Raw genomic sequence first — 56,029 nt, 5'->3', positions numbered from 1 at the left:
TCGACGAACCCAGCAGCGATTTCTTTTTCGCTGTCGGGTCTTCGGTTTCGGCAGGTTTCAGTTCGTACAGATGCACGCCCGCGTCCAGCAGATCCTTGCGGTAACGCTGGTAACCGGCGTGAACGGCCGCGACGTCGGTTGCCGCGAGCGAGTTGGTCAGGATCGTCACGCGCACGCCGCGTGCCGTCTGCGCGCGCATCCACTCGACGCCCTTTTTGCCAGGCACGAAGTACGGCGAGATGATCAGCATCTGCCTGTCCGGCTTCACGCTGAGCGCATCGAACTGGGTCAGCAGATGACCCTGCGGATCGTCCGGCGAACGGGCGATCTTGGCCGGGTCGTCGTAGAGCAGCGTCGCCTTACCCCACGAAAACTCCGGATCGCGTGCAGCGACGAGTTTCGCGAGACGTTGCTTCGCCTGAACGACGTATGGCGAATCCTGCTGCGCGGCGATCGCTGCGGTCAGCTTCACGCGGTACATGGCCAGCGCATCGGGCGCCGCGGGATGACCGGTCAGGGATTCGATCGGATAGGCCGCGTCAGAATTCCAGAACTGGTCGAATGCACTGGAAACCCGATGCACGACGGGGCCGAACGTCAGCACGTCGAGATCGCCGAACGAGACGTCGCTGGACGCGCCGAAGTATTCGTCGCCGATATTGCGGCCGCCGAGTATCGCCGCCTGGTTGTCCGCGATCAGCGCCTTGTTGTGCATGCGCCGGTTCACGCGGCCGAATTCGAGCGCCGTGCCGAGCGTCTTGAAGGTGCGGCTCGCCACCGGATTGAAGAGCCGCACCTGGATATTCGGGTGAGAGGCGATCGCGAGCAGAACCTTGTCGTCGGCGCCTGTTCCCAGATCGTCGAGCAGTACGCGAACTCTGACGCCCCGGTCGGCGGCCCTGAGTACGCCGTCGGCGAGCTGGCGCCCTGTGAGGTCGTCGTGCCAGATGTAGTACTGAAGGTCGAGCGTGCGATCGGCCTGCCCGGTCAGTACGATGCGTGCGAGCAGCGCGTCGACGCCATCGGGCAGCAGGTGAAAGGCGCTCTGGTCCGGATGGCTGTGCACCTCCGGCATCAGCATCGTGCCGAGACGTGTGGTGTTCGTGTCTTCGAGCGCGTGTGTGGCGGTGCGATCTGCCTGCGGCCGCAGACTGACGCAGGCGGATAGAAACAGGACAAGGAAGACCGCGAGAGTACTGCGAAGCATCGTCATCTTTTTTTTTTGATTCCTTAATCGGGCCGGCCTGAGCATAACCGCCCGGTGCAGCGTCGCACCGGTCAGACGCGGCGCGCGCCGGGCTTGCAACTGCGCATCCAGATGTTCAGGTGTAGCCGACATTAGAACCTGAACTTGACCTTGCCTTCAATCAGAACAGTGTCCCGGGACGGAGCGGATCAACACGCGGGCGCCGGTCGCGCGAGATTACGGGCTGGGTTTGCGGCTCCCGGGCTGGCGCGGTTGACGGCGCAACTTCTATGCGATGTGCACAGCGAAGCCGGACTCGTCCGGAGCAATATCAGGCCGCAGCGTGAGTTCCGGGATGGTGTACGCCCCCGCGTTCTGTGGACGAAATGGTATCGGCGCGGTCTTCCCGATGTCATCCAGACGTTGTCCCAGCGCATCACAGATCTCTGGAAAGGCTGCTGCATCAATCCGGCCTGTCCGATAGATCACGAACGGTGGCAGGACGTCGAAGCCGGGGTAATACAGAATCCCGTGCTGGATGGGAAAGAGCACATCATCCATTGGACCATTGATACCGCGCGGGCCGTAATGAGACTCCCATCCGCCCGCCGTGACGATCAGCATCGCCCGCTTTCCTGCCAGCGTGCCTTCGCCATACCGGTCGCCCCAGCGGGCGTCGGAGTGTTCTCCGACGCCATACCCGAAGCCATACGCATAGACGCGCTCTACCCAGCCTTTCAGGATCGCCGGCATCGAGAACCACCACAGCGGAAACTGCAGGATGACTGCATCCGCCCACATCAGCTTGTCCTGTTCGAGCGCGATGTCTTTGCTCTGCCGGCCATTCTCGAACGCACGCTGTGAGTCGAGAGCGGCATCGAAGCGCGCATCGGCCTGCCTGTCGAGACTGTCGTTTGCGTCGAGCGATGCTTTCCACTTCATCGCGTACAGGTCTGATACCTGCACGACGTGCCCCGCGTCCTCAAGCCGTTTGACCGAGAAATCCCTGAGCGAGCCATTCAATGATCTGGGCTCGGGATGAGCGTAGACAAGAAGAACATTCATGATTAAACCTCCGTTGCTGGAAGACAGCAGAGTAGGTCTGTAGCAGGTATATTGGAAATGAATATCCAATATTGCAGGTATTAACATGAATAATCTTCGAAGACTGGACCTCAACCTGCTGGTCACACTGGATGTCCTCCTTTCGGAACACAATGTGACCCGTGCGGCACAGCGTCTGAACTTCTCCCAACCATCGGTAAGCGTTCATCTCGCCAGGCTGCGGGACATTTTCGGAGACCCTCTGTTGCTGCCGGGGCCACGAGGAATGAGGCCCACCGCGAGGGCCGATGAGTTGCGCGAACCTTTGCGACAGGCACTTGATGCACTTGAGCGCGCGGTGTCGCCCGCAAGCCCTTTTGATCCAGCCGAGGCGAGTCATACGTGGCGTGTTGCCGCTGCCGACTACGGCGAATCGACGATCGTGCTGCCAGCTCTGATCGGACTTCGTTCGGCTGCGCCGGGTGCCCGGCTGGCAGTCCTTGAACTTGTTCCGTCACGCATAGCGAGGCAAGCGGAACAGGGGGAGATTGATCTTGCTTTTCACACCAGCGAGGGGGCTCCGTCCGGCTTGCGTCGCCGGGCGCTTTTTACGGAGCGCTATGTTCTGGCGGGCCGCGCGGGTCACCCGCGCCTGAAAAGGCGACCCACGCTTTCGCAATTCTGCGAACTCGACCACGTGGTCGTGTCGACGGATGGCGGGGGCTTTAGCGGTATCACGGATGAAGTGCTATCAGAGGCCGGCCTGACGCGTCGGGTGGTGCTTTCTGTTCCGCACTTCCTGTTCATGATGTCGGTCCTCGCGAGCACAGACCTCGTGGCGATGGTACCTTCGCGCCTGGTCCGCGATACCAGCGTGCTGCGGGTCGTCGAGCCACCTGTCGATGTACCCCGCTACGAGATGGCCATGCTCTGGCATGAGCGCTCCCATCGCGACCCCGCGCATCAGTGGCTGCGTGAGTACATCGCAGATTCGGTGTGATCCGTGCACAATGTGCGCATCCCTCCGTCTTCTATCGGCATAGTCGCGTCTGACCGCCGGGACGCGTTCAGGCGCAGCAGGCAGCGCCGGGTTGACCGGGGACGCGCTGTAAAACGGATGCCGCCACACGTATCGGGAATAGTCGTTATGACTGCATTGAGCCCTGCTGACGCGCTCACATACCCCGGATCTCTCCTTTCCGCGGACGGGCTTCTCGTGGCTTCGTATGATCTCGAGGAGGGCGGTGACGAAATTGAAGGATATCGCGCAGCCGCTCATCACCCGCGAATCCTGAACGCAAGCGCGTGTCCTTTCACGATTGATTACCGCGCGGCGTCCGCCATCCACGTCCTCAACGGGATGGGCGTGACGCTCGGCGACTCGATCATCGGGCTCACGGCGATTTCGGCCATAAAGAGCGCATTCCCGGATCTACGGTTCTCGCTATACCGGCCAGCCCGCGCACCGGAATACGTGCAGGAACTCTATGCCCTGGCAGGCGACCTGCTGTCGAACATCATCACGCTGCCGTGCTCTCACCATGAGCTCCCCGATGAGGCAACCGTGATCGATGTCGGCAATCACCTTTTCTGGCCGGACTTCACGACGCTGCCGATGATCGATTTTTTTCTGGGTGCGCTTGGCGTCGACGCGTCCGGCGTTCAGCCTCAAGAGAAGGCGAACCAGTGGCTCGCGGATATATCGCTGCCTGCCGTTCCCCGCAAGTGGCAGGATCAGCCCTACGTATTGCTTTGTTCAACGGCGAGCACACCGGTACGGAGCATTCCCCAACACATTCGTGCCGATCTCGTTGAACGGCTGATAGAACGATACGATCTCCCGGTGCTCGGCTTTGGGCCGGTGAATCACGCTCGATACATCGACGTGCTGCCCGAGTCGAGAGACACGGCTCACTTCCTCGCACTGGTTCGAGGTGCGCGCTTCGTGATGACCTGCGACACGGCCGCCGTTCACGTCGCAGCAGGCTTCAATGTTCCAACGACAGCGTTCTTTACGACGATCGCGCCAGAGCTGCGCGTGCGCGACTACCCGGCGTGCCACGCGGTCAAGCTCGAGTTGCCGCAATTGCGCGGCATCCACGCGAGCAATCGGGACCGGGATATTGCGATGGTCGAGCAGGCTTTCAGCGCTGTGATCCGCGACGCGCTTCCTCTGCCTGACCTGGCTTAGGCGATGGCGCGTGAGCAACGCGACCAGATAGCCATTTACACCCAGCCCGCAGATCACGCGGGTCGCCCGCCCGCGACAATGTAACCAGGCCGATCGCGCAGATGCACGCACCGATGCTGTGCAGGGAAATGGCGGCGCGTGCGCGGCAGGCAACGTTCGGCGGAATCATGGCGCGTTACCGTTGCACTTGAAGCCGCGTCACGCGACGGACGTGTCGCAGCGGCATTCGTCTGATGAGGGTGCGTTGATGAGTACGCTAGCCGGTTTGACACATCGCCATCGGGGCTGGGCCATCGGAATGGCGGCGACGTTACTCATAGCGGGTGCGCACGCAAGACCTGCGTGCCCGGAGCTTGTGACGACACCTGCCGGGAGTGTATTCAACGTGGCCGCGCTGATCGCGGACAACGGCTCGCCGGAAGCAGGGCTCGCCAAAATACGCTCAGCATTGGCAAAAATCGATGCAGGTGGCGGCTGCCGCATCTTCAGCGATATCGCCGCGTGCGAAGAGACCGTCGCGCTTGCGAAAAGGACGGCGGCCGCGCTGGAGAAATGCGCGGCGCCCGTTCCGCGCAACGGGCAGGCTCAAACGAATGATACGAAACGGCCTGCGGAGGAAACAGAGAATGATCTGACTCCGCGCCAATAGCGGATTGCAGGCGTGTCCGCCTGCGCTTCAGTCACTTTGTGCGTTCCCACACGACCTTCGCCGACCCATATCCAAAGCTACCCGGCGTGACATAGGTTAATCGGGTGCCTACCAGCGTGAACGGTCGCTGCTGGACGTCGCCGTCCCAATTCGGAAATGTGCTTCTTTGAATGTGAAAAACAATCACGTGTCCGGCAGGGTCGACTGTGTAAGTTCCGAAATGCGCGACGTTACCCTCGACGATTTTCTGGTTCATCTCGGATGTTCCCGACAGGCGGCTACCCGATGTGAACTTTGGCAGATCGGCACGAACCCCGACCAGAACATAGTGGCCGTCGCTGCCAAATATCAGTTGCCCCTCAGGATGGGGGCCCAGCAATTCCATCTCGCTTCCACTCCTCGACACGGTCAACGAGACCAGTGACCACGATCCGACAATGTCCGCTGCTGTCTGGGCGAGCACATCGGGTGACGAGAAACAGAGTGCAACGACGACCATTGCCCAGGCAGGCAAGATTTTGAATATGGATCGCATGGTGGTCTCCAGCACGTGGGAGCATATTGGGCCGCGCAGGGCGGGTGAGTGGATCGTATTCTTGTGATGCCACTGCGCTCTATTGTTTATAGACGGAAAATGGGCGGCTCGACGCGGCTCTTCGCAGCAGAACGCGTCCCATATCACTTTCGTGATATACGCGCCCGCAATCCCCATGACGCCTAGAACTTGTGCCGCAGCGCAACCCGCACGGCCACCTGATTGCCCGTCGACGACGGCGCCTGTACGCCAGGAATAAACGCGTTGTCCAGAATCGAGTTTGTCGAGTCGCCCGTGACCTTCTGATATTCGCCCTGCACGTAGACGTCGGTGCGCTTTGAGAGGTTGTAGTCCGCCATCAGGCCGAACGAGTGAATCTTCGGCTTCACGTTACCGCTGGATGCATCGTAGTTTTCCATCGTGTACACGTACTGCGCGCCGACAAAGAACGCCGGCGTGAACTGGTATTTGCCGTTCACTTCGAAGTTCTGGTATTTCAGCGTGTTTAGTGCGACGCCCGGCGCGGCGAGCGGAACGCCGATATAGCCATTGCCGGTCGGGTTTTTGTAGTTCGAGTTGGTGTACGCGAAGCCGGCCGTGGCCTGACCGAATGTGTAGTTGATGCCACCGCCGAACACCCGCATGCGTTCCGCGATAAAGCTCGCGTCGTTCGCCGTGATCGCGCCGGTCGAGCCCACGCCCGGGTTATCGGCCTGCATGTACGCCGCGGCGACCAGCAGGCCTCCGTTGGCGTACTGACCGCCGAAGCTGTAGGCGCGATTGTTCGCGAAGTTCGTATCGTTGCTGAAGCTATACACGCCGCCGAACTGGAAGCCCGCCATGTTCGGGCTCGCGTACTTGATGCTGTTACCGAGGCGGAACGAGTTGTCGGTGTTGTCGTTGTCATAAGGGTGCGCGAACAGGTAGCCGGCCCAGTTGCCGTTGGCCGTCGTCTGCGCGAGATAGTCGACCACCGAATCGTACTGACGGCCGAGCGTAACCGAACCGAACCTGTCATCGCTCAGGCCCACATACGCCTGACGGCCGAACATGCGGCCGCCCTGGCCGAGCCGTCCCGAGCTTACATTGAAGCCGTTTTCCAGCAAGAACACCGCCTTCATCCCGCCGCCGAGATCTTCCGAACCCTTCAGGCCCCAGCGGCTGCCCTGTGCGTAGCCACTCGCCATTTCCCACACCGCGCCGTGTCCGGCGTTGTTCGTGTAGTCGACGCCTTCATCGAGCACGCCGTACAGGGTGACGCTGTTTTGCGCGAAGGCGGGCGACGTGGCGGTCAACGAGGCGAGCGCTGCGATCGCGATGACATTTCTTTTCATTGGAGTTCCAGACGTTGGTCATGCGCGGCCGGCACGGTTCAAAGGTCCGTTTGAGGCCACGACTTTTTGGCAAAGCCCGGATTCTGCTATTCGGCGCGACAAACGCGAATGAGGCTGTTCCCTGGATAAACGTGATTTTTTCGAATGTTTGTCCCGCAAATTATTCGCTTGTGGCGATGTGTCGCGGGGAGAAAAATTCCGTCCATGCACCATCGGCATGAAGTTCATAGCCGACGGCAATGCGGCTAACGCGTTTTTTCGCACCACGCCTGTCAGGAGACAACCATGAGACTCGATCGCAATTTTGCTAACGGCCGGTTTATCGAACCGGCGGGTGACGAGCTCATCGCCGTCTACAACCCGGCCACCGAAGCGCTGATCGCCCACGTAACCGGCGCCACACAAGCCGAAGCCGTCGCAGCGGTCGACGTTGCCGCAGCAGCACAAAAAGGCTGGCGCAAACTGCCGTCGGCGGAGCGCGCGGTCTACCTGCACAAGCTCGCCGACGCGCTGACCGAATGCGCACCCGCTATCGGCGCGGCGCTCGCGCTGGAGTCGGGCAAGAGCCTCGCCGACGCCACGAACGAAGCAATCTACGCCGGCCAGATCACCCGCTATCACGCCGAATGGGCGCGCCGCATCGAAGGCGAAGTGATTCCGAGCGATACGCCCGACGAAAACCTGGTGCTGCATCGCGAGCCGATCGGCGTCGTCGCGTGCCTGATTCCGTTCAACTACCCGGTCTATACGTTCATGCGCAAGGTTGCGCCTGCGCTGATTGCCGGTAATACGGTGGTTGTCCGTCCGAGCAACAACACACCGACCTCCGCGTTCGAAATCGCGAAGGCGGTAGAGAAGGCCGGATTGCCGGCTGGCGTCGTGAACATTCTCGCGATGAATCATGCAACCGCCGAAGCGCTCTGCACCCATCCGGCGGTCGGCATGATCACGCTGACGGGCAGCGTCGGCGCAGGCCGCAAGGTGCTCGAATACTGCAAGGCGAATATCGCGAAGCCTTCGCTGGAACTGGGCGGCAAGACGCCCGCGATCATCGAGGCGGATGCCGACCTGGAGAAGGCGGCGCGCGATCTGGTTGCATCCAAAACTACCCATTGCGGCCAGCTTTGCACGGCGATCGAACGTGTCTACGTGCAGGAGAGCGTGCATGACCGTTTCGTCGCATTGCTGAAGAAGCACATGAGCGCCGTGGAGACGGGTGATCGCAGCGAGCAGCCGACGCTGATGGGGCCGCTTGTCAACGAAGCGTCGCGCCAGTCGATTCACGCGATGGTCGAACGCGCTGTTGCTGCGGGCGCCACGGTCGAAACCGGCGGCAAGGTGCCGCAAGGAAAGGGTTTCTTCTATCCGCCTACGTTGCTGTCGAACTGCCGGCAGGACATGGAGATCATCCAGGAAGAAACCTTCGGTCCGATCATGCCGGTCGTCAGATACCGCACGCTCGACGAAGCGCTGGAAATGGCCAACGACCATCAGTTCGGCTTGTCGTCGGTGCTCTACACCGAGAACTACCGGAGCGCGATGAAGATCGCCAACGGCATCGAAGCGGGCGAGTTGTACGTGAACCGCACGCCGGCCGATCCGTATCAGGGGTTCCACGCGGGCTGGAAGCGTTCCGGCCTCGGCGGCGACGACGGCAAGCACGGCATGCTCGAATTCACGCAGACCCGCCTCGTGGTCATGAAGTACTGAAGCAGCACCGGCCCGCGTCGCAAACCTTTATCGGCGGCGCGCGCCTTCCTTAAGCCTGCAGAACGTGCAAGCACGCTGCATCCATAACAAAACATATTGGAGACCCGGCACACCGGAACATCGGCGTTGCGTGTCTCTCAGGAGCGCTCAAGTGTCATCTCAACCCGTTCGAACCGCTGCATCGCTCGCCTCAGGCGACCCCGCCGCGCTGCAAGACAGCGCATCCCAACGCTATGTGCAGCTGATGCTGCTGGTGCTCGCCGCGGGCGCCATCTATCCGATTCTCTATCTGCGGCAGGTCTATCAGCCGACGATGCTGGAAGTGTTCCACATCACCGATAGCCAGCTCGGCTACCTGTATTCGTCGCTGGGCACGATTTTTCTGCTGAGTTACCTGCCGAGCGGCTGGCTCGCGGATCGTATCGCACCGCGTCTGCTGATCTGTTTTTCACTGATCGCCACCGGTGTGCTGGGTCTCTGGTATTCGACCGCACCGTCGTTCGATGTGTTGATGGTGATCTTCGGCGGCTGGGGGCTGACGACCGGCCTGACGTTCTGGGCCGCCGTCATCAAGCGCGTGGCGATGATCGCCGGTACGCGTGAGCAGGGCCGCTTTTTCGGTTTGCTCGACGGCGGGCGCGGTCTGATCGAAGCGATGCTCGCAACGATCGCGATCACGCTGTTCGCCTGGTTCACACAAACGAAGGGCGAGCCGGTCGCAGCCGGCTTCAAGCTGGTGGTCTACATGTATGCGTTTCTTTGCATCGCGCTCGGCGTCGTGCTCGCGCTGGTCAAGGATCCGCAAGGCGCTAGCGACGCTGCCGCCAGTCGCACCGCACGCAAACGCAACAACGTGCTGGTCGATCTGAAAACGCTCGCGACGATTCCCGAGTTGTGGCTGGTTGCCGCGATTGTGTTCTGCGGCTATCAGGTGTTCTGGGCGACCTACAGCTTTTCCGCCTATCTGCACGAAGGCGAGATCGGTCTCACTGTGGTGATGGCCGGCACGATCACCACGCTCAAGCTGTGGATGCGGCCTGTCGGCGGTATCGGCGGCGGCTTTCTCGGCGACCGTTACTCGAAGGTCTCGGTGCTGGTTATCGCGCTGTTCCTCGCCGCGTTGTCGCTGCTCGGACTGATGGCGGCGCCGCGTATTTCCAGCCACGTGCTGCTGGTGTTCCTCGTGCTGTTCATCGGCATTCTGACTTACGCGATTCGCGGCCTGTACTGGTCGCTGCTCGATCGCTGCAACATCCCGGTTGAAACGATGGGTCTCGCGATCGGCCTCATCTCGGTGCTCGGCTATTCGCCGGACGTGTTCCTGCCGCTGATCAACGGCTATCTGACGCAGAATTTTCCGGGCGTCTTTGGTTACCAGCTGTACTTCGGTTATGTGGCTGGAATGGCGGCGCTCGGCGGCTTCGCCGGCCTCGCGCTGCGCAACATGCTTAACAGGAAAGAGGGTGCGTAAATGAAAGTTGTCTCGCTCGAAACGCATATCGTTGCCGTTCCGCCACCGCATCTCGGCGGCATGTACTGGATCTTCGTCAAGCTGAAGACCGATTGCGGCATCGAAGGCGTCGGTGAAATCTATTCGGCGACGTTCCATCCGAAGGCGATGACGCACATCATCGACGATGTATTCAGCCGCTATCTGCTGGATAAGGATCCGCACCACATCGAGCGGTTCTGGCGCGAAGCGTATTCGAGCGGTTTCACGCAACGTCCCGATCTGACGATGATGGGCGTGGTCAGCGGGCTGGAAATGGCGTGCTGGGACATCATCGGTAAAGCGGCGAACAAGCCGGTGTATGAACTGCTCGGTGGCATGGTGAATTCGCGCCTGCGCTCATACACGTATCTGTATCCAGAGAACAGCCGCGGCGAGTACGACTACGACGATCCTGATCTCGCCGCCGAATGCGCCGCTGAGAACGTCAGGCGCGGCTTCACCGCGGTGAAGTTCGATCCGGCGGGTCCGTACACGGCGTACTCGGGGCATCAGCTGTCGCTCGAAGTGCTGGACCGTTGCGAAACGTTCTGCCGCAAGGTGCGCGAAGCGGTCGGCAGCAAGGCCGATCTGCTGTTCGGCACGCATGGGCAGATGGTGCCGTCGTCCGCGATCCGGCTCGCGAAGCGGCTCGAAAAATACGATCCGCTGTGGTTCGAAGAGCCGGTGCCGCCGGGGCAGGAAGGCGCGATGGCGCAAGTCGCGCAGCACACCAGCATTCCAGTCGCCGCCGGCGAGCGCCTGACCACGAAGTACGAATTCTTCAAACTGCTCGAAGCAGGCGCTGCGTCGATTCTGCAACTGAACGTAGCGCGCGTCGGCGGTCTGCTCGAAGCGAAGAAGGTCGCGGCACTCGCCGAGGTGTACTACGCGCAGATCGCCCCGCATCTGTACAACGGCCCGATTGGTGCTGCCGCGAGTATTCAGCTGGCCGCCTGCACGCCGAACTTCCTGATCCAGGAGAGCATCGGCACGTGGGATGGCTTCCATTCGGCGGTGTTGATGAAGCCGATTCAATGGGAAGACGGCTACATCATTCCGTCGCAAGAGCCGGGTCTTGGTGTCGAACTGAACATGGACGTGGTGCGCCAGCACACGCCGTACACCGGCGAGCGTCTGCATCTGCAAATGGCTGCCCGGCCCGCCGACGTGAAAGACCTCGCGCCGGCCAAGGGTTGAAATTCGATTTTCGCATTCACTGGATTGAGCGCCGTCGGGCGACATAGAGCATGAACTACGATTACATCATCGTCGGCGCGGGTTCGGCGGGCTGCATTCTCGCCAATCGCCTGTCGGCGTCCGGCCAATATTCGGTGCTGCTGCTCGAAGCGGGCGGCAAGGACGACTCGTTCTGGTTCAGGATCCCAGTCGGTTTCACAAAGACGTACTACAACGAAACCTACAACTGGATGTACTACAGCGAGCCCGAGAAGGAACTCGACAACCGGCCGATCTATTGCCCACGCGGCAAGGTGCAGGGCGGCTCCGGCTCGATCAACGCGATGATCTACGTGCGCGGCCAGCCGCACGATTTCGACGACTGGGCGGCAGCGGGCAACAAGGGCTGGGCGTTCCGCGACGTGCTGCCGTATTTCCGCAGGCTCGAATCGCATCCGCTCGGCAACACCGAATATCACGGTGCCGACGGCCCGATCCGCATTTCGCCGATGAAAGACGCGGTGCATCCGATTTGCCACGTGTTTCTGAACGGCTGCGACCAGGCCGGCTACAGGCGTAGCGACGATTTCAACGGCGCACAGTTCGAAGGCGCCGGCATCTACGACGTGAATACGCGCAACGGTCAGCGCTCATCGAGCAGCTTCGAGTATCTGCACCCGGTGCTGACGCGCAGGAATCTGACCGTAGAGCGTGACGTGCTGGCGAGTCGCGTACTGTTCGACGGCAACCAGCGCGCGATCGGCGTGATGGTCACGCAGAATGGCAGCACGCGTCAGTTTATGGCGAATCGTGAGGTGATCCTGTCTGCGGGCGCGGTCGATTCGCCGAAGCTGCTGCAACTCTCAGGCGTTGGCGATGGCGCATTGCTTGCGAAGCATCGCATCGCGCTGGTCAACGACCTGCCCGCGGTCGGCCAGAACCTGCAGGACCATTTGTGCGTGAGCTTCTACTATCGCGCGAACATCAAGACGCTCAATGACGAAATGCGTCCGTTGCTCGGCAAGCTGAAACTTGGTTTGCAGTATCTGCTGACACGTAAAGGGCCGCTCGCGATGAGCGTGAACCAGTCGGGCGGATTCTTCAAGGGCAACGATCGGGAAGCGCAGCCGAACCTGCAGCTTTACTTCAATCCGCTGTCGTACCGGATTCCGAAGAGCAACAAGGCGAGCCTTGAACCCGAGCCGTATTCGGGCTTCCTGCTGGCGTTCAATCCGTGCAGACCGACCAGCCGTGGATCGATCGAGATCGCGTCCAACCGGGTTGAAGATGCCGCGAAAATCCGGATCAACGCGCTGACAACCGACAAGGACATCGACGATGTAATCCAGGGTTGCGAACTGGTGCGCAAGGTCATGGCCGCGCCCGCGCTGAAGGCGATCACGGTCGAGGAAATCTCGCCAGGACCGCAGGTGAATACACGCGAAGGCTTCCTGCAATACTTCCGCGAGCAGTCCGGTTCGATCTATCACCTGTGCGGCTCGTGCGCGATGGGCGACGATCCGCGCACGTCGGTGGTGGACGCACGTTTGCGGGTGCACGGTATCCGCGGCCTGCGCGTGGTCGATGCGTCGATCTTCCCGAACATCACATCCGGCAATATCAATGCGCCGACGATGATGGTGGCGGAGAAGGGCGCCGCGATGATTCTCGAAGACGCGCAGGCAGAGGCGTTTCTTAAAATCGATGTAAAGGAACTGGCTGCCGCGGCCTGATGATCAGGGCATAGCCGTCAGGTAAGCTGGAAACCGCGCGGATGCGATGCTATCGGCGCGGTTTTTTTGCGCCGGAGGCATCGCATCGGCGCACATTCATAGCGCAGTCTGAATCAGGGCGCGTCGCTTAGCGGCGCCGATTCCGACGAATCGAGCGCGCGTTCCGTCAGCCAGATTTCCTGTTGCAGCCAGTCGCGAAACAGCGCGACGTGGGGCAGGTCGTCCTGCTCCGCGCGCGTCACGAGCCAGTAGGACTGGTGGCCGTCGACGTGCACATTCAGCACCTGCACCAACTGGCCTTCCGCCAGTTCGCGCCCGATCATGTGACGATCGGCAATCGTCACGCCGAGGCCGTCGACTGCCGCGCGAATCGCGTGATCGAGCAGATCGAATTCGTAGCCGCCGCGCGTATCGACGTTGTCGATGCCGGCAGCCTTCAGCCAGTGTTGCCAGGTCAGATACCGCTGATCGGCGCTCGCCAGCACGTGCAACAGCGTGAACTGATTCAGATCGATCGCCGTGCGTCCCGTCTGGCGCGCCAGCAGCGTCGGCGCGCACACCGCGACGTGACGTTCGTTCATCAACAGGCGGTTGTCGAAACCTTCCCACTCACCGTTGCCGAAGCGGATCGCGCAGTCAAGGACGCCCGATTCGGCGAGATTGTCGTCGACCCGCGTCGACAGGCTCAATTCGAGGTGCGGATGCGCGTCGCGCAGACGACCCAGACGCGGCATCAGCCAGCGGCTCGTGAACGTGGGCGGCGCATTGATGCGCAGCCGGTTGCGATGGGTCTTTTCCTGAAGACTGCGCACTGTCAGTTCTATACGGTCGAACGATTGCTGCAATGCCTGTAGCAGGATACGACCGGCGGCGGACAGTTCGAGGTGGTGATGATGGCGCTGCAACAGCGTCTCGCCAAGCTGCGCTTCCAGTTGCCGGACCTGCCGGCTCACGGCACTTTGCGTGACATTCAACAGCCCGGCGGCGCGCGTGAAGCTGCCCGTGCGGCCAGCGACTTCGAAGGCTTTGAGCGCGTTCAGCGCGGGCATTTTGCGTTTCATGAGTGTCTCTGCTCGGATGCGGTGAACCGGGCGCTATTTTACGTGTTTGGCGCGGCGGAACCGGAACGGCGGACAGCGATTGGGGTTGTAGCAAGAGGGCTGCGACGCCGGCTTGCCCGCGTTCAGAAACGGAGTAGCCTTAACTTCACACTCAGCGTGGAGGTGGGAAATGGTCAATGTAGCGTTGTTCGTTCGCCTCGAGGCAAAGCCGGGCAAGGAAGCCGCTGTCGAGAGCTTTCTTCGTTCTGGTCTGCCGATCGTTCAGGAAGAGCCGGGAACGGTCGCGTGGTTTGGGCTACGGCTGGGACCGTCGACGTTTGGCATCTTCGACGCATTTCCCGACGAGGAGGGGCGGCAGGCGCACCTCGCCGGACGCGTCGCCGCGGCGCTGATGGCGCAAGCTCCCGATCTCCTGTCGCAATCACCTGTCATCGAAAAAGTGGACGTACTCGCGGCGAAATTGCCTGGATAGACGGGGGGCGGCCGCCCGGCTTCCGGATTCACGCTGCTCCATCCTCATCGATTTTCCGGTGAACCAGCCGGCATTGATCATGTTCAGCAGCCAGGGTGTCAGCGCAAATCCTCCATGGTGCCCATCCGGAGGCCTGACACGTTCAGCACGTCGTCGATCCGGCCGGTGATCGTGACGTAGCCGGTCTCCGGGTCGCGAATCGCGCCATCGCCCGCCAGGTACAGCTTCCCCCCGTTCAGCGGCAGATTTCGCGCGCTTGATGCAGGTCAAGGCTCGACGCGGTAAAGCACCGATCATGACCGCATGGGTTCCAGTTGCGATCCGTCGCATGGGGGCCAACGGACGACGGCTTTCTGGCGCTCGAGGCCGCGTTCACCGGGGCAAGCCCGATGAAGAACCGTTGTTGTCGTCGCAGCCTGTTTTCTGTCGTGGAGCGGAAGGAATCAGGTCATTTGAAGCAGCGTATTTCGTGTGAGGTGACCTATGGGAGTCGGCATGCAGATTGTGTATCTGGGATTTGCCGGGACGACGCAGATCGAAGGCGAGGCGGGCGCGCAGTTCGTCCGCCTCGAACGGTTCGGCAAGGAGATCTCCGGGTGTCATCTTGCGATCGAGGCGATCGGCGTCCGGTCGGGGCATTGTGTGTACGACGCGCGCCTCGATCTGATCACCCACACCAACGATCTGGTTCCCGTCGAGCATTGCTCGAATGAGGATCCGAACGTCGCCTTGCGCTCGGCGTTCGACGCCGCGGAGCGGCAGCTCGACCAGTGGCCACGATAGCGCGGCAACACGCCCGTGCCGGTGCCCGCGCGTCGTCGCGTGCTGTTTCCTATCCTTTAGCCCGCGGTGGGGAGACCATCATGTATCAACATATCCTGGTAGCGGTAGACGGCAGCGAGTCTTCGAAGCGCGCATTGAGCGAAGCCATTCGCATGGCGTCGCTCGCGCACGGCCAGCTCACGGCGGCCTATGTGGTGGATAGCTCGCATTCGTTTGCGTATCCCGGTGCGTACGACCCGCTCGCGTTGACGAGAGCGATACGCGCCGATGGCGAGCAGGTCCTCGCCGAGGCCCGCACGCTGATGGCTCAGCATGACGTTGCGGGCGTTGCGGAGATTGTTGAAACCGATGGCCTTTCCGAGGACATCGCCAGTTGCCTGCAGCGCACGGCAGAGCGTATTGCCGCCGATCTCGTCGTACTCGGCACCCATGGCCGCCGTGGCATCCGGCGGTTGGTGATCGGCAGCGTCGCCGAGCGCTTTGTGCGATTCTCGACGTGCCCTGTGCTGCTGGTGCGTCAGGAGCAGCCGGCGTCCTGAGCGCGAGTGGGGGAAACGCGCGTGGCGCCGGCACGCGAAACGGCTAACCTGTATCAAGCGGGATGCCACTTCGTCGGCACAGGTTTTCCCTGACGGTGTACGGCGGTTCCGCGAGGCCGGGCAGGAGGACATCATGGTGCGGGCAGAACGCCGGATCGTGTTTGCGACAATTGCTGTATTCGTCGTGCTGGGCGGCATTGCGGCCGCGATCCACGGATTGCTGTTCGATCAGGACAGTGTGACGCGCAACGGTGTCATCGTCGCGGGAATCGGCGTGGCGTGCCTCGCGCTGATGCTCACGCCGCGTCCCACCGACGAGGACTGAGAAAAGGCTGCCATCGCGCGATGGTTATGCCGCTCAGGCGCGAGCAGCTGAGCGCCCCGGCCGGGTGGGGCGATCATCTCATTAGCACGTTAAGCAGGCGACGGCCTCGGGTATCTTGCGGCGAAGGCGTCAGTCATCTGACGCGCACGCTTGGGGACAAGGCCACCTTACCGGGCTTGTCCCCGAGAGAGGACTCGCTGCGTTCTCTCCCGGTTCGGCCCGTCCGGCAGCCGCGCTCAGTGCGTGAACGATTCGCGCTGCAACGCGATCAGCCGCGGTGGCGGATCACACTTGCACAGACACCAGTCGTCGCTCAGCGCCTGTTCCCGCCCGCCCGGCCCCCGGCTCGGCGGGCGCTTCCCGACACACACGATCCGGCCCGTTGTGTGGCATTTCGGGCACCATACGGGGTCGTGCTCATAGGCCACGGCCCGCCCCCTGATCGTGTCATGCTGCGTGGTCGCAATCACCCGGCCGCCGCCCGTGGTGGTGTCGCCGTGGCAAATGTCGTATCGCATCCTGACCCCCTGTGTGTGGTTGCCTCACCCTGCCAGTCCATCGGTATGACCCATCAAGCGGCACGAAATGCCACTGCCCGAATTCGGGATCGAAGAGCGCCGCTTCCCGGCGCCCGGCCAGGCTGGCCTCGCTGCAATAGACGAATTCCATCGTATCAAACGCACGCAGCATCATCCGGGCCACCGTCCGGTCTCCCAGCCCAGCACGTCGCCGTGCGCCTCGCGCCAGGCTTACAGGTCCGCGCGTTCGTGGGGCTGGTCGACCAGTCCGAGCACGATTTCATCTACCTCGAACGCGTCTAGGGGCGCGCCCGTGGTGGACCCGTGGTGCATCACCCGCGATACCGTCGCGAACTGGTCACCCGGCAGCACCACGATCCGGCCCTCGCGCGCTGGCCACGCCAGATGCATCTCCGCGATCAGCCCCGGTCCGCTCGCCGTGCGAAACACCTTCTGGTCGACCAGGCCGGCATGCGCCACCTCGAAGGTCTCCCGAACAGCTTCCGGCGCGACGCCTCGATCACCGCATGGACCGGCGACAGGTAGCAGGTCACGGCCGACCCGGCGTCGGTTTCATGGCCAGCCGCGCCCAGCCCGCCATTACGGCCGGGGCGGGCCAGCTCGAACGCGTCGGTCTGCGAAAAAAAGCGGCCGCGCTTCACCGTGCCGGTCCGGGGGAGTCGTGTTCAATTGCGGTTGTCTCCTTACTTCATACCCAGTTCAATCTGGAAATCCCTGCGGAACAAGAATAAATGGCAAATTTCGCGCTTTCATAGCTGACGTCCATGTTCCAGTAATGCCCACCTTACCAACAGAACCATTAAACACACCAGTCAATCCACCATCCGGTCCACCATATTCTTTAATCTGCACACGGCCATTTCCGTCTACATGACCATCAATGGAAATGTCTTTCCTTTCTTTTATGTAGAAATACCTTCCATTTATATGATTATTTTTTACATTTAAATTCATATCTATATACGCCCGGGCCCCAACAACTCCAGAGAAATTATAATTCCCATCTGCTAACTCGCTGCCAGATGCACCGCAGGCAATCGAATCAACAGGAAGCAGACTATCTTTGCTAGCGAGTGGAACAAAGCAGCGTTCACTTTCACGTTTGTGATTCGCTTCACTGATAGAAATGTCGATCCACGGTGATGGCCACTTCGATAGCCGCTCATTTTTGGCAGCAATTTTTCCGGTTTCGGCATAAGCTCGATCCCAGACACCGCTATCAATTATATGATTCGCAATTTTCGCCTTCACACCAGACCAACGCATACCAACATCGTCAGATGAGTTAATTAGAGAGACCGAAAATTCATATGCCGAATCGTACACCCAAGAGTTGTTCAGCATTTTTAATGGAACAATCAATGTCGACTTGTCGTTTGTCGAGCTTTCTCGCACAAGCACATACTGACCATTAAATTTCAAGAGCGACACATCGGCAAGCATCCCCTGATTCCCAATCCCTTGGACCAGTACTTTGCCGGTTGCCCCCTCGATGAGCGCGCCGGCAGGTGTAAGCTGCAAAGCGCACTTCCCATCATTGCCCCCGCAATCTACAGAAGAGAAAGATGTCGTAGACCAGAATATAGCAAAAACACAAAGCATCTTCTTAATCACGAACACTCCTTTAGCAAGGCCTCGAATTTTTTTGCATATTCCGCAAAAATATCATTTTTATCAGTCCCATTGATAATTCTCCTTGCTCCCAAATAGTCGCGCTGACTGTCAGAGATGAAATCCGATAGCTTAAATCCAGAGAACTTTCCATTTAGCATGCCATGCACCATAATATTGACAGCATGCGACCAAACAAGTGCGTCATCTGGATTTTTCACCAAATCAGAACCCGTTATTGGTGAAAATACCCTATACCTCTTTTTGAAAGTGATTTGCACCAGCCCACGACCCCTATATTTGTAACCATCCCCAATCTCTGTGTTTTCATTGACAATAGCCCTATCCTTGTGCGCCTTGCTTGCCGTCGCCCCACATCCATAATTCGCTTCGGCGTCCGCGTAAGATATTCCTTCAGAAACTGGTCCGAAGAATATCCCCTTATGAAAATCGTACGATTCCACACGTGCCGTGGCTAGCATATATGCCACATAGCCGATATTTAAATTTTCCGCCGTGGAGATATATAGTTCGTCAATCCACGTCATCAGCGTTCTCAAATTTGCTTCCGACTGCTCCGACAAAGGCGGAAGGCTGCTTTTCGGACCATGCTCTTTGTCGTACCAACCAAAATCATTGGAATGTGCAGCTTTGTAAAGCGCAATGAACTTTTCGATATCGATATGTTGTTTGTGCGCGAAATTCCCCACCAGCGCGACCGGATGGATGTGATGCACGACCGGGCTGGCCGGAAAACCCTCAACCTTGCCCTTCACCTCGTCCCACCACTGAAGCTTTTTGATCCGCTGCAATTCGCACGTCCAATTCTCGCGCGCGTTGCGCATCAGCGGCGAGATCGCTTCCCACCGCGTCATGTTGCCACCCCATTCGCTCTCGGATTGCAGAATCACGTGGCCCAGCTCGCTGGCCAGCCAGCGCGTATTCAACGCCTGCTGTAGCTTGCGCGCCGTCACCACATCGCGGCCATCCGGGCCTGGCTCCGGCTTCTTGTGGCCGTACGGCACCGGCAGACGCGAGACCGTCTGTTCCAGCCGCTTCAGCAGCTCGCTGCCGTTCACCACCTGCGTCGACGGCTCGAACTCCTTCTGTTCCTTCCAGTCCGCCGAGCCGGTCACCGACAGGTTGCGCCGGAATGCATCGGTCAACTGGATGCAAGTCGCGTCCACGATCTCGAAACCGGGCCACGCCCACGGGCTTTCCCACACCGTGCCCGGATGCGCCTTTTCGCATACCCAACCCCAGTCAGATCCGCCCTCGGCCTTGCCGATCAGGACCCGCCACCAGTGCGTGCCCTTGTCGTCCACGGCCCGGCTCTCGGCCTTCTGTCCGTCAAGATGCGCGCGCGGAAACGCCAAGGCCTGCCCGTCGACCGGGGTGGCCGCGAACTTCACCTGCAACGGAAACACGCTCCAAGCCGGCAGATTGCTGGGGGACTTGAACTGGTCCGCCTGCTTCCGCTCGACCCACACGGGCGCACCGTCAGGCAGGGTGAATATGTCCTCTTTTCGCATCGGCTGCACCTTCACCCACGGGCCATCGCCCGGACTGTCGGCAGTCGGCTTCAGTTCGGCCAGCGGATGCGACGCGTCACCCAGCTTCAGGTTCGGCGCAAACGCCTCCTTCACAAGCTTCGCGCCCGGCTGGATCAGCAGCATCGTGCGCTGGTACTGGTCGGCGGGCAACTGCGCGGCCCGGGCGCGGCTTTTCTCCAGGAACGCCTTGAACTCGTTTCCCGCGAACACTTCGAGATGCAGCAATTGCCGCTTCGCGACGGGCGGCAACGGGGTCGAGCGCTCATAGTCGTGATATTCGCCGATCTGCCCGAGCAGCGTGCCGGCCGACACCGGAATCCGCTCCATCTGGGGACGCGTGACGGTCGTGCCCAGCGGGTTCGGCTCGGTGAGACATTCGTTGTCGTGCAGATTGATCCAGCCCCAGTCGCCCTCCGTCGTGAGGGTTGCGAGCTCGGCCCGGTCGTCATCGGGCCGCACCCACGGCGCACTAAGATCGTCCGACCCGAATAATGCGCCGCTCGTCGGGCTGAGCATGCCGCCGGCGCGAATCTCCTTGATATGTCCCCACTCGCCACGCCGCTCGCCAATCGTGACCTCGCTGGCTTCCGGCAAAAAACCCACCGGCTCGCCGGCCGTGAAACGGCCATGCGAGCCGGCCTTCGGGGCAGTGCGCACCAGCGCGCCCTGCGAACCGCCGCCGTTCTGCTGGTCCTTGCCCTGGATGCGATAGGCCTCCACGCCGAGCCACCAGCCGGGCCGCTTGAGCGTGTCGTTCGACAGATACGTCGCCCAATCAGCCAGGTGCATGTACAGGCTGTAGAACGTCAGCGTCTCGTCAGACGGCTGCGGCCCCGTGCTGCCCGGCGCCGGCGGCAACGTCATCCGGTGACGCATCAGCACGAAGCCGGTGGAATACATCGCCCACCGGCCGTTCTGCGTAAAGTGCAGTTGAGGATAGGCCTCGTCGATCCTGTAGGCGACGATCTCGCCGTTCGCGATGCTGCGCGCCCCCCCGGACTGGTCCAGCAGGCTGGTCGAGCCCTCGCCAAAATGCACGCCGCCGTGCGGAAAACCGTTCACGCCCAGCGGAAAAAAACCGTCCTCCATGCGCGCAAGCGCGCTATAGACGTCCTGCGGGTCCGTGATTTCCTTCCCGTTCCTGTCCGGAAACGGATAGCACCACTTGAGGGAGGCGGGGCCAGCTGGCTGCGCCGGCTCTTGATGCGGAGTCGATGGGTTGCTCATGTCGAAGGGATGTCAGGAATCCAGAAGATCAGCCGGAGAATTTCGAACCATGCTGTTGCAGGTCGCCAATGTCGTTCACCCACGGCAGGGCCGCCTTGGTGATCGTGCCATCCGGGGCGTCCTTGCTCCACGACACAGCCTTCTCGATGTAGTCGCCCTGCGTGGCGTGCGTGATATTGCAGTTGGTGATCCGGTAGTACGAACCACCGCAGCGCAGCAGGATTTCCTTCTCCGCGTCGATCACGACACGCCCTTCCGTGCTGCGAATGAGCGTATCGCCCTTCGACGCGATGCTCACCTCGCCGGCCAATGCCTGGATCAGTACCTTGCCCCGTCCTGGCAGCTTGAGATCCAGGCTGTGCGCGAACAGCGAGATCGCCCCCTTCGCGGCCAGCGCGATGGTGCGCAGGACATTGACGTTGAATCCCGCCGAGCTCGCCACGCTCATGTCCTTGCCGGTCGACACCATCAGACGCTCTGGCGTCGCCACGCCGATGCCGGCCGGCGCGGACAGCGCCATGACGGACTCGTTCAAGCCGTTGAATTTTTCCTTCAGCCACTGGTTTTCCGCCTTCAGGTCCGCGATTTCGGCCTTGGCGGTACGCGCAGCCTCCACCAGCTCCTGGATCTGCGCCTGCGACAGATTGAACTGCCCGGTCGCCGGCTGCGTGTCGGATTGCTCGCCCTGCGCGTTTGGCTGCGCATAGGCCGTCAGGTGCAGGCCGCCGCCCGCGCGCACGTTCCCCTGATTGTCCGTGCGCAGCTCGAAGCCCTTCCCCCTATCTTTGTGATTACGGTCAACCGTGTGGCCCAGGTTGAGCTGCGTCTTGCCGTGCTCGGTGGCAAGCTTGATGCGCTCCTTGCCGTTCCGGTCGTCCATCTCCAGCGTGTTGTTCGATCGCGTGCGCAGCGTGTTGCGCGTGCCCCACGGCGCGCCAGCAATGATCGGGTCGGTATCCTGCGCCGTGTGCAGGACCTGGCTGATAAACGGCAGATCGGGATTCCCCCACAGGAAGCCCACGGTCACGACCGTGCCCTCGACCAGGCCGAAGTGGAAACCGGTCTGGCCCGCGCCCGCGAACGGCTTGGCCAGCCGCATCGGACAGCTTTCCAGCCCCGGCTTACGCGCGTCCTTGTCCGTGTGGAGATGCACGATGTAGCAGCCCTGCAGGTCCAGATACGGGTCTTTGTACCCGCCGGGCGAGGCAATAGTGCCCGTGATGACCCCCTGGATTTTGGGCCACGTATGTTCAAGCAACGGCAACCGGTACAGCCGGTCGGACGGAATCGCATCGAATTCGACCGTGTAACCTTTCTTGCGCGAGGCGCTGCACGTCACCCGCACCGCGAGCAGCCCGTATTTAGCATCGGGCAAGTCCCGGTTCGACAGCTTCAGCACGCTGCCGGGCGTCAGATCCAGCATGTTGCAGGTGCCGTGATACTGCACCTGTTCGGCCAGCGCCACTTCGCGCCGGAGCTGCGCTTCTTCCTTCGCCTCCGCCTCGCTCAGGTCGGGCGTCCCCCACGTATACGTCTCGCCGTACGTGGTGCGGTCCTCATGGATCGGACTGGCCGCATCGATCGGTTTGGATGTCCGGTTCTCCTTGCTGAACGTACGCACCGTGTAGTTCGTCGGCAAGGTCGTCGCGCGCATTTCAAGCGTCTGCACGGACTCAACGCCGCTGGTTTCCAGTCCGCTGAGCGACCGGTACGCGACCGCCAGGCCGGGATCGCGGCGGTAGTGCGTATAGTCGTCGCCAAAGCGCACCCGCTCGCAATGCTCCCCCGTCTCGCACACGAACCAGATGCCCGAACGACGGCACAGCCGCGTGGTGAAGGCAAGGTCGTCCTCGCCCCACTGCATCACGAAGCCACGCTTGCGATAGGTCCGGTGCAGCCTGAACTCGAAGCCGGCGAAAACCTGGTTGAAGTCGTGTTCCCGCAGGATCTGCTCGATGATCTCGGGGATGGTCATATCCAGGAAGAACCGGCATTTCGGCGCGTTGCGCAACAGCGCCAGACGCGATTCCAGCACGATCTCGTAGATGGACTCGTCGCGGTTGCTGGCAAGCAGAGCGAAACCGGTAATCACGCCCTGCACGCGGTGCGCGGGTTCCGGCTGGCTCCAGCGGTCGCGCGGCGGCGGCTGGATCACGAAGGCCGCGATCCGGTTCAGCAACTCGCTGCGTGACAGGTCATGCCGGGGATGGGTGAACTGGATCGTGTACTTCGTCGGCTCACCGATGCCGCGCGCACCGTCGAACGCATAGACGTCCGCCAGCGCCGCATCGGGGAGCGCCCGGATGTCGAGGCTGTAGAACTGGTGGATGTTGACGCCCGCGCGCGCGGTCGCGTCGAAAAAAGCCGTCGAAGGTTTCAAGCGGTTCTCCCGATTTACTGGTTGGGGTTGGCCCGCTCGCCCTTGAAGGCGAACACATCGGCCAGGGCGGAACTGGCGGTCTGCGGCATGCCGGGAGGGTAGTGCCGGTGCGTGGCGCGTTTCGCGCAAGCAGGTGCATGGCTGGTTTCTGGACTCAAGAGCGCCCCTAGCTATCGTCTGCGGAATATCCCATCGGCACTTAACTCGACAACCCATCTTGAAAAAGACAGGAATTGTCAGGCTTTGTGATGCCGCAAATCCGACCGTTCCGGCAGGGATGATCGACGCGACCGGAGCACGAAGAAGTGAAATGAGGTCACGTCGGAGAGCGCTCAAAAACCGGTGATTTACGCTTCAGGAAGTGGTCGCAGTGGCCTGAATCTTCCCGCCTGAAGGTTCTGGTTTTGCCGCCATACGTAATCGCCCGTCAGATTGAAATGTTCCCAGCCAAGAGGCGAAAGATATGGCAATAGCCCGGCGTCGCGCTGCATGCTGCGGGTCTGCATCGCCTGGACGGCCCGCTCCAGGTAGACGGTGTTCCACAGCACGATTGCAGCGGTGACCAGATTCAGTCCACTGGCGCGGTAGCGCTGCGACTCAAAACTGCGGTCGCGGATCTCCCCAAGGCGATAGAAGAAGACCGACCGGGCAAGCGCGTTGCGAGCCTCGCCCTTGTTTAGCCCGGCATGCACGCGACGGCGCAGTTCGACGTTTTGCAGGCAGTCCAGGATGAACAAGGTACGCTCGATGCGACCAATTTCGCGCAAGGCGACAGCAAGGCCATTCTGCCGGGGGTAGCTACCCAGCTTGCGCAACATCAGCGAGGCGTTGACGGTGCCTTGCCGCATCGACGTTGCCAGGCGCAACACCTCATCCCAGTTCCGCCGGATATGCTTCTCGCTGTAGCCGTCGCCGATCATCGGCGTTAGTGCGGGATAATCCTTCACGCTGCCGGGCACGTACAGTTTCATGTCGTCCAGATTGCGAATGCGAGGCGCGAACTGGAACCCGAGCAGATGCATCAGCGCAAAGACGTGATCCTCGAAGCCGTTGGTGTCGGGGTAATGTTCCTTGATGCGCAGATCCGACTCGTGATGCAGCAATCCATCGAGCACATAGGTTGAATCGCGCACGCCGACGTTGACGAGATCGGGTAAAACGGCGCGTACTGGTCGGAGATGTGTGTGTAGAACATCCTGCCAGGCTCGGCGCCGTACTTCGGGTTCACGTGCCCGGTGCTTTCGGCGCCCCCGCCGGCCCTGAAGCGTTGACCGTCCGAGGACGAGGTGCTGCCATCACCCCAGTGGGCCGCAAACGGATGGGTGAACTGCGCGTTGACCAGCTCGGCCAGGGCCTGCGAATAGGTTTCGTCCCGGATGTGCCACGCCTGCAGCCACGACAGTTTCGCATAGGTGGTACCGGGACATGCCTCGGCCATCTTGGTCAGTCCGAGGTTGATCGCGTCGGCAAGAATCGTCGTAAGCAGCAACGTCTTGTCCTTCACGCTCTCGTCGGTCTTCAGGGGCGTGAAGTGACGGGTCCCGAATTTGAGTCCCATCGCATCCCTCGCTCCGCCAGCGGGCGTCCTCGGCCGTAATCGGGTGCAATCGGGCCCCCGCGACCGACCGGGAGCGGCATTGATCTGGGTCAAGCGCTGGGAGGCGCGACTTGTCGTGTGGCGCCGACGGCCTATCCTGTGTGAAGGCGCCCGTCGCGCGTGGCGACACGCGCCTCGCCATGCGGCGGATCCGGATGCGCGTTCTGGAACCACGCATCGAGTGAAGTACTCTCATGCATATCCATTTTCCGCAGGAACGCCCGGATTATTGCGGCCGGGACCTTGTGCTGGCGTTTCCGTCGGTCGTCAACGGCAAGCGTGTCCAGTGCGCGATCACCGCCGAGGCACTCGAAGATCATTTCGGCGCGGCGTCGCTACGCGAGGATGACCTGCTCGCCGCGTTCGAGGCGCACCGGGCGGCCATCGAGCACGCGGCCGAGCGGATGTTGAAGGAAGTCGATGGCAAGCCGGTGCTGTTACGTAGCGGCTACTTCCGGTTCTGTGAGTGACGCGCCACGTAAGCAGCGGTCGTCATCGGCGCGGCGATAACCGGTTCGCCCCGGCCTTCCCGGCGTCGACTGGAGATCAATCTGGGAGGCAAGCGATGCGCGCGATGGTGTTCGACGGCAGCTCGAGTCTGCTACGCGACATGCAGGTGCCGGATCCCGCACCGGCCGCCGGACAATTGTTGATCGACATTCGCGCTTGCGGGATTTGCAGGACCGATCTGCATGTCGTCGACCGGGAATTGACCGATCCGAAGCGGCCTGTCATTCCCGGGCACGAGATCGTCGGCACAGTCGCCGCGCCCGGCGCCGATGTCACGGGATTCGCCGTCGGCGACCGTGTGGGCGTGCCGTGGGTCGGGCGAACCTGCGGACATTGCCGCTATTGCCTCGCTCACCGCGAAAATCTGTGCGATGAGCCGGGATTTACCGGTTACACGATCGACGGCGGCTACGCGGAGCGTACGGTCGCCGATAGCCGTTACTGCTTTCACCTGCCGCCTCAGTATTCCGACGTGGAAGCCGCGCCGCTGCTATGCGCCGGCCTGATCGGCTACCGAACCTTGAGCATGGCCGGCGACGCGCAGCGCATCGGCATCTACGGATTCGGCGCGGCGGCCCACATCGTCGCGCAGGTTGCGCGGCACCAGGGGCGGACAATCTATGCGTTCACGCGGCGAGGCGATACGGCCGCACAGCAACTCGCGCTCAGCCATGGCGCAACATGGGCCGGCACTAGCGACGACACGCCGCCCGAGCCGCTCGACGCCGCGCTTCTGTTCGCGCCGGTCGGCGCGCTTGTACCGCTTGCGCTAAAGGCGGTGGCGAAGGGCGGCATCGTGGTGTGCGGCGGAATTCACATGAGCGACATCCCGTCGTTTCCGTATGCGTTTCTGTGGGGCGAGCGGCGGGTCGTATCGGTCGCCAACCTGACACGCGAAGATGGCGTCGCCTTCATGCGACTCGCCGGCGAGACGCGTCTCGAGATCGAAACGACGCGCTATCCGCTCGGTGACGCCAACCAGGCGCTTGCCGACCTGCGCGAAGGACGGCTGACAGGCGCCGCGGTGTTGACGGTCCGTTAAGGTCGCATCAGGAAGCACGGCGCTGAAAGCGCCTCGCTGTGAGTTCCGGCATCGGAGGGAACCGGCCCGGCGGCCCGGTCCCCGATCGACTTCATACCCGCGCCAGTCCGTCCAGATCGAGAATGTGAATCTGCTTGCCACGTGTCTCCACCAGACCTTCCCGCTGGAACTTCGAGAACATGCGGCTGACGGTTTCGAGCTTCATGCCGAGATAGCTGCCGATCTCCTCACGCGTCATGCGCAGATAGAACTCGGCGGGCGAATAACCGCGTGCTTTCAGCCGGGTGGACAGGTTCAGCAGGAAGGCGGCGACGCGCTGTTCGGCGGACATCGTGCCGAGCAGCATCATCAGCACCGATTCCCGGACGATCTCGCTGCTCATCATCCGGTGCACATGCTGCTGGACGCCTTTGGCTTCCCGGCAAAGCGATTCGAGCAGGTGGAAGGGAATGATGCAGACATTGCTGTCCTCGATCGCGATCGAATCGCAGCTGTGGTGGCCGGTGCTGACGCCGTCGAGTCCGAGCGCGTCGCCCGCGAGATGGAAGCCGGTGACCTGCTCGCGTCCATCGCGATGCATGACGATCGTCTTGAACGAGCCCGCGCGCACGGCATAGATGCTCTGGAACGAATCGCCCGTGCGGTAGAGCGCTTCACCCTGCTTCACCACGCGTGTCGAGCAGATGATCGCGTCGAGCCGCAGCAATTCGAGCGGCGAGAGACCCTGCGGCATGCAGACAGAACGCATCGCGCAGGTGGAGCAGCGCGACGCCGGACGTGTCGCGTCGGCGTGGGCGCCTGCCGCGTTGGGCGCGCGGGATACCGCCGGGATGTTGCGGGCAGGCGGCGCGTCGACAGGGTATTCGGCAACGTCAGACATGATCTGCTCCTCTTCACTCAGTGGCGCCAGCAACACGCTCGCGCGCGATTCTCTCAATCGTGTCTCGCGCCAACTGGAATTCGCTGGTCTTGTCGAAGAAGTAGTGCGCGCGACGGCCATGCAGGCTTCGCGAAACGACGCATCCGAATGGTTGGTCAGCACGCGTGCCGACAGCGGCGGCGACACCCGGCACGAACACAACCCTAGCCACCACACCGGGTCGCTGCCCGAGTGCGGCGATACGCGGCCGTTCCGGCTGCGTGCGAGCGCTGTGAGCCTTATTGTGCACTGCCATGCGGGTTCGCCTGACCGGGATCTTTCCACGTGGAGCGATGTCAATGCGGAGAGGGGAGAAATTCGTCTGAGGCCCTCGCCTGAGCGGCGCGGATTGTACCTCCCCTCATTTTGCCCGCTTTACCCGTGGTGTGCCAGGCGAAACAGCGAGTAGCCTGTACAGGATCTGCCCGCCCGGCCGGGACAGCGCCCGACGCTTGATCCGCGTCAAGTCTACGTCCGTGACTGGCGGTCACACTGAAACCTCGCACGCGGCCGCGACGGTCGCGCCATCAACATGAGCGGGCGTAAGCCCCGGAGGCGGTCATGTACAAGCGAATTTTCACGGCGATCGACGGCAGCGGCTGCGCGCGGCTTGCGCTCGAAGAAGCGATCAGGCTGGCGCAGGTCACGAATGCCACGGTAACGGCCGTTTGCGTCGTCGAACACGCGGCGCGACTCGTCGATGTCGGGGAGGGGGTCCTCGACGACGATCCCACGAGCATCGAGGCGTCCGAACGGGCCACCGCCGCGCTGGCCGAAGCAGACGAATGCTTTCGAAAGGCCAACGTGCAGGGCGTGGCCCGCGCGATCGACGCCTGGGGCGAAGACATCGCCAGCGTGCTCTCGCGAACGGCCGACGAGTGCGAGGCCGAACTGGTCGTCATCGGCACGCACGGCCGCCGGGGCTGGCGGCGGATGCTGATGGGCAGCGTCGCCGAATCGCTGGTCCGGCTGACGAGCCTGCCAGTCCTGCTCGTGCGCTTCGACCCGGAGGCTGAGCCGCCGATCGGCGCGAGCGCGGCCCCGTAAGGGTCGCAGGTCGTGGCAGGCAAGTTTCGTCCGCCGGGGGGGGGCGCCAGCGACGCTGAACGTCATCGTTCCGCCGATACCGGTCGCCTCGCCCGAAGCGGCCGGCCGCCGGTCCGGACTGTCGTCCGTGCAGCCAGGGAGGCGGACCTGATGCTCGATGAGCCCGTGTCGATCACCACAAATGCGCGTGTTCGCATGAGCGCGTCAGTGCGACATCAGCACGGGCAGGGTCATCGACTGGAGTACCGAGCGAGTAACGCCGCCCATCACGAGTTCCTGCCAGCGGGCGTGACCGTACGCGCCCATCACCAGCAGATCGCTTCCGCCATCGGCGGCGTGCGACAGCAGCGCTTCGCCGATCGGGTCGGCGTGCGGCACGACCAGATTTTTCACTTCGACCTGGACGCCATGTCGCGCAACGACCGCCGCGATCTCCGCGCCGGGAATCCGGCTACCGGGTGGCTCGCCTTTCGCGCCGTTCACGGTGACGATTGTCGTCAGCGTTGCGCGCCGCATGAACGGCAGCGCGTCGTGCACCGCCCGCGTCGCCTCGCGGCTGCCGTCCCATGCCACGGTGATCCGGGACCCGGCCGACGGAAAGTTGCCGGCATAGGGCACCATCAATACCGGACGGCCAGCCGACATGACGAGCGCTTCGGGGAAATGGTCGCCGACATAGGCGTCGGGATCGTTGGGGTCGTCCTGGCCGGCCACGATCAGGTCCGCACAGCGGGCGAGGCGCGGCACGGCGTGGTTCGCGTATTCGTCGGTACTGATCCAGTCCACGGGCACCTGCGCGCGCATCGCTTCGGCGTGAAACAGGCGTTCGAGCGCCGCACGCCGTTCCTGTCGAAGGTTTTCGTGTTCGGGGTAGTAGCCGGCGGTGCCCGCCATGACGTAGAACGAGCGCGGATCGGGCGTGAACACCGAAAACACGCCCGTGATGTGAGCGTCGAAACGCTTCGCGAGATCGAGCGCGAGTTCGAGCCGCGGATGGGCGCGTTCGCTCGTGTCGAGATGAACAGCGATGCTCTTGTAGCTCATTGCGGCGACTCCAGAAAAAGGACGGGCGGGCTTGCATCATCTGGAGTCTATGAGCGCGGCTGCTCGGGGGCTTGACGCAGATCAAGCGTGAGACACAGCCAGCCGTTTGATACAGGTCAAGGAGATGGCGACGCGTTCACCTGCAGTGGTCGGATACCGCTGTCGTGGCTGTCGCGCTTCGTCTTCGTCTCTTCCTCGCGTTTCAGGAGCTCATCATGGCGGCCAGCCCGACGAAATTGCCGCGCTGGTTGCGTTTCCCTGCTCTGACGACGCCGGCTTCATCACTGGCGCCGATCTGGCGATCAACGGCGGCATGCACATGCAATGAAGCGGGATCTCTCAAGGCGCGCGCAGCGGCCTACACTTGATGCACGTCAACCCTCATATTGCGCTGCAGCCTACAGTCGTTTCAGAGAGGACCCTTTGTTCCATCACTGGAGGCGCGACAATGAAAGCACTTGTGTATCACGGTCCGGGAAAGAAATCGCTGGATTCACGGCCGGTTCCCGAGCTCGCGGCACCGACCGATGCAATCGTCAAGATGACACGCACGACCATTTGCGGCACGGACCTGCATATCCTGAAGGGCGACGTGCCCACCTGTGAACCGGGCCGCATTCTGGGCCATGAGGGCGTCGGCATCATCGAGCAGGTTGGCGCCGCGGTGTTGTCGTTCAAGCCAGGCGATCATGTGTTGATCTCGTGCATCTCGTCGTGCGGGAAATGCGACTACTGCCGGCGCGGCATGTATTCGCATTGCACGACCGGCGGCTGGATTCTCGGCAACCGGATCGACGGTACCCAGGCTGAATACGTGCGCATTCCGCATGCGGAAACCAGCCTGTATCCCATTCCCGCCGGCGCCGATGAAGAAGCGCTCGTCATGCTGTCCGACATCTTGCCAACCGGCTTCGAATGTGGTGTGCTGAACGGCAAGGTGGAACCCGGCAGCACGGTGGCGATTGTGGGCGCCGGGCCGATCGGCCTCGCTGCGCTGCTGACCGCGCAGTTTTACTCGCCGGCGCAGATCGTGATGATCGATCGCGATGCGAACCGGCTCGAGATCGCGAAACGGTTCGGCGCGACGGCCTGCATCGATCCCGGCCACGCCGATGCGGTGATGGAAGTCATGAAACTGACGGATCAGACCGGCGTCGATTGCGCGATCGAAGCAGTAGGTGTGCCGGCCACGTTCGAATTGTGCGAAGCGCTGATCGCGCCGGGCGGCGTGATCGCCAATGTCGGCGTGCATGGCGTGAAGGCCGACCTGCATCTGGAGAAACTGTGGGATCGCAACATCTCGATCACCACGCGCCTGGTGGATACCGTCAGCACGCCGATGCTGCTGAAGACAGTCCGCTCCGGCCGGCTCGATCCGAAGCAGCTGATTACCCACCGTTTTCATCTCGAAGCGATGGAGAGTGCCTATGACACGTTCGGCCGCGCGGCGGATACGCACGCGTTAAAGGTGATCATCGAAGTGCCTTGAGCGGCACGCGACGCGAGGAAATGGAACTGGATTTTTGTCGGCGACGAATGAAACCTGATCCTGCCCGCGGAATGCGGCTCCGGGAAGCGCTTGCAGATCAACTGATCGGCTGATCTGCTAACGAAAGGTGCGGAGGGCATGGCGCATTGCGCCATGCCCTCCGTCACGCCATTGCAACAATGGCCCAATCGAACCAGCACACGAAGGCGACGGCGATGACCACGATGCAGGGACGGACGAAAAAGTCGCAGATGCACCGCGACAAACACGCTGAGGCGCATACCCCCGACACCCACCGCATGCACAAACGGGCAGGAGGCGCCTCGAAATGCCCCGAGTGCGGAGCCATCTGCGACAAAGGTCGCTGGAGCTGGAGCGCGACCTTCACGGAGATGCGTCAGCTGATGTGCCCAGCCTGTCATCGCATCCACGAGAACGTGCCAGCGGGCGAGATCATATTCGACGGCGACTATCTGCTGAATCGCCGGGACGAAGTGGTAGCGTTGCTGAATCATCAGGCGGCCAGCGAGCAGAGGGATCATCCGCTCGAAAAGATCATGGACATCGATGCGCATCCGACGCACATTGTCGTGCACACCACGGGGTCGCATATGGTGCGCAGGATAGGCGTGGCGATGCTGCATGCGCACCACGGGCATCTGGAGATCAGCTACCGCGACGACGAGGGGCTGCTGCGCGCGCATTGGGAACGTTCGCTGGTCACCTGACCGGCGTGGCGGCGCCCGCGCGCCCTCGTGAGGCGCCGTATTCATGTAAAGTCAATCCATCCCATGCAGCCGGCGTCGTGTGGACGCGCGGTCCTCCATACCCCTTTGGTCTGACTCTTTCAGATGAAATACAAGGACTATTACGAGGTTCTCGGTCTGGCGCGCACCGCGACCGAGGAGGAGATCAAACGCTCGTACCGGAAGCTCGCGCGCGAGTATCACCCGGACCTCAGCAAGCATTCTGACGCGGAGGATCGCTTCAAGGAACTGGGCGAGGCCTACGAGGTGCTCAAGGATCCGGAAAAGCGCGCCGCTTACGACCGGCTGGGGAGTGACTGGAAAAACGGCCAGGACTTTCAGCCGCCGCCGAACTGGGACGAAGGGTTCGAGTTCACTGGTCCGGGCAATGAGGCTTACGCGCAGGGCAACCTGGACGATTTCTTCGAGGCGATGTTCGGCGGCGCGCACCGCGGGCATCCGCGGGCGGGTCCTTCGCCCGCGATGGGGCAGGATCATCACGCGAAGATCGTCATCGATCTGCGCGATGCCTGGCGAGGCGCGGAGCGTTCGATTGTGCTGCAGTTGCCGGTTGTCGACGAGCAGGGCCATGTCACGCTGCAGTCACGCACGCTGAACGTCTCCATTCCGAAGGGCGTACGCGCCGGACAGCATCTGCGTCTTTCGGGGCAGGGCGGAGCCGGGCGAGCGGGCGCGCCCGCTGGCGATCTCTACCTGGAAATCGCTTTTAAGGAAGACGCGCGTTTTCACGTAGACGGACGCGATGTCTCGATCGACCTCCCGGTCGCGCCGTGGGAAGCCGTGCTCGGCGCGCAGGTGACGGTCCCGACACCGGACGGTGCGGTAGAAATGACGGTGCCGAAGAATTCCGCCGGCGGCAGACGTCTGCGACTCAAGGGGATGGGAATTCCCGGCAATCCGCCAGGCGATCTCTACGTAGTCTTGAACATCGTGTTGCCTTCGGCCGACAGCGAGCCGGCAAGAGCCGCATACGAAGCGATGCGGCAGGCGTTCAATTTCGACCCGCGCGCGCGGTTCTACGGGTAACTCATCATGAAAGACTCTGCGACGCCCCGTCTGGAAGGACAGATCATCGATGAACAGGTGGAGTTCACACTCGTCGAGCTGTGCCGGGTGACCGGTGCATCAGAAGACGAGTTGACGCTTTGGGTGGCCGAAGGGGTTTTCGACCCGGACGGCACCGGACCGCAGGACTGGCGCTTTAGCGGCGCGTCGCTGCGCCGCGTGCGCACCGCGCAGCGGCTCGCGCACGACCTGCAGATCAATCCGCCCGGCATCGCGCTGGCGCTTGACCTGCTGGACCAGATCGACGCATTGCGCGCGCAGCCTCGCCGTCCGCCGCGCGGGTAAGTGCCGGGAGAACAGAGATGAAAGACGCATACGAGCGGCGCGCCCTGTTGCTTCATCTGGGCGACGTTCTGGAGGCCATACAGGACGTTCTGCATCGCCGCCGCGACGAGCCGGCCGTGCGCGAACTGGTCGCCGCGCACCATTCCCTGGCCCGTTTCCCGCTTCTGACCCAGATATCGCCGCAGATGCCGGTGCAGGAGTTCGTCGAGCGCTCCACCCGTGCGTTTGCTTCGTGGCCACAGGCGCTGTTGGAGGAAGATCTGAACCGCGCGCAACTCGCGCTAGCCGTGCGGCGTTCGCTTTTTGCCGGTAATCCGGCAGGCTGGCGTGCCTATGCCGCAACGTTAAGGACAGAGGTCGCCTGGTTCGGCAAGAACCTGCCGCTGGTCGAAGACGAAGGTAAGGGCGAGGCCGCGGTCCAGACAGACACCGGCGACGACGAACCGGCGAACGACGTCGAGGAAGGCGCTGTCGAAGTTCCCGGTGGCGATGAGCGTCCGGGCGCAGCCGATGTCGAACGCGGCGATGTCGAACAGCAGCGCGCCGGTCAGAAAGGTGTCGAAAACGTCGAAAGCGGCGGGCGCATCTATCCATCCTGGCCGTGGAAATCCGAAGGTTAATCAATCTTTGATCAAGATCAGTCGTCAGATGGCTGCTGCCGCTATCGTGAAGCGATGGAGGCAAGACCATCAACGTCTAGCGCTTTCACGCTCGAAAGGGATTTCCGTCCATTTCTTTTCGCGACGCAGTAACGGATAGCAGGGTCGCAGCCGCTTCACGGGAGATAGAAGGATGGCCGACGACGCGACGCAACCCGTACCTGCCTTGCGCACCCTGTGGAACCGTCTGAAACAGCATCCACTCTCACGCCTGGGGCCGGGACTCATCACCGGCGTCGCAGACGACGATCCCAGCGGTATCGCCACCTATTCGCAGGCGGGCGCGCAGTTCGGGCTCAATATGCTCTGGACGATGCCGCTCGCGTTTCCGCTGATGGCCGCCGTCCAGTCAATGTGCGCGCGGATCGGACGCGTGACGGGCAAGGGCCTCGCGGCCAACATCAAGGAAGCGTTTCCGCCTTTCGTGCTGCAGGGCGTCGTACTGCTCCTGCTGGTCGCTAACACGCTCAACATCGCCGCCGACGTCGCCGCGATGGGGGAGGTTGCCGAACTCGTCACCGGTGTCAGCCGTTACCGGATGACCGCCGTTTTCGTGTTCGGCACACTGATCCTGCAGGTGTTCGTTCCATACCATCGTTACGTTTTCTTCCTGAAATGGCTGACCATTTCGTTGCTTGCCTACGCAGCTGTGCTGTTCATCGTACACGTCCCCTGGGGGCAGGTCATCGCGCGCACGGTCTGGCCGCATCTCACGTTCGATTCCAGCGCCGCCGCGATGGTGACAGGCGTGTTTGGAACGACCATCAGCCCTTATCTGTTTTTCTGGCAGGCATCGGAAGAAGTTGAGGACATGCATGCGACACATGCCGATGCGCTCCTCACTGGCAATGCACCCGCCGCCGCGAAGGAACTGCGCCGTATTCGCTGGGACACATGGAGCGGCATGCTGTATTCGGATCTCGCCGCGTATTTCATCATCCTTGCGACAGCGGTAACGCTTCACGTTGCCGGCGTCACGGATATCACCACGGCCGCACAGGCAGCCAGCGCACTCAGGCCCCTCGCCGGAGATTTTGCCTACATACTCTTTGCGCTCGGCATCCTGGGTGTCGGCATGATCGGGGTGCCTGTGCTGGCAGGATCCGCAGCGTATGCGCTTTCAGAGACAATGGGATGGAAGGAGGGACTCGAACGCAAGGCTAACGACGCGCGGGGCTTCTACGGCGTGATCGCCGTTAGCGTGCTGGCCGGATTCGCGATTCAGTACTCGCCGGTCAGTCCGATGAAGGCACTGTTCTGGAGCGCCGTGATCAACGGGGTCGTCGCTGTGCCGCTGATGGTCGTCATCATCGTGCTGGTGTCGACGAAACGGGTGATGGGTGTGTATACCGCAGGCCGCACGCTGGTTTTCCTCGGCTGGCTTGCGACGGCGATCATGGGCGCCGCTGCCATACGGATGTTCATGCCGGGTTAGCAGGCTAGCGGCGCTCGGGCGGTGCTCTACCCAGAATATCGTCCAGCACCGGGACGACAGCGAGCGTTAGCAGGATGAGCGCGAGCGGCAGCGTCGCGATAAACCCGAGATGCTTGAAACCCACCGCGCCGATCAGCCCGCCAACAAAGAACATGCCGAGGAGCGACGACAGCAGCGCGAGTTTCTGCCGGTCGGCTCGCACAGGGACGTCGACAGTACCGGAGACGTTCCAGTAGGCCAGCTTGCCCAGTTCGATGCCCATATCGGTGACGAGTCCGGTTACGTGAGTGGTGCGGATCTCAGCCCTGGAAATCTTGGTGATGATCGCATTCTGCAACCCCATCACGAAACACAGCACGGCGACCGTGGCTGACACGGACAGCAGATGATGACTGTCGAGCCTGAAGCCGATCAATCCGAAACACAGCAGCAGCGCGGCCTCCAGCATCAACGGCGTTGCATACTGGCTATGCGCTTCGCGTCGACGCCCCCAGTTGATCAGGATGGCGGACGTCGCTGCGCCTGTCAGAAACGCTAGCAGCGAAGCCAGACCTGCTGCTACAAGTCCAATTTCGCCAAGTGCAAGATTGTCGGCCATCGACGAAACGATACCCGACATGTGCGACGTGTACTGGCCGACCGCAAGGAAGCCGCCCGCGTTTGCAGCGCCCGCGACGAACGCCAGCCAGCGTCCCAGGCGTCGGTTGGTTGTATCCGTTCGCTCACGGCTTGCGAAGCCGCGCAGATAGTTGATTGGCATGTTGATCGACGAAAGTATGTCCAGCGCATCATCTCACACCGTTCGAAGAGATTGCCTTGACGGGCAGCGACGGCGCCAGGGTGTCCACGGCCTCAATGTGCGCGTGCAATGCTGCCCCGTCAAGAACGGGCCTGATCGTTCATCGCGGCGCTTACCGAAGTAGCGAGCGAACAGTCTCCACAAATGCGGGAGATTCAGATGAGAAACGGGATTCTGGCGGGTATCGTAGGAGGAGTGCCGCCAGCACCGAATTTTTAGGAAGATTTCGGATCTGAAATTGAACCGGTCAATTCGCCACGCCCGGCTTCACGAAAATTTCATTGCACGCGTCCAGGTTACCCGTCGATTCAGGAGAACATCGATCATGGTGATGAAACGCATCCATGCCCTGTTCGCTGCCGTTGTACTGATCGCGACGATTGCACCGGCATGTCAGGCGCAGTACACCACCGACTGGCTGGCGAATACATTTGGCACGAATGCCACCCACGTCGGTAACGGCGCGCGTTCCATGTGGGTAGCGCCCGAGGGTGTCATCTATACATCCTCGTTGTGGGATGAAAACGAAGGCGGAGTCGCCCTGTACCGGAACGGCCAGAGCGTGGGTTCCATGGGGCTGCACAACGATTTTCAGGGGAGCGCCATTACGGGTAATGCAACGTCAATCTTCGTGGCTTTGCAGTTCAGCAGAACGGACGGCGGTGGAAGGGTGGGGCGCTACAACCGGACGAGTCAAACTCGCGACCTCGTCATTCCCGTTAGCGCGACAACGACTGAGGCGCGTGCCGATGTCGTCACGGGACTCGCGACATCAGGTTCACTCCTTTATGCGAGCGACTTTCCTGGAAATCGCGTCCGGGTTTTCAGTACCGACGGCGTCTGGCAGCGGGATATCAATGTGTCAGGCCCTGGCGCGCTCGCCGTGGACGGCGCCGGCAATATCTGGGTTGCCCAGAAAGGTGCGGGCACGATTGTCGAATTCAGTCCCGCTGGCGCACCTTTGAACACGATCCAGATGTTCGCTGCGTCCCGACCGTCCGCGCTGTATTTCGACGCGGCAACAGGACAGCTCATGGCCGGCGACGAGGGGCCCGACATGAACATCAAGATATACAACATCGTGGGCGGGCCGATTCAGGTCGGCACGTTCGGCATTCAGGGCGGATATCTCGACACGACGGCTGGAATCAAAGGCCAGGTCGGCGACAAGCGCTTCACCCGCGTTGCCGGCATCGGCAAAGACGCCGCCGGCAACCTGTATGTGCTCAACAACCCATGGGGTGGAACCTGGGACCTCGGCCGCAACGGCAACACTGACATTCACGCCTACGACAGTTCGGGCAACCTGCGATGGAAGCTTCAGGCACTGAACTTCGAAGGCAACGCCGCTCCGGACCCCGGTACAGACGGCGCGTACTTCTATGGAGGCTTCAACGTCTACACCGGCACAGCCGGTGGAACCTTCGTGGCCAACACCGTCGATCCGATCGACTATCCGTCCGATCCGCGAATCGACATCAACGACGGCCAGCGCGGCCAGCACTTCGCGCAAATCGCCGCCGTCGGCGCAAACCGGATCCTTGTGGCATCCGGCCAGAATCCCGGGATCTTCCACTTCTTCCACTTCAATGCGGCCAATGGCTACATCGCAATACCGGACGCGTCGCTGCCGGGTGCAGCGTTCAATACGACGGCACAGGTCACGGGTGGATTCTGCCTCGACAGCAACGGAAACATCTGGGCTGGCCTCGACAGGACGAACCACATCTACTACTACCCGCTGACCGGCTTTGATGCCGACGGCAAGCCGACCTGGGGAGCCGCGGTGACGTACTCCACGCCGAGGTCTATCCGACCCATGACGCGAATCATCTACCTCGCGGACAGCGACACCATGATCCTGGCGCAAGGCATTGTGGGGAGCACAGACTGGACGTCGATCGGAACGAGGGTCGAGGTGTATCACGGCTGGCGCGCAGGAAACCAGACCTCACCGAATCCGGTGATCAACATCACCCGCCCCAACGCCAAGTCGATTACGGCAGCAGGCAATTATCTGTTCGTCGGATACGTACACACCGTGCCCAACATCGATGCCTTCAATCTCAACACAGGCAGCCTGGACACCACGTTGATCAATACCAGCCCCACCCTGGTGGACGTCGGTAATGACGTGGATTCGATGTATGGCCTCAGGTCATACCTGCGATCAACCGGGGAGTACGTGGTCACGAAAGACAACTACAACGAGTCCAGCATTGTTGTTTATCGCTGGACGCCTGGATGAGTCGGGGACGACGGCCCGTTCGACTTGCTGGCTGGGGGAACCTGCCGCAAGCAGCCAGCGAACCCGGGGTAACGGTCCGCAATCCATGCGGAGCCGGCTTCATTCCCCATGAGTGTGGCCATATGTATGCCGGCGAAGGCACAAACGATATATACTGTTTATATCGTTTATCAAAAGGAGATCTCTATGAACGAGCCCACCATCAAGAAGTCGACGAAGAAAGCTTTCCACTTTCCAAAAGGCGCGGCCGGCACAGTTGTTGAGTCAGACGTGGTTGCGGAACCGGCGACGCCAAAGGTGGCCCGTCAGAAGCGTGCGGCGGCGGTTGAAGCAAAGCCTGTCGCTGCGGCCCCAGAAGAGAAAGTGAAGCGGGTGAAGAAGGAGAAGGTAGTTCGCGACAGCTTCACAATGCCCAAATCGGACTACGCGAAAATCGCGACCCTAAAGCAGAAGTGCCTGGACGCGGGCATCTCGGTGAAAAAGAGCGAGCTGCTGCGGGCCGGGCTGCTTCTGCTGGCGTCGACGCCGGATAAGCGCTTGCTGGCAGCGGTTTCAGCCGTCGAAACAATCAAGACGGGGCGCCCGGCAAAATCGTAGCCTTCCGACGCGCTGCATGAACGATGGGCGCGCCTTCCACTGTGGCGCGCACACTTCGCGAGCATTTCCGGTACGCGTTCTGTCCAACGCCGGCGTACAGCGCGTAGTCCAGTTGCATGCGTTCAGGCAAGGTTGCGCCCGGGTCGGTCAAGCACCTGACGCAGCCTTGTCTGCATGTTTACTCGGCAACTGGCTTGCCAGACACATCCTTCACCTTCGAGCGCCATTGCGTCCGAATCTCGTTCACCACAGCGTCCGGCAGCGTGATGTAGTCAAGTTCCTGCGCAGCCTGCGTTCCGTTCTTGAACGCCCAGTCGAAGAACTTCAGCGTTTCCTTGCCGTGGTCGGGCTTGTCCTGCACCGAATGCAGCAAGACGAAGGTAGCGCCTACGACGGGCCATGCATCCTTTCCGGGTTCGTTGGTGAGAATTTGATAGAACGTCTTCGACCAGTCAGCTCCAGCGGCCGCCGCCTTGAATGTTTCCGTCGAGGGTCGAACGACTGAACCCGCCGGGTTTTGCAGCGCGGTGTACGCCATCTTGTTCTGCTTCGCGTAAGCCCATTCGACATAGCCGATCGCGCCCGGCAGCCGCTGGACAAAGGCTGCTACCCCGTCGTTTCCCTTGCCGCCGGTACCCGTTGGCCAGTTCACTGTCGTGCCTTCGCCAACCTTGCTCTTCCACTCAGGATTCACCTGCGCCAGATAGTGCGTCCAGATGAAGCTGGTCCCGGAACCATCGGCACGGCGAACCACGGCGATATCGGTGTCGGGTAGCTTGACGCCAGGGTTCAGCGCAGTGATGGCGGGGTCGTTCCACTTCTTGACCTTGCCCAGAAAAATGTCGCCCAGCACGGGGCCGGACAACGTCAGCTCGCCGGGCTTCACGCCCGCTACGTTCGTCACGGGCACCACCCCGCCCACGACTGTCGGGAACTGGAACAAGCCGTCCTTAGCGAGTTCATCATCCTTCAGCGGTGCGTCGGAGCCGGCGAAGTCGACCGTTTTGGCAATGACCTGCTTGATGCCACCCGACGACCCGATGCCCTGATAGTTAATTCTGGCGCCACCGGTCTTCTGATAGGTATCGGCCCATTTTGTGTAGATGGGCGCCGCAAACGTGCTGCCGGCGCCGGTGACGTCGACGGCCCCAGCGCTCACACTCAGAAGCGCGCCACTCAAACCCGCAATCGCAAACCAGGCGAATCTCATGGGCGTTCTCCTTGAAAGGTTCGTAGGGATACTTGCCCGAAACTAGACCCGGTTGATGACAATTGGGTGACAACATTGGGTCATCGCGACTTACATGATGGACTCGCGGATGGGTAGGTTGAGGCGGCCAGCGCGGACTGCCAGACCGCCGGTGGCTCGACGAACCGAACGACACGCCGCATGGCCATGACCACCCGACGGCCAGGGGGTTGACGGCGGAATTATCTCAGGTCATGGTCCTGTCACAGACATGCAAGACAGACTCGGCAGAATCCCGCCTATAACCAGAAAATGCGCGATACGGGGTACGAGGGGTGATCAGAAAATATAAGGTGCTGTTTCTCTGTCGTGAGAATTCGGCACGCAGCATTATTGCGGAGGCTTTGCTCCGCGAACTGGCGGGCGACAGATTCGAGGCATTCAGCGCGGGCGCAACGCCGGCTGCACGGGTTCACTCGCTTGCTATTGCGCAACTGCGGCCCGGCGTTTCCGACCTGGAAGTCCTCAGTCCCAAAAGCTGGCTGGAATTTACGGGCGAATGGGCACCGCTAATGGACCTTGTCATCGCAATGGACGACTGCGTCGACGAGTATCATGCGCCGACGTTCCCTGGCGAACCGCACTTCATCAAGTGGAATTTCGCAGACCCGCTCGCGGAGGGCATGACGCACGCCGAGCGAACGAGGTCATTCGAAAAAGTGTTCTGGCAGATTGTGCGCCGCGTCAGCGTATTCATGGAGCTGCCTCGATACGCTGTCCCAATGGCGGAACATGCGACCACTATCGAATCCATTCCCGGTGCAAACGAGATGCTGTGCGCCCGTTAGCGGGCCGAAAGCCGCCTCATGCTGCGCGCCGGGCAAATCCCGGCTGGCTGTCGAAGCCTTCACTCTGTAACGCAAGCTCCAGGTTCTGGATGAATGCTTCGGCGCGCTGATGGCGACTCCGCGCAAGTGAGGGGCGGCGACTCATCGCAAGGATATCCACGATGCCTCTGGTCGAGACGCCGGTGGCAAAGCTGGACACGTCCGACACGTCGACCCAGCGGCAACGCGCAATCTCGCTGCCCGGCACTGCCGACTGGTTCCCGGCAATCCGGGCGACGAACACGTGGTGGCACGTGCGTACGCCGACAAACTCGAACATGTACCTGATGCCGAGAGCACGAAGGTGAGTTTCTTCGACCAGCTCGCGTACCGCCGCTTCTTCGAGGCTTTCGTCCGCTTTGGCTCTTCCGCCAGGCAATGACCATCTGGCATGTTCCTGGCGAACCAGCAGAATATGCGTTCCACGCTGGCATACAACGGTCGCACGTTGCTTCAAGGTGTCTCTTCCATTTATCGGGGCCGTGGATTGCTGCGGCATGCCGCATGCCTGATTGCACGGCGGCTGGCCGGCTTCCACCACAGCGCCCTATATCGTTTCCGGAGCGACCAGGTGCGGGTTCCCGTCACGCCAGTGCTCCGTCCTCGGTCTTCTGTGCAGGACAATAGTGATTTTGGTACGTGACAGGTTTGTGACGAACGGGTCGTGGCTGGGAGCGGAAGCGCATTTTTCGAACGCTTCGCCCCGATTCACTGCTGCTGAGGCACACAAGCCTGACGGCCAAACCTCGCCGATGACCTACGTCGGGTATTTGAAGGCAGATCAAAAGCCGGACGTCGGCTGCGTCACGTGACTATCGCGTGGTGGACATCTTTCCAACTTCTTTTCGTCACCCGAAGCGCCTAGTTTTGCGGTTGTAACGCGCCGTAATCAGGTTACGAACGGAGATGCGCAGCGCTTTCGCGCTGCGGGATCGACTCCAAGTCCCCACACGAATCACGTCGACGGAGCATTCCATGAAGCGAGTGAAGAAGGTGATTGATGCAAGCGTCACAAAAGGCTGTCTGCTTGGCACGGGGCTGATACTGGCCGCCGCGGGCGTCGTGTTCCCATCGGTGTCTGAAAGTCAGTCACAGGCCACGGCTGAATCGGCGCGCACTGCGTCGCCGATCAAACACGTGATTGTGATCGTCGGAGAAAACAGGACATTTGATCACGTCTTTGGCGCATACCGGCCGCGCGGTTCGCAAACCGTTTCGAATCTGCTTTCGAAGGGCATCATCACTGACGACGGCAAGCCGGGTCCGAATTTTTCGCGTGCCGCCCAATACACGGCCGTCGCAAATGACCCCTCGCGTTTCGATTTGAGCCCGGGCTCGCGCCAACTGTATCCGGTCCTGCCTGCGCCCAATACGGGCTTTGTGAATACGTCAGCGAGCGACACAAGCCCACCGCCGTTTGCGACCCTTGCGATGGCAACCGCCGTTGAAGGTAACTCGCTCGAACCTCAGGACCTCGTGCATCTGACGACCGGCGCGTCCGGGCTGGCGCAGCAGGTGCCAGACACGCGTTTCGGTGCCAACACATTCAATCTGCCGAACGGCCCCTATCAGATTTCGCGAGTCGGCCCGAATTACGATCAGTACATGAACAGTCCCGTGCACCGTTTTTACCAGAACTGGCAGCAGGCAGACTGCAATGTTTCGCACGCAACGCCCGGCAATCCGAGTGGCTGCAGGATGGATCTTTTTGCATGGGTCGAGACGTCGGTCGGAGCGGGATCGAACGGCAAATCGCAGCCCGCCGGTTTCAATGACCAGACGACAAGCGAAGGCTCGACCGCGCTCGGCTATTACAACGTCAATACGGGAGACATGCCGTACTTCACCGAACTGGCGCGCAAGTACACGATCAGCGACAACTATCACCAGCCGGTGATGGGGGGCACGGGCGCGAACAGCATCATGATCGGCACGGCCGACGCGCTCTATTACACGGACGGTCACGGCAACGCGACGACACCGCCCGTCAACGAAATCGAGAATCCGTTTCCGCAGCCGGGCACCAACAACTGGTATACGCAGGACGGCTATTCGGGCGGTACGTACAGCAACTGCTCCGACCCGGGTCAACCGGGCGTAGGGGCCATCCGGCATTACCTCGATACGCTGCCGTATCACCCGAAGGCCAATTGCGCGTCGAATACCTGGTACCTGCTGAACAACTACAACCCAGGGTACAACGGCGACGGCACCGTGAATACGGCCACGTTCACCATTCCACCTTCGCCGGTGCCGACGATCGCCGACTCGCTCCTTGCAAAGAATATTTCATGGAAGTATTACGGGGAAGGGTGGAACACGTTCGTCTCGCATCCGTCGACAAGCGTGTATTGCAACATCTGCAATCCGTTCCTGTATGAAACTGCGATCATGACCAACCCCGCGCTGGTGAAAGCGCATATGCAGGATACGACTGACCTGTACGCGGATATCGCAAACGGCACCTTGCCGGCGGTGTCGTTCGTCAAACCGGGGGGCCTGCTCGACGGACATCCGGAATCTTCGAAGTTTGGGCTCTACGAAGGTTTCGTTCGCAAGATCATCGACTCGGTCCAGAAGAATCCGGCGCTCTGGGCATCGACAGCGATTTTCATCACCACCGACGAAGGCGGCGGCTACTATGACTCGGGATACATTCAGCCTGTCGACTTCTTCGGCGACGGCCCGCGTATTCCGCTGATCGTGGTGTCCCCGTTCTCGCGAGGAGGGCGAGTCGTGCACGAATATTCGGACCACGTATCGATTGTCAAATTCATCGAACGCAACTGGTCGCTCGATCCGATTACACGGCGCAGCCGGGACAATCTGCCGAATCCGGTGCAACTCCCACTTGATCCGTACGTGCCCGTGAATGCGCCCGCGATCGGCGATCTGTTCAACTCATTCCGCTTCGACCGACGGGACGATGGTGGTAGCGACGATGGTCATTCAGACGCGAACGGCGGCCACGGCGGTTTCGGGTGGTGGCCTTTCTAGTTTCGATCTCAACGCAATCCAGCCAGCGGACATGACATCGTGCAAACGACGTCGTGTCCGCCGAGGCTGTTGTCCCCAAACGCCGCTGAACTGGCTATTGACGCTCCTTACTCCATCGCCACCGGCCCCCCCCGATCCCACGATGGATTCGCCCGGCTCGACAGGCCAAACGACCCATCAACATCGTCATCGGTTAGCGCCGTGACGGCATTCACTCCTCGCACTGCACATCGTGCTTTGGCACGACGATGATCACCGGGTATGTCCCCCGGTCGAGTTCCACGCGCGCGACCACGGCCATCGTCGCGTTGTCGATGTCGTCGTATACGCTGACTTTTTCATGCCGGAGGCTTGTGATGCCGGTACAGGCAGACGCGCGACCCTCATCGGAGATCTGGCATTGGAACGGGTTGTCTGCAAGGTAGCGATATTTGTCTCTGTCGGGGGTCGCAAGGTATTCACGAACGCTCTGTGCCGATCCCCCGACGCCGGTGACATACCCAATGGCGCACTGCTGTCTGGGTGTATCGCTGCCCGCGGATGTTTCGGCTTTCGCGGCCGTGCCTGCGGCCATGATGAGCGCCGCGAGTGTCGGTGCAAGGAGGTATTTCATGGCGCGAATCACAGTTGTCTGATCGAAGTGCTGGATTGTAATGGCATCTTGCACAACGGGTCTGAAAGCGAAGAACGGCTGCTATTGCCAGATTCGAGGCGCTGTTCAGGGCTGACGAGGGAAGTGGCCTCGATTGGCGCGCGCGTTGGCGATCGTTGACCAGTACTTGACATGCAAGGGATTGCTTGCCTATAGTTAATGCAACAGATTACTTGCATGTAGCCGCCCATGGCCGAGCGTCTCGATGACACCGACTTGCTGTTCAAAGCCCTCGCCGATCCCAGCCGGCGCAAGCTGCTGGACTTGCTGCACGCACACGACGGCCGCACCCTCAACGATTTGTGCGAGCACCTGGACATGACGCGGCAGGGCGTGACGCAGCATCTGGGCGTGCTGGAGGCGGCGAACCTGGTGGTCACCATGTGGCGCGGCCGCGAGAAGCTGCACTTCCTCAATCCGGTGCCGCTGCAGGAGATCTACGAGCGCTGGATAGCCAAGTTCGAAAAGCCGCGCCTCAAGGCGCTGGGCGACCTGAAACGACGACTGGAGAAACCCAATGGCTAGATCGACTTTTGTCTACGTGACCTACATTCGCACCACGCCGGAGAAGCTGTGGTCAGCATTGACCGACGTGGAGTTCATAGAGCAGTACTGGTTCGGCATGCACTGCGAAAGCCAGTGGACGGCGGGGTCCTCGTGGAAGATGGTGTCCGGCGACGGTCAGATCTACGACACCGGCGAGATCGTCGAGGCCGAGCCGCCACGGCGCCTGGTGATCCGCTGGCAACACCAGAACAAGCCCGAGCTCAAGGCCGAAGGCGAGTCGCAATGCACGATGGAACTGGAGCCCAGTGGGACGGCGGTCAAGCTCTCCATCACCCACACCATCGAGCGCGAACCCTCGAAATTCATCGAGGCGGTGTCCGGCGGCTGGCCGAAGGTCATCTCCAACCTGAAGTCCCTGCTGGAAACCGGCTCCATCGCTCTGCAGGACCCGTACCCGACGGGCAATCCCTACGGCCGCCGCTGACATCCCATGGAGAGCGCCCACTCTGGAAGGAGCAACATGGCAAAGGGTCCGGCCAACTGCCGCGCAAACATGCGCCATGCGCCTCGTCACACCTTCTTGACGAATTCCGATTTCAGGCTCATGGCGCCGAAGCCATCGATCTTGCAATCGATATCGTGGTCACTGTCCACCAGCCGGATATTTTTTACCTTGGTGCCCATCTTGATCACCCCAGCCGAACCCTTCAGTTTCAAGTCCTTGATGACAGTGACGGTATCCCCATCCTGCAAGACATTTCCAGCTGAATCGCGATAAACCCTGTCCACCGTTTCGGTCGGCGCGGCTGCTTGCGCCGACCATTCATGCGCACACTCCGGGCAGATGTACACGCCCGCATCTTCGTACGTGAACTCGGAATTGCATTTCGGACAGGGGGGCAATGCGCTCATGTGAAATCCTTGGTGCCTGACGAAGGCAATAAAAGCAGGAAAGTATAGCGCTGTCCGGTGGCTTGCTTGTCCTGCCGCGCTCGTGACGTCAATGTTGAGCGTCCGCTTCCGGCCCGGCGGTGGACGGCCAGTTTGATGGTCTTATCGTCCGATTCAGATCGACTTGACCTCTCCACCGTCCATCCTCAGCGTCGAGCCCGTCATCCAGTGAGCCGCCGGCGACACGATGAACGCCATCAGCCCGGCAATCTCCTCGGGCGTGCCATAGCGGGCGATCCCCGCTTCGAGTGGAAACCTCGCCGTCGCTTCTTCGACAGTCAGGTTGTGCAGCGGTGCCCAATGTTCCAGATAGGATTGCCGCCGACCCGTCATCACGGGGCCGGGCAACACGCTGTTGACCTGAACACCGTCTGCGATACCCCGGTCTGAGAACGCCTTCGCCAGCGCCACGATGGCCGCGTTGATCGTGCCCACAGCCGCGTAGGGTGCTTTGGGAAACAGGGCTGAATTGCCCGACATGAATACCACCGACCCTGACGTTTCCTTCAACGACGGCCACGCCGCGACCGTCAATCGCCGCGCGCCGTGGAGCTTCAGTTCGAGGCCACGGGTTCCATTGATCGTCGGTCATCGCGAAGACATCGATCTGCGGCACCGCGCCCGCGATGTTGAGCAATGCGTCGATCTGCCCGAACGCCGACAGAGTCTGGTCGACGACTTTCTGTGCGGCGTCGGGGTGAGACAGGTCGAGGTCGATTACAAGCGGCCCGGCACCTGATTTTTTCACGTCGACGGCGGTCTGGTCGAGGTTCTCGCGATTGCGCGCAACCAGCACGATCGCGGTAAAGTCTTGCGCCAGCCTGATTGCGGTCGAACGGCCGATACCCTGGCTCGCGCCCGTGACGATTGCTACTCTCCTGGACATTTCCTTTCTCCCTAGCTCGTGGACGAACCACTTGAATAGCGATTCAGTGAATCACGACCATCTTTCCGCCAGCCTCGTTCGCTTCCATCACACGATGGGCTTCGCGAATTTCGTCGAAACCAAACACTCGGGAGGGCTTCGCGTTGAATCGGCCGGCGGCAACGTCTTCGGCGATCTTCTGAAGCGGCACGTCGGAAAGTGGAAAACCCGGCGTGCCGAATACGAAACTGCCGAAGAAACTCAGGTAGACACCACTCGCCATCTGGAGGAGAGGATTGAAATCGACAATCGGATCGAGGCCGCCCAACCAGCCCGCAAGACAGGCACGGCCACCTCGCCGCAACATTGCGAGGGAATCGAGTATGGTGCTGTTACCGACGAGATCGAGTACAGCATCGATCTGCTTCGCTTCGGCAATGCGCTTCGAAAGGTCGGGGCCTTCGACTTCGACGCGCGCGACGCCTAAACCTTCCAGCATCGCAAAACGCGCCGGATTGCGGGTTGTCGCGATGACCTTCGCGCCGGCGTTGACTGCCAGGTTGACGGCCGCCTGCCCAAACGACGATGTCGCACCCCGGATGACGACCGTTTGCCCGTGCGCAATCTCGAGGTTACGGAAAAGGCACGTCCACGCCGTTGCATACGTTTCCGGAATGGCCGCGAGGTCAGCCCACGGCAGCCCGGACTCGATCAGCGCCACATTGGACACTGGCGCCCGCGTGTATTCCGCATAGCTGCCGTTGATGGTTCGCCCGAGACCGCCCATCAACGCGGCGACCTTCGCGCCAACCGGGAATTCGCCGCCGGGACACGACTTCACCACGCCCACACACTCGATACCACTGACCCTGGCAGCTTCGGCCCACTCGCCGCGACGCATGTGCATCTCGGCGTGGTTGATGCCGAATGCCTTGATTTCGATGACCACATGACCTGCCAGTGGTTCGGGCTCGGGCAGTTCCGTGTACACGAGGCTATCGAGGCCGCCGAATTTGTCCAGCACGATTGCACGCATGACTTTTCTCCTTCAGTTTGAAAACACCGCTGTTGATGCCGACGATGCGTTCGCATGTCAGCGAAATAAGCGTTAGCGAGCCAGGATTGCCCCGGCCGCTTCGACGATCACGCTGGCCACGGCGTCGGGCGCCGTTACGATTGGCGTGTGATCGACCTGGTATGAGCGCACGAGTGCGTTCATTCGCCGCGCCATGAAATGCTGGGTGTCGGCGCTGATCATCCGGTCCTGTTCAGCGATCAGGAACCAGCTCGGAAGATCCTTCCAGAGTGGGCGCCCAACCGGCTCGGCGATGCACGAAACCGCAATGGGACGTTGAACCGCGCCGAGCACCGTCAACGCTTGCGCCGCCGCGTGCTGAGCGAACGCTGCCGCGAATGCCTCATCAGGCAGCCATATCAGGCCATGTCGATCCGGTGACAGCTTCGGCGCCTGCGGATGCGCTTCACCGCGGTAGAAAACATCACCCACCGTTTCGCCTTCGTCGGGCGCAAGCGCCGCAACGTAGACCAATGCCTTGACGTTTTCGGCGGACGTTGAACCAATCACTGCGCCAGCGTAAGCATGCCCGGCGAGTACAACCGGACCTTCGATCCGTTCCAGGGTTCTATTCAGGGCGGCAACGTCTTCGTGCAAAGAGCTGAGCGGCAACGGAGCCGCGACTGCATTTATGCCGTGTATCTTCAGACGTTCGATGACTTGGCTCCAGCTCGATCCGTCCGCCCAAGCGCCGTGCACAAGCACCGCGCTCACGTTCCCAATAGACATTTCTCGCTCCTTTGAAAGTAGTGGGTGCTGCTTGTAACGCACGCGCATCGTGCCGCGCGCCGGGTAACCTGTAAATATCCTATAAACAGGTTACAGATGTGGTGCGTAACTTGTCAAGAGCATTTTTAGTGGTTACGATGCAATCATCGTTACTTCGCATTCGTCATGAGAGATGGACTACCGTCAGATTCCCCCGATATTCGTGGCCGATGCACGTGGCCTTGATTTCCTGAACTCGGTCGCGACGCCGGTGGATGAGGAGGTCGACTGGATCAGCGACGGGGAGGGCTTGCTGGCCTGGCTGGAACAGGCCGGACTGGTGCCACGCACAGCGCTCGAGGCGATACGGATTCGGTCCACGGCCGCCGAACTCAACGACGTTGCGGCGCGGGCGCGCGTTCTGCGCGAGTGGTTCAGGGGATTTGTCCAGAAGAGGAAGGGGCGGCCGTTGACCGCCAGAGATCTGCGTGAGCTCGAACCTTTAAATCAGCTGCTCGAACGGGACGAACAGCATGGAGAAATCGTCACGAACGTCCTGGCAGGCGTTACGACCTTTGAACTTCGCGCGAATCGACGCTGGCAGTCGTCAGAGTCGTTGCTGATGCCGATAGCCGAGGCGCTGGCCAGAGTCGTATGTGACGAGGACTTCACGCACGTGAAAGCCTGCGAAGGCCCCAGATGCACATTGATGTTTGCCGATCACACGCGGGGCCACGCCCGCCGGTGGTGCAGCATGGCGACCTGCGGTAACCGCGCGAAGGTTGCGGCTCACCGGAAGCGGTTCAGGGAGCGGAAGAACGGTTGACGTTACGGTAGATTTCGATCGATCGACGTCCCGCTCACTCCGGGGAGCGCGCCATGCGTGCAGAAAAGTTGGCCGCCTTCGACCCGAGGGGGCATGAAAGTTGAACGCGACCGTCTATTTGTAAATGCAAGGCCTTCGACAATCATTGCGCCGAGATGCAAAACGCCAGCAACCCCGACGTAATCTCGTCGATGATTTTCTTCATTTCCGGATATGGCGGATGGAAGGGCGTTGGGTTATTCGGACTGCCCCACTCGATCGTGTACGAAAACACCTTCGCTTTTTTTGCGTCCACAAGGTGACGGCTGAACGCATAGTCATCCGATGTGCCGGCCGTCGGATAGAGGCTCATCGACTGTTCCGTCTTGTAGACGCGGCCGCGCGATGCCTTGATCGCGTCACGCATCTCATTTGCCAGTTGGACTGCGAGTTTCTTGTCCTCAGCCGCGATGTATTCGCTGTACGCCTTGTCATTAGCGATGCCGCGCTTGCCGTCATACGCGGGATTCCGGAAATTCATGTCGGGATCGCTGCTCTGATCGACATCGTCACCCCAGTTGTACAGGATGTCTTCCGAGTAGCTATGCAGGTCGACAAAATAGCGAATGTGCGGAAAGGTATCGAACATCCACACGGCATTTTGTGTCTCGGGCTCTGAGGCAGGTGCGGGTCCGATGTAGATATCGTGGTCGCATGGGTCGGTGGAATTTTCAATGGGACACTTCGGATCGAAGTACTTTGGAAAGTCCCAGAGGAAGTCGTAGTTACGGTTGACGTCCACACCGACGCAGCTGGATTGTGTATGCCCAGCCGCCGCGGGGCGACGATTTTTGCGCCACATCGGTTCGGTCGCCATGCTGTAGTTGCGTCCGTCAGGATTGGCTTGCGGAAAGACGTACACGTCCTTCGTGTCCACCACGGATTTTATCTGCGCGGCAGTAAAGGTCCTGCTGCCAATCGTGATATTCGTATTTGTCCGGTATGCGTTTGTGAGCAGTTGTACGAAGTTGACAAGAATGTCGGGGCTGCCCCACTCGCGCGCGTGAACGCCGCCAAGGAAATAGATTCCGGGGCGCCCCTGTCCGCTTCCTTTGCCAATCTTGAGCGCGTGACAGACGCGCTTCTCCCAGGTCTCGTTCGGCAGTTTTATCAGCGTGGTGATCGCGTCATTCGGAGGATCAGCTTCGGCGGCGAGTGCCGCTTCGACGTGTGCCACGTCGAGGTACCCCGTACTGGCGGCAACCGACAACGCTTCACGCGTTAGCGCGACCCCAGCGCTTTCGCGCTTCTCCCTCTGTCGCGCCATACCCTCGACGTCAGCATCCTCAAGACGTTCCACCTTGTAGCCCGCGCTCTCGAGCGCATGGATTTGCTCTTCGCTTGCGTGCGCATCGACGCGATAACCATCGGCAACTTTCTCGACGGTATGCCGGGCAACCGTGACCTTATGTCTGGTCACGAGGTCGGCCATCGCCGCATAGTCGCTTCCGATAATTCGTGCATGCCAGGTTGACATGGTTATTCTCCCGTGACCGTTCTTCGCCTCTGTAAATAGAAAGACGGGTAGGGTGCCAGCCATTTCAAATCTGGAAGCCGTTGCTGCGCCGTCGCGATCGAACTGGGCGACGAAGGTAGAACGGACACTATTTGAGCGGCGTTCGCCCGGGTCCCGGGCTTTTCGGTTAGCCTTGGTGAGCGAATCCCGCGACCGCAGCGTTTCCGGTCAATGCCGGCCCATTCATTGTTCAACCTGTTGCCAGGAGTCCGTCCCGTGCATGAGATCAGCGCTGTCGTTCGCGGATTTATTGAGGAGGTTCTGAACCAGGGGCGTATCGATGCAACTGGTAAGTTCTTCTGGGAGGACATGGTCGAGCAGGTCCCATTCCCTGGCCAAGGTCCCGGTCTCGAAGGCCTCAAGGACGTCCTGCGGGGCATGCGGGCCGCGTTCCCGGATATGCATTGGCGCGTCGAGGAGCAACTTTCTGACGCAGACCGGGTGCTGACCCGCTTCGAATGGACGGGCACGCACAGTGGAGCGTTTCTCGGCGTGCCCGCCACCGGGCGTCCTGTACGCGTCTGGGGTATGGTCATCGACCGCGTTCAAGAGGGCAAGATCAAGGAGAGCCGCATCATCATGGACACACTCGGGTTGATGATACAACTCGGTGTGGCCGTCCCGCCGGGCCATTAAGGTCGGCGACGCTTGACCTTGCTTCGCAGTGGTCTACATCCGCAGCGGTGTTGTCCCGCGCCATCCATTGAACGCCTTGTGTCAAACTCTATGGTTTGTTCACAAAAGAACAAAGGAGGGAGCGATGCGCCAGATGACCGTTTGGGTACTCGTTGCAGGACTCCTGCCGCATTGCCAAAAACGCGGTCGCGGCGAAGCTGACTTTGGGTCGACTTGACTCCGGCAACAAGGAACAGGTCGCTCGCTTGCGATTTGCGAAATGTTACGCGGTCGTCGGCCCGACCTGAAGGAACCAGGCGAGGTGCAGCGGCTTCTTCCGTTTTCGGAGCGAACGACGACGCGTGGCGCCGCTGCAATTGATAATAGAAGAGCATCTCGAAGGGTATGCAATGACGGACGAGTTTGAAATTCACGGCCCGCACGATCACGCGGTAGAGCACGCGTCGCACGGCGATACTTTCTCGGCGCGAATTGCCGTGATGACGGCTATCCTCGCAACGCTCGGGGCATTCGGGTCTTATCAGAGCGGTAACACAGAAAATCTCGCGCTGATTGCCAAGAATGAGGCCGCTATCAGTAAGACGGAAGCAGCGAAGCAGTGGGGCTATTTTCAGGCAAAGGGCGAAAAGCAGAATCTCGCGGAATTAGGTGCCGCAATTGTCGACCCGACCTCAGCTGCTCGATCAAAGTTCGAAGCGGACGTGAACAAGTATCGCGAACAGAAGGAACCGATCCGACAACAGGCTGAGGCACTGGAGAAGGATGTAGAGCGGGCGAACGCGCGGAGCGAGACTCTATTGCATAGTCATCACCACTGGGCACAAGCCACCACCGCAGTGCAGATATCGATCGCGCTCGCAGCAATCACCCTGCTCACGCGAAAGCGCTGGCTGCAGGTCATGTCGTTTGGGGTCGCAGTATGCGGCGTGTCTCTAGGCGCTGCGGCGCTCCTGTCGTGGTAGCTCGGCACTACTTTTCGTACTCGTCGCCTTGCGATGGAAAACCTGATCTCCGTCGTTCGCTGGTGCTGAACAGACGCCCGTCTTGATTGCAGCCGGGGTATCTCTTCCAACTATTGCGCCGATTCGAGACTGCACGTGGCATATGAACAACATGCCTGGTTGCATACGGAGTAGGTCCAGAAATCGACCAGCACCACCTTGCCGCGCAGCGACTGCGCTGTGAGCGGCGGGCTGTTGAGCCATTGAGTGGCGCCGTCGACGTTGGCCCCCTTGAGGGTGGCATCCGTGAGGAGCGGGCCCAGGATCGGGCCAGCGCATGGCGCCCACAGGAGCCCCGTGGCCACGCCCAGACCCGCCGCCGAGTGCACCGAATCGTCCTCGCTCTCGCTGCGCTCGGTGAGCTTGTTGCCGAGTGCCACGAGCGGACGGGTGATCCAATCGGCGACGTGGTCGGATAGCAAGGTAAGACCGAGCACGGCGAGCACGGCCAATGCGACGATGCGGCCGTATTGGTTGGCGCGGACGGCCCAGCCGCCGCCAACGGCGGCCAGCGTGGCGACCACGGCGAAGGTGAGCGCCATGCCCACCATCATGGGCAGTCCATTGCGCGCGAACGGGCGGTCTGCCCGCGAGAACACGAAGGGCAGTACCGGCAGGACGCAGGGACTCAGGATGGTCAGTACACCGCCGAGATAGGCAGGAATCAGTAAAAGCATGGGGGCGACATCCGTGGTGGGTTCATGGCACTGTGCGTACCTGGAATGGGGGCATGCCGATTTGCAATGGTGTCGACGGCCCAAAGCGGACATGTCCCCCATCGAGATTATCAGCGGTCGATTCGTCTACTTTGCGGCCGCCTCGATCACTCGAGCGACTGCGGCCGGCTGAGACATAAAGACTGCGTGGCTTGCGCTCACCTCGGTAACCTTCGCACCCGAACGCTGATACATCCAGCGCTGAAGCTGAGGGCTCACTACATGATCCTGGGTGGTCAGGACCGCATAGCTAGGCTTGGTTCGCCATGCCGCCACAGAGACAGGGGCTCCCAACGCCTTCTCGGCGAGTTGCTCCTGCGAGTCCGCCAGGAATTGAGCGTCCGGTGGCGAGACATCCGCTGCATAGGTCTCGCGGAATTTCGCCGGTGGAATGAAGAAATACTTGTCCGGCGTGGCCCGCATGGCATCGTTGGGTGCGGCGAACTTCGACAGAAGTTGACCGCTGGCTTCTCCTGCATCGGGTTGGAGTGCGGCCACATAGACGAGCGCACTGACCTTCGGGTCAGCACCCGCCTCCGTGATCACGGAGCCGCCATAGCTATGACCGACCAGCACGACAGGGCCCTTCTGCTGATCGACGATGCGCCTGGTGGCATCGACGTCCTCGGCGAGGCCAGTGAGCGGTTCTTGCACGATGTTCACATGAAAACCATCCTTCGACAGGATGTCGTAGACGGCCCGCCAGCCTGAGCCGTCCACCAGTGCGCCATGGACAATGACGATATCTTTCGCAGCCGGCTTCGACTCGGCGAGAGCCATCGTGCCGGTCGTGGCAACCATGACGGCAACGGTAAGTTTATTTCGCAGTGCAAACAATTTGATCTCCAGTAATGTTTCTAGACAACCGTCGTTTAGACGTTAGACCAGCTTGTTCTTCATGGCCAGAACGTCGATCAGTTCGACCGACGGCGGGCTCGCCAGCATCTCGTCAACGCGGGCCATCAGGGCGTTGGCCATGTCGCCGGCGAGGTGTGCCTGCCGATCCTCTTCACTCGCAAAGGCGTCGAAGACGCCGAACGTCGTCGGCGACAGCTTGAGGGCGAACCAGATCGGCGTGGCGGCCTCCCGATTGGTCATTTCAAGGCCGGCGGAAAGGAAGTCGGCTAGCGACCGCTCCTTTCCCGGCTTCGCTTCAAGTCGTACGAATAGTGCTTTCTTGATCATCTTTGCTCTCCAGTTTGCGCGTGAACGGTTCACGCGTTGGTCCAGACTTTACAAACGCCGCGCGCTGGGGAACACTGTCTGAATCGACAACTTTGATATCAATTCGGCCATGCGGATTTTTGTCCTCGCGCTCGAGGGGGTGTTCGACACCGGCCTCACCACCGTGCTCGATGCCTTGACGACGGCCAACGAACTTGCGCGCGCGACCGGGATGGCCACACCCGGCTTCGAAATCACCATTGCGGGGATGCGGCCAGAGGTGCGCACCGCGCTTGGGCTGCAGGTTCCCGTCCGCGATATGACAGATGTCCCCGCCCCGGATTGGGTTGTCGTACCAGCGCTCAACAGGACGACGACGGACCTGCTCGTGCCTTCGCTCGGCCGGGCCGACGTGATCGATGCACTGGGTGCATTGCGCTCGTGGCACCGTGCCGGCGCCCATATCGGAGCCGCCTGTACGGGTACATTCGTGCTGGCCGAAAGCGGCTTGCTCGACGGGGGCGAAGCCACCACCACCTGGTGGCTCTCGCCGGTGTTTCGGCAGCGTTACCCGCGTGTGCACCTGGACGCGAATCGCATCGTCGTTCCCAGCGGCAATGCGCTAACGGCAGGGGCGGCCCTGAGTCACCTCGACCTTGCACTCTGGTTGATCCGCAACAACAGCCCTGAGCTAGCGGCGCTCGTGGCCCGGTACCTCGTATTCGATTCGCGGCCGTCGCAGTCCGCCTTTGCGATCTCCGATCACCTGTCCCATTCGGATCCGCTCGTCGAGCGTTTCGACCGCTGGGTGCGCGAACACCTCAACACGGCGATCGCACTCGACGACGTCGCGGACGCATTGGCGACGAGCAAGCGGACATTGACGCGACGTCTGAACGCCGTGCTCGGTAAAACGCCCGTCGAGTACATACAGGATCTGCGGGTCGAGCGTGCCGTTCATTTGCTGAAAACGAGCAAGGACAGCGTGGATCGCATCGCCGAGCAGGTCGGCTACGCAGACGGCGTCACATTGCGCACGCTGCTGCGGCGGCGGATAGGTAAGGGGGTCCGTGAGTTGCGGGCGTCGTGAGTCTTATCGACTTTTGGAGTATACCGATGGCCGTGTTCGACGGGTCCCACGGGAGACCAGAACCGGACATTACTTATATGGTCGCCTCCCTTTTGCAAGGCGATTGTGCGTGGCGAGGAGGGTGGTTGCGGACTTATATCCGGACTCGATCGCGGGAAGTGCCCGCC

Annotated in this window: 55 protein-coding genes and 4 pseudogenes (1 of these 59 cut by a window edge); 32 read left to right on the top strand and 27 right to left on the bottom strand. The window is 61.2% G+C overall.

The window, feature by feature from the left end; all coding sequences use genetic code 11:
• Together P3T16_RS21790 and P3T16_RS21785 are read right to left on the bottom strand one after the other, a co-directional pair.
• Positions 1–1,213, bottom strand: the 5' portion of a protein-coding gene (locus tag P3T16_RS21790) for a phospholipase D family protein (RefSeq protein WP_429343814.1). Its footprint begins 341 nt before the window's first position; 1,213 of the gene's 1,554 nt are visible here — the first part of the coding sequence; it begins with the start codon at positions 1,211–1,213; its stop codon lies off the left edge, out of view.
• Between the two features lie 261 nt (positions 1,214–1,474).
• Positions 1,475–2,251: an NAD(P)H-dependent oxidoreductase gene (locus P3T16_RS21785; protein ID WP_429343813.1), complete on the bottom strand. Its 777-nt coding sequence runs from the start codon at positions 2,249–2,251 to the stop codon at positions 1,475–1,477.
• 85 nt (positions 2,252–2,336) lie between these two features.
• On the opposite strand from P3T16_RS21785, the gene P3T16_RS21780 reads away from it, so the two are divergent.
• From P3T16_RS21780 to P3T16_RS21770, 3 genes are all read left to right on the top strand, one after another.
• Positions 2,337–3,230, top strand: coding sequence for a LysR family transcriptional regulator (locus P3T16_RS21780; RefSeq protein WP_429343812.1), 894 nt, complete (start codon positions 2,337–2,339; stop codon positions 3,228–3,230).
• A 147-nt stretch (positions 3,231–3,377) separates the two neighbouring features.
• On the top strand, positions 3,378–4,421 hold the full coding sequence (locus P3T16_RS21775) for a glycosyltransferase family 9 protein (RefSeq protein ID WP_429343811.1): 1,044 nt from the start codon (positions 3,378–3,380) through the stop codon (positions 4,419–4,421).
• A 385-nt stretch (positions 4,422–4,806) separates the two neighbouring features.
• A complete protein-coding gene (locus tag P3T16_RS21770) occupies positions 4,807–5,070 on the top strand; it encodes a hypothetical protein (RefSeq protein ID WP_429343810.1) in 264 nt (87 codons plus the stop codon).
• 31 nt (positions 5,071–5,101) lie between these two features.
• On the opposite strand, the gene P3T16_RS21765 is transcribed toward P3T16_RS21770, so the two are convergent.
• Together P3T16_RS21765 and P3T16_RS21760 are read right to left on the bottom strand one after the other, a co-directional pair.
• Complete coding sequence (locus tag P3T16_RS21765; RefSeq protein ID WP_429343809.1) at positions 5,102–5,605, bottom strand: lipocalin-like domain-containing protein; 504 nt, start codon at positions 5,603–5,605, stop codon at positions 5,102–5,104.
• Between the two features lie 182 nt (positions 5,606–5,787).
• On the bottom strand, positions 5,788–6,939 hold the full coding sequence (locus tag P3T16_RS21760; RefSeq protein WP_429343808.1) for a porin: 1,152 nt from the start codon (positions 6,937–6,939) through the stop codon (positions 5,788–5,790).
• 285 nt (positions 6,940–7,224) lie between these two features.
• Between P3T16_RS21760 and aldA the strand changes: the two genes are divergently transcribed.
• The 4 genes from aldA to P3T16_RS21740 all read left to right on the top strand — a co-directional run bounded on the left by aldA (position 7,225) and on the right by P3T16_RS21740 (position 13,050).
• Positions 7,225–8,649 carry an aldehyde dehydrogenase gene (gene aldA, locus P3T16_RS21755; RefSeq protein ID WP_429343807.1) on the top strand — a complete coding sequence of 475 codons (1,425 nt, stop codon included), beginning with the start codon at positions 7,225–7,227 and terminating at the stop codon, positions 8,647–8,649.
• A gap of 151 nt (positions 8,650–8,800) precedes the next feature.
• Positions 8,801–10,120, top strand: a complete 1,320-nt coding sequence (locus P3T16_RS21750) for an MFS transporter (RefSeq protein WP_429343806.1) — start codon at positions 8,801–8,803, stop codon at positions 10,118–10,120.
• On the top strand, positions 10,121–11,338 hold the full coding sequence (locus tag P3T16_RS21745; protein WP_429343805.1) for a mandelate racemase/muconate lactonizing enzyme family protein: 1,218 nt from the start codon (positions 10,121–10,123) through the stop codon (positions 11,336–11,338).
• A gap of 50 nt (positions 11,339–11,388) precedes the next feature.
• Positions 11,389–13,050 carry a GMC family oxidoreductase gene (locus tag P3T16_RS21740; RefSeq protein ID WP_429343804.1) on the top strand — a complete coding sequence of 554 codons (1,662 nt, stop codon included), beginning with the start codon at positions 11,389–11,391 and terminating at the stop codon, positions 13,048–13,050.
• A gap of 113 nt (positions 13,051–13,163) precedes the next feature.
• On the opposite strand, the gene P3T16_RS21735 is transcribed toward P3T16_RS21740, so the two are convergent.
• On the bottom strand, positions 13,164–14,099 hold the full coding sequence (locus tag P3T16_RS21735; RefSeq protein ID WP_429343922.1) for a LysR substrate-binding domain-containing protein: 936 nt from the start codon (positions 14,097–14,099) through the stop codon (positions 13,164–13,166).
• Between the two features lie 181 nt (positions 14,100–14,280).
• On the opposite strand from P3T16_RS21735, the gene P3T16_RS21730 reads away from it, so the two are divergent.
• The 4 genes from P3T16_RS21730 (at position 14,281) to P3T16_RS21715 (ending at position 16,230) form a co-directional block, all read left to right on the top strand.
• Complete coding sequence (locus P3T16_RS21730; RefSeq protein ID WP_429257475.1) at positions 14,281–14,583, top strand: putative quinol monooxygenase; 303 nt, start codon at positions 14,281–14,283, stop codon at positions 14,581–14,583.
• Between the two features lie 495 nt (positions 14,584–15,078).
• Positions 15,079–15,366 (top strand): hypothetical protein, encoded by a 288-nt coding sequence (locus P3T16_RS21725; RefSeq protein ID WP_429343803.1) that lies wholly within the window; start codon positions 15,079–15,081, stop codon positions 15,364–15,366.
• A gap of 80 nt (positions 15,367–15,446) precedes the next feature.
• A complete protein-coding gene (locus P3T16_RS21720) occupies positions 15,447–15,905 on the top strand; it encodes a universal stress protein (protein ID WP_429343802.1) in 459 nt (152 codons plus the stop codon).
• A 133-nt stretch (positions 15,906–16,038) separates the two neighbouring features.
• On the top strand, positions 16,039–16,230 hold the full coding sequence (locus P3T16_RS21715) for a DUF2964 family protein (protein ID WP_429257477.1): 192 nt from the start codon (positions 16,039–16,041) through the stop codon (positions 16,228–16,230).
• 236 nt (positions 16,231–16,466) lie between these two features.
• On the opposite strand, the gene P3T16_RS21710 is transcribed toward P3T16_RS21715, so the two are convergent.
• From P3T16_RS21710 to P3T16_RS21685, 6 genes and pseudogenes are all read right to left on the bottom strand, one after another.
• Complete coding sequence (locus P3T16_RS21710; protein ID WP_429343801.1) at positions 16,467–16,748, bottom strand: PAAR domain-containing protein; 282 nt, start codon at positions 16,746–16,748, stop codon at positions 16,467–16,469.
• A gap of 231 nt (positions 16,749–16,979) precedes the next feature.
• The gene (locus P3T16_RS21705; protein WP_429343800.1) at positions 16,980–17,228 is read right to left on the bottom strand and encodes a hypothetical protein; all 249 of its coding nucleotides are present in this window, start codon (positions 17,226–17,228) and stop codon (positions 16,980–16,982) included.
• A gap of 240 nt (positions 17,229–17,468) precedes the next feature.
• Entirely contained in the window at positions 17,469–18,383 is a 915-nt protein-coding gene (locus P3T16_RS21700) for a hypothetical protein (protein WP_429343799.1), read from the bottom strand.
• Positions 18,380–21,160 carry a lytic transglycosylase domain-containing protein gene (locus P3T16_RS21695; protein ID WP_429343798.1) on the bottom strand — a complete coding sequence of 927 codons (2,781 nt, stop codon included), beginning with the start codon at positions 21,158–21,160 and terminating at the stop codon, positions 18,380–18,382. Before P3T16_RS21695 ends, P3T16_RS21700 begins: the two co-directional genes overlap by 4 nt.
• A 28-nt stretch (positions 21,161–21,188) precedes the next feature.
• Complete coding sequence (locus P3T16_RS21690; RefSeq protein ID WP_429343797.1) at positions 21,189–23,669, bottom strand: type VI secretion system Vgr family protein; 2,481 nt, start codon at positions 23,667–23,669, stop codon at positions 21,189–21,191.
• A gap of 218 nt (positions 23,670–23,887) precedes the next feature.
• Positions 23,888–25,080 (bottom strand): annotated as a pseudogene (locus tag P3T16_RS21685) (Tn3 family transposase); the annotation flags it as partial.
• Positions 25,081–25,331: 251 nt separating this feature from the next.
• On the opposite strand from P3T16_RS21685, the gene P3T16_RS21680 reads away from it, so the two are divergent.
• Complete coding sequence (locus P3T16_RS21680) at positions 25,332–25,607, top strand: DUF1488 domain-containing protein (RefSeq protein WP_429257478.1); 276 nt, start codon at positions 25,332–25,334, stop codon at positions 25,605–25,607.
• A 95-nt stretch (positions 25,608–25,702) separates the two neighbouring features.
• The gene (locus tag P3T16_RS21675; protein WP_429343796.1) at positions 25,703–26,689 is read left to right on the top strand and encodes a zinc-dependent alcohol dehydrogenase family protein; all 987 of its coding nucleotides are present in this window, start codon (positions 25,703–25,705) and stop codon (positions 26,687–26,689) included.
• 91 nt (positions 26,690–26,780) lie between these two features.
• Here P3T16_RS21675 and fnr read toward each other — a convergent pair whose 3' ends face one another.
• Complete coding sequence (gene fnr, locus P3T16_RS21670; RefSeq protein ID WP_429257480.1) at positions 26,781–27,569, bottom strand: fumarate/nitrate reduction transcriptional regulator Fnr; 789 nt, start codon at positions 27,567–27,569, stop codon at positions 26,781–26,783.
• 13 nt (positions 27,570–27,582) lie between these two features.
• Positions 27,583–27,864: a hypothetical protein gene (locus P3T16_RS21665; protein ID WP_429343795.1), complete on the bottom strand. Its 282-nt coding sequence runs from the start codon at positions 27,862–27,864 to the stop codon at positions 27,583–27,585.
• A gap of 305 nt (positions 27,865–28,169) precedes the next feature.
• Between P3T16_RS21665 and P3T16_RS21660 the strand changes: the two genes are divergently transcribed.
• The gene (locus tag P3T16_RS21660; protein ID WP_429343794.1) at positions 28,170–28,655 is read left to right on the top strand and encodes a universal stress protein; all 486 of its coding nucleotides are present in this window, start codon (positions 28,170–28,172) and stop codon (positions 28,653–28,655) included.
• Positions 28,656–28,859: 204 nt separating this feature from the next.
• On the opposite strand, the gene P3T16_RS21655 is transcribed toward P3T16_RS21660, so the two are convergent.
• Positions 28,860–29,699 (bottom strand): universal stress protein, encoded by an 840-nt coding sequence (locus P3T16_RS21655; RefSeq protein ID WP_429343793.1) that lies wholly within the window; start codon positions 29,697–29,699, stop codon positions 28,860–28,862.
• A 220-nt stretch (positions 29,700–29,919) separates the two neighbouring features.
• Between P3T16_RS21655 and P3T16_RS21650 the strand changes: the two are divergent.
• From P3T16_RS21650 to P3T16_RS21620, 7 genes and pseudogenes are all read left to right on the top strand, one after another.
• A pseudogene (locus P3T16_RS21650) lies at positions 29,920–30,027 on the top strand (SDR family oxidoreductase); the annotation flags it as partial.
• Between the two features lie 120 nt (positions 30,028–30,147).
• Positions 30,148–31,188: a zinc-dependent alcohol dehydrogenase family protein gene (locus P3T16_RS21645; protein WP_429343792.1), complete on the top strand. Its 1,041-nt coding sequence runs from the start codon at positions 30,148–30,150 to the stop codon at positions 31,186–31,188.
• A gap of 215 nt (positions 31,189–31,403) precedes the next feature.
• Complete coding sequence (locus P3T16_RS21640; RefSeq protein ID WP_429257485.1) at positions 31,404–31,916, top strand: BCAM0308 family protein; 513 nt, start codon at positions 31,404–31,406, stop codon at positions 31,914–31,916.
• A gap of 123 nt (positions 31,917–32,039) precedes the next feature.
• Positions 32,040–32,981 (top strand): DnaJ C-terminal domain-containing protein, encoded by a 942-nt coding sequence (locus P3T16_RS21635; protein ID WP_429343791.1) that lies wholly within the window; start codon positions 32,040–32,042, stop codon positions 32,979–32,981.
• 6 nt (positions 32,982–32,987) lie between these two features.
• Positions 32,988–33,305 (top strand): chaperone modulator CbpM, encoded by a 318-nt coding sequence (locus tag P3T16_RS21630; RefSeq protein WP_429343790.1) that lies wholly within the window; start codon positions 32,988–32,990, stop codon positions 33,303–33,305.
• A gap of 17 nt (positions 33,306–33,322) precedes the next feature.
• Positions 33,323–33,925 carry a hypothetical protein gene (locus tag P3T16_RS21625; RefSeq protein WP_429343789.1) on the top strand — a complete coding sequence of 201 codons (603 nt, stop codon included), beginning with the start codon at positions 33,323–33,325 and terminating at the stop codon, positions 33,923–33,925.
• 172 nt (positions 33,926–34,097) lie between these two features.
• Positions 34,098–35,399, top strand: coding sequence for an NRAMP family divalent metal transporter (locus P3T16_RS21620; RefSeq protein ID WP_429343788.1), 1,302 nt, complete (start codon positions 34,098–34,100; stop codon positions 35,397–35,399).
• 4 nt (positions 35,400–35,403) lie between these two features.
• Here P3T16_RS21620 and P3T16_RS21615 read toward each other — a convergent pair whose 3' ends face one another.
• A complete protein-coding gene (locus P3T16_RS21615) occupies positions 35,404–36,159 on the bottom strand; it encodes a YoaK family protein (protein WP_429257490.1) in 756 nt (251 codons plus the stop codon).
• A gap of 364 nt (positions 36,160–36,523) precedes the next feature.
• Here P3T16_RS21615 and P3T16_RS21610 point away from each other — a divergent pair, with 364 nt between their 5' ends.
• Positions 36,524–38,446 (top strand): SMP-30/gluconolactonase/LRE family protein, encoded by a 1,923-nt coding sequence (locus P3T16_RS21610; RefSeq protein WP_429343787.1) that lies wholly within the window; start codon positions 36,524–36,526, stop codon positions 38,444–38,446.
• A 186-nt stretch (positions 38,447–38,632) separates the two neighbouring features.
• Positions 38,633–39,043, top strand: coding sequence for a hypothetical protein (locus tag P3T16_RS21605; RefSeq protein ID WP_429343786.1), 411 nt, complete (start codon positions 38,633–38,635; stop codon positions 39,041–39,043).
• Positions 39,044–39,221: 178 nt separating this feature from the next.
• On the opposite strand, the gene pstS is transcribed toward P3T16_RS21605, so the two are convergent.
• Positions 39,222–40,253 (bottom strand): phosphate ABC transporter substrate-binding protein PstS, encoded by a 1,032-nt coding sequence (gene pstS / locus P3T16_RS21600; RefSeq protein WP_429343785.1) that lies wholly within the window; start codon positions 40,251–40,253, stop codon positions 39,222–39,224.
• A gap of 314 nt (positions 40,254–40,567) precedes the next feature.
• Here pstS and P3T16_RS21595 point away from each other — a divergent pair, with 314 nt between their 5' ends.
• Entirely contained in the window at positions 40,568–41,080 is a 513-nt protein-coding gene (locus tag P3T16_RS21595) for an arsenate reductase ArsC (protein WP_429257494.1), read from the top strand.
• Between the two features lie 16 nt (positions 41,081–41,096).
• Here P3T16_RS21595 and P3T16_RS21590 read toward each other — a convergent pair whose 3' ends face one another.
• Positions 41,097–41,618 carry an NUDIX hydrolase gene (locus tag P3T16_RS21590; RefSeq protein WP_429343784.1) on the bottom strand — a complete coding sequence of 174 codons (522 nt, stop codon included), beginning with the start codon at positions 41,616–41,618 and terminating at the stop codon, positions 41,097–41,099.
• 476 nt (positions 41,619–42,094) lie between these two features.
• Here P3T16_RS21590 and P3T16_RS21585 point away from each other — a divergent pair, with 476 nt between their 5' ends.
• Complete coding sequence (locus P3T16_RS21585) at positions 42,095–44,116, top strand: alkaline phosphatase family protein (protein WP_429343783.1); 2,022 nt, start codon at positions 42,095–42,097, stop codon at positions 44,114–44,116.
• Between the two features lie 211 nt (positions 44,117–44,327).
• Here P3T16_RS21585 and P3T16_RS21580 read toward each other — a convergent pair whose 3' ends face one another.
• On the bottom strand, positions 44,328–44,729 hold the full coding sequence (locus P3T16_RS21580; protein WP_429343782.1) for a hypothetical protein: 402 nt from the start codon (positions 44,727–44,729) through the stop codon (positions 44,328–44,330).
• 228 nt (positions 44,730–44,957) lie between these two features.
• Between P3T16_RS21580 and P3T16_RS21575 the strand changes: the two genes are divergently transcribed.
• Positions 44,958–45,293 (top strand): ArsR/SmtB family transcription factor, encoded by a 336-nt coding sequence (locus tag P3T16_RS21575; protein WP_429343781.1) that lies wholly within the window; start codon positions 44,958–44,960, stop codon positions 45,291–45,293.
• The gene (locus tag P3T16_RS21570; protein ID WP_429257499.1) at positions 45,286–45,759 is read left to right on the top strand and encodes an SRPBCC family protein; all 474 of its coding nucleotides are present in this window, start codon (positions 45,286–45,288) and stop codon (positions 45,757–45,759) included. The genes P3T16_RS21575 and P3T16_RS21570 overlap by 8 nt, the downstream gene beginning before the upstream one ends.
• Positions 45,760–45,845: 86 nt before the next feature.
• Here P3T16_RS21570 and P3T16_RS21565 read toward each other — a convergent pair whose 3' ends face one another.
• Both P3T16_RS21565 and P3T16_RS21560 read right to left on the bottom strand, forming a co-directional pair.
• Positions 45,846–46,187 (bottom strand): zinc ribbon domain-containing protein YjdM, encoded by a 342-nt coding sequence (locus tag P3T16_RS21565; protein WP_429343780.1) that lies wholly within the window; start codon positions 46,185–46,187, stop codon positions 45,846–45,848.
• A 153-nt stretch (positions 46,188–46,340) separates the two neighbouring features.
• The gene (locus tag P3T16_RS21560) at positions 46,341–46,736 is read right to left on the bottom strand and encodes an SDR family oxidoreductase (RefSeq protein ID WP_429343779.1); all 396 of its coding nucleotides are present in this window, start codon (positions 46,734–46,736) and stop codon (positions 46,341–46,343) included.
• On the opposite strand from P3T16_RS21560, the gene P3T16_RS21555 reads away from it, so the two are divergent.
• Positions 46,705–46,965: a hypothetical protein gene (locus P3T16_RS21555; RefSeq protein ID WP_429343778.1), complete on the top strand. Its 261-nt coding sequence runs from the start codon at positions 46,705–46,707 to the stop codon at positions 46,963–46,965. The two genes, P3T16_RS21560 and P3T16_RS21555, sit on opposite strands and share 32 nt — an antisense overlap.
• Here P3T16_RS21555 and P3T16_RS21550 read toward each other — a convergent pair.
• The 3 genes and pseudogenes from P3T16_RS21550 to P3T16_RS21540 form a co-directional block, all read right to left on the bottom strand.
• A pseudogene (locus P3T16_RS21550) lies at positions 46,858–47,112 on the bottom strand (SDR family NAD(P)-dependent oxidoreductase); the annotation flags it as partial. The gene P3T16_RS21555 and the pseudogene P3T16_RS21550 overlap by 108 nt on opposite strands.
• 43 nt (positions 47,113–47,155) lie before the next feature.
• Positions 47,156–48,127 carry a zinc-binding alcohol dehydrogenase family protein gene (locus P3T16_RS21545; RefSeq protein ID WP_429343777.1) on the bottom strand — a complete coding sequence of 324 codons (972 nt, stop codon included), beginning with the start codon at positions 48,125–48,127 and terminating at the stop codon, positions 47,156–47,158.
• Positions 48,128–48,199: 72 nt separating this feature from the next.
• Complete coding sequence (locus tag P3T16_RS21540; RefSeq protein WP_429343776.1) at positions 48,200–48,943, bottom strand: alpha/beta hydrolase; 744 nt, start codon at positions 48,941–48,943, stop codon at positions 48,200–48,202.
• A 124-nt stretch (positions 48,944–49,067) separates the two neighbouring features.
• Between P3T16_RS21540 and P3T16_RS21535 the strand changes: the two genes are divergently transcribed.
• The gene (locus tag P3T16_RS21535) at positions 49,068–49,700 is read left to right on the top strand and encodes a CGNR zinc finger domain-containing protein (protein WP_429343775.1); all 633 of its coding nucleotides are present in this window, start codon (positions 49,068–49,070) and stop codon (positions 49,698–49,700) included.
• 142 nt (positions 49,701–49,842) lie between these two features.
• Here P3T16_RS21535 and P3T16_RS21530 read toward each other — a convergent pair whose 3' ends face one another.
• On the bottom strand, positions 49,843–51,216 hold the full coding sequence (locus tag P3T16_RS21530; protein WP_429343774.1) for a M14 family metallopeptidase: 1,374 nt from the start codon (positions 51,214–51,216) through the stop codon (positions 49,843–49,845).
• Positions 51,217–51,471: 255 nt separating this feature from the next.
• On the opposite strand from P3T16_RS21530, the gene P3T16_RS21525 reads away from it, so the two are divergent.
• Positions 51,472–51,891 (top strand): ester cyclase, encoded by a 420-nt coding sequence (locus P3T16_RS21525; RefSeq protein ID WP_429343773.1) that lies wholly within the window; start codon positions 51,472–51,474, stop codon positions 51,889–51,891.
• Between the two features lie 389 nt (positions 51,892–52,280).
• Positions 52,281–52,853 (top strand): DUF4337 domain-containing protein, encoded by a 573-nt coding sequence (locus P3T16_RS21520; protein ID WP_429343921.1) that lies wholly within the window; start codon positions 52,281–52,283, stop codon positions 52,851–52,853.
• A 257-nt stretch (positions 52,854–53,110) separates the two neighbouring features.
• Here P3T16_RS21520 and P3T16_RS21515 read toward each other — a convergent pair.
• The 3 genes and pseudogenes from P3T16_RS21515 to P3T16_RS21505 all read right to left on the bottom strand — a co-directional run.
• A pseudogene (locus tag P3T16_RS21515) lies at positions 53,111–53,569 on the bottom strand (cytochrome c biogenesis CcdA family protein); the annotation flags it as partial.
• Positions 53,570–53,695: 126 nt separating this feature from the next.
• Complete coding sequence (locus P3T16_RS21510; RefSeq protein WP_429343772.1) at positions 53,696–54,445, bottom strand: alpha/beta fold hydrolase; 750 nt, start codon at positions 54,443–54,445, stop codon at positions 53,696–53,698.
• 42 nt (positions 54,446–54,487) lie between these two features.
• Positions 54,488–54,793, bottom strand: a complete 306-nt coding sequence (locus P3T16_RS21505) for a putative quinol monooxygenase (protein ID WP_429343771.1) — start codon at positions 54,791–54,793, stop codon at positions 54,488–54,490.
• 109 nt (positions 54,794–54,902) lie between these two features.
• Here P3T16_RS21505 and P3T16_RS21500 point away from each other — a divergent pair, with 109 nt between their 5' ends.
• Positions 54,903–55,862 carry a GlxA family transcriptional regulator gene (locus P3T16_RS21500; RefSeq protein ID WP_429343770.1) on the top strand — a complete coding sequence of 320 codons (960 nt, stop codon included), beginning with the start codon at positions 54,903–54,905 and terminating at the stop codon, positions 55,860–55,862.
• Positions 55,863–56,029: the final 167 nt, after the last annotated feature.

Source organism: Paraburkholderia sp. GAS42 (assembly GCF_050436565.1).
Taxonomy (GTDB): Bacteria; Pseudomonadota; Gammaproteobacteria; order Burkholderiales; family Burkholderiaceae; genus Paraburkholderia.
This window is presented reverse-complemented; position numbering and strand designations above follow the sequence as displayed.

Excerpts from the sequence above, each read along its gene's own strand:
- P3T16_RS21760 (WP_429343808.1), bottom strand. The coding sequence starts at position 6,939 with ATGAAAAGAAATGTCATCGCGATCGCAGCGCTCGCCTCGTTGACCGCC.
- P3T16_RS21630 (WP_429343790.1), top strand. The coding sequence starts at position 32,988 with ATGAAAGACTCTGCGACGCCCCGTCTGGAAGGACAGATCATCGATGAA.
- fnr (WP_429257480.1), bottom strand. The coding sequence starts at position 27,569 with ATGTCTGACGTTGCCGAATACCCTGTCGACGCGCCGCCTGCCCGCAAC.
- P3T16_RS21785 (WP_429343813.1), bottom strand. The coding sequence starts at position 2,251 with ATGAATGTTCTTCTTGTCTACGCTCATCCCGAGCCCAGATCATTGAAT.
- P3T16_RS21660 (WP_429343794.1), top strand. The coding sequence starts at position 28,170 with ATGTACAAGCGAATTTTCACGGCGATCGACGGCAGCGGCTGCGCGCGG.
- P3T16_RS21675 (WP_429343796.1), top strand. The coding sequence starts at position 25,703 with ATGCGCGCGATGGTGTTCGACGGCAGCTCGAGTCTGCTACGCGACATG.
- P3T16_RS21655 (WP_429343793.1), bottom strand. The coding sequence starts at position 29,699 with ATGAGCTACAAGAGCATCGCTGTTCATCTCGACACGAGCGAACGCGCC.
- P3T16_RS21735 (WP_429343922.1), bottom strand. The coding sequence starts at position 14,099 with ATGCCCGCGCTGAACGCGCTCAAAGCCTTCGAAGTCGCTGGCCGCACG.
- P3T16_RS21680 (WP_429257478.1), top strand. The coding sequence starts at position 25,332 with ATGCATATCCATTTTCCGCAGGAACGCCCGGATTATTGCGGCCGGGAC.
- P3T16_RS21710 (WP_429343801.1), bottom strand. The coding sequence starts at position 16,748 with ATGCGATACGACATTTGCCACGGCGACACCACCACGGGCGGCGGCCGG.
- P3T16_RS21745 (WP_429343805.1), top strand. The coding sequence starts at position 10,121 with ATGAAAGTTGTCTCGCTCGAAACGCATATCGTTGCCGTTCCGCCACCG.
- P3T16_RS21725 (WP_429343803.1), top strand. The coding sequence starts at position 15,079 with ATGCAGATTGTGTATCTGGGATTTGCCGGGACGACGCAGATCGAAGGC.
- P3T16_RS21545 (WP_429343777.1), bottom strand. The coding sequence starts at position 48,127 with ATGCGTGCAATCGTGCTGGACAAATTCGGCGGCCTCGATAGCCTCGTG.
- P3T16_RS21645 (WP_429343792.1), top strand. The coding sequence starts at position 30,148 with ATGAAAGCACTTGTGTATCACGGTCCGGGAAAGAAATCGCTGGATTCA.
- P3T16_RS21575 (WP_429343781.1), top strand. The coding sequence starts at position 44,958 with ATGGCCGAGCGTCTCGATGACACCGACTTGCTGTTCAAAGCCCTCGCC.
- P3T16_RS21535 (WP_429343775.1), top strand. The coding sequence starts at position 49,068 with ATGGACTACCGTCAGATTCCCCCGATATTCGTGGCCGATGCACGTGGC.
- P3T16_RS21640 (WP_429257485.1), top strand. The coding sequence starts at position 31,404 with ATGACCACGATGCAGGGACGGACGAAAAAGTCGCAGATGCACCGCGAC.
- P3T16_RS21625 (WP_429343789.1), top strand. The coding sequence starts at position 33,323 with ATGAAAGACGCATACGAGCGGCGCGCCCTGTTGCTTCATCTGGGCGAC.
- P3T16_RS21580 (WP_429343782.1), bottom strand. The coding sequence starts at position 44,729 with ATGAAATACCTCCTTGCACCGACACTCGCGGCGCTCATCATGGCCGCA.
- P3T16_RS21715 (WP_429257477.1), top strand. The coding sequence starts at position 16,039 with ATGGTGCGGGCAGAACGCCGGATCGTGTTTGCGACAATTGCTGTATTC.
- P3T16_RS21540 (WP_429343776.1), bottom strand. The coding sequence starts at position 48,943 with ATGCGCGTGCGTTACAAGCAGCACCCACTACTTTCAAAGGAGCGAGAA.
- P3T16_RS21500 (WP_429343770.1), top strand. The coding sequence starts at position 54,903 with ATGCGGATTTTTGTCCTCGCGCTCGAGGGGGTGTTCGACACCGGCCTC.
- P3T16_RS21530 (WP_429343774.1), bottom strand. The coding sequence starts at position 51,216 with ATGTCAACCTGGCATGCACGAATTATCGGAAGCGACTATGCGGCGATG.
- P3T16_RS21585 (WP_429343783.1), top strand. The coding sequence starts at position 42,095 with ATGAAGCGAGTGAAGAAGGTGATTGATGCAAGCGTCACAAAAGGCTGT.
- P3T16_RS21695 (WP_429343798.1), bottom strand. The coding sequence starts at position 21,160 with ATGAGCAACCCATCGACTCCGCATCAAGAGCCGGCGCAGCCAGCTGGC.
- P3T16_RS21730 (WP_429257475.1), top strand. The coding sequence starts at position 14,281 with ATGGTCAATGTAGCGTTGTTCGTTCGCCTCGAGGCAAAGCCGGGCAAG.
- P3T16_RS21780 (WP_429343812.1), top strand. The coding sequence starts at position 2,337 with ATGAATAATCTTCGAAGACTGGACCTCAACCTGCTGGTCACACTGGAT.
- P3T16_RS21620 (WP_429343788.1), top strand. The coding sequence starts at position 34,098 with ATGGCCGACGACGCGACGCAACCCGTACCTGCCTTGCGCACCCTGTGG.
- P3T16_RS21505 (WP_429343771.1), bottom strand. The coding sequence starts at position 54,793 with ATGATCAAGAAAGCACTATTCGTACGACTTGAAGCGAAGCCGGGAAAG.
- P3T16_RS21565 (WP_429343780.1), bottom strand. The coding sequence starts at position 46,187 with ATGAGCGCATTGCCCCCCTGTCCGAAATGCAATTCCGAGTTCACGTAC.
- P3T16_RS21615 (WP_429257490.1), bottom strand. The coding sequence starts at position 36,159 with ATGCCAATCAACTATCTGCGCGGCTTCGCAAGCCGTGAGCGAACGGAT.
- P3T16_RS21610 (WP_429343787.1), top strand. The coding sequence starts at position 36,524 with ATGGTGATGAAACGCATCCATGCCCTGTTCGCTGCCGTTGTACTGATC.
- P3T16_RS21605 (WP_429343786.1), top strand. The coding sequence starts at position 38,633 with ATGAACGAGCCCACCATCAAGAAGTCGACGAAGAAAGCTTTCCACTTT.
- P3T16_RS21665 (WP_429343795.1), bottom strand. The coding sequence starts at position 27,864 with ATGGCAGTGCACAATAAGGCTCACAGCGCTCGCACGCAGCCGGAACGG.
- pstS (WP_429343785.1), bottom strand. The coding sequence starts at position 40,253 with ATGAGATTCGCCTGGTTTGCGATTGCGGGTTTGAGTGGCGCGCTTCTG.
- P3T16_RS21570 (WP_429257499.1), top strand. The coding sequence starts at position 45,286 with ATGGCTAGATCGACTTTTGTCTACGTGACCTACATTCGCACCACGCCG.
- P3T16_RS21555 (WP_429343778.1), top strand. The coding sequence starts at position 46,705 with ATGAATACCACCGACCCTGACGTTTCCTTCAACGACGGCCACGCCGCG.
- P3T16_RS21520 (WP_429343921.1), top strand. The coding sequence starts at position 52,281 with ATGACGGACGAGTTTGAAATTCACGGCCCGCACGATCACGCGGTAGAG.
- P3T16_RS21765 (WP_429343809.1), bottom strand. The coding sequence starts at position 5,605 with ATGCGATCCATATTCAAAATCTTGCCTGCCTGGGCAATGGTCGTCGTT.
- P3T16_RS21720 (WP_429343802.1), top strand. The coding sequence starts at position 15,447 with ATGTATCAACATATCCTGGTAGCGGTAGACGGCAGCGAGTCTTCGAAG.
- aldA (WP_429343807.1), top strand. The coding sequence starts at position 7,225 with ATGAGACTCGATCGCAATTTTGCTAACGGCCGGTTTATCGAACCGGCG.
- P3T16_RS21775 (WP_429343811.1), top strand. The coding sequence starts at position 3,378 with ATGACTGCATTGAGCCCTGCTGACGCGCTCACATACCCCGGATCTCTC.
- P3T16_RS21740 (WP_429343804.1), top strand. The coding sequence starts at position 11,389 with ATGAACTACGATTACATCATCGTCGGCGCGGGTTCGGCGGGCTGCATT.
- P3T16_RS21590 (WP_429343784.1), bottom strand. The coding sequence starts at position 41,618 with ATGCCGCAGCAATCCACGGCCCCGATAAATGGAAGAGACACCTTGAAG.
- P3T16_RS21635 (WP_429343791.1), top strand. The coding sequence starts at position 32,040 with ATGAAATACAAGGACTATTACGAGGTTCTCGGTCTGGCGCGCACCGCG.